Source organism: Alteromonas sp. BMJM2 (genome assembly GCF_027257845.1).
Classification (GTDB): Bacteria; Pseudomonadota; Gammaproteobacteria; order Enterobacterales; family Alteromonadaceae; genus Alteromonas.
On record NZ_JAPVOT010000011.1, the window covers coordinates 1 to 57,671 of the forward strand.

The following is a 57,671-nucleotide window of genomic DNA, read 5'->3' on the forward strand; positions in this document are numbered from 1 at the left end:
AATTTGCCTAACATCAACCATGACAGACGAAGTAAACGAGTTCTAAAAAGGCAACGGTATTGATCTTGAAATAGCGGTCAAAGGGCTATCTTTTTTCATTGACAGCCCGGAGGCTCATATGTGTTAGGTGACTTGACTGCAAACATCCTACATTGCCTCTATTTTGTGTCCGCATTTAACAGCAGTGAAAATATTTATATATGTACTCATCTGGTACAAGCCACTTTGAAAACCAATTTCTATCCGACTCTATCTTTTTTGGCACATGACCATAATGGATTAGCGCTCTTTTGTTACATGATGGGCAGCGGTAGAAAAAAGCAAATAGAATTAGAGTCCAGCCAAGTGATGTTGCAAAAATAATGTACGGAATAAGCCAATGTGTCGCAAAAAAGATAACAGGAAGCAATAACCAAAACAACTTATTGGTAACTGTGAATGCTAACCAATAATAGCTAAAAACAGCCTTATTCATATGAATTCCGTGTCACCTAACAATTTACTAGACACCAAACCGGTTTGCCTAAACACACCATCATGGTCTTTTTAATTTTATCAATGTTGTCAGATTACCTTCTAAGTCCTCTTAATAAAACAATAAATTAAAACGGTGTTTTTTGCTCGTAGGTTTAAAAGTACCAAAATGGTGTGTTATGTGGGGATGGTGTACTTCATGCGTTACCATAACGCTATGGATGTGGTCAGTTATGTTGATTTAAATCCAGTACGAGCCAAGATGGCCGGAATATCTGAAACATCGGGACATTCTATAAACTGGTATCTGGCTTTCTTTGTTTTTTTATATAGCGATATAAAAAAACAAGCCAAAGAAGGCTGAAGAATGTGGGGGTTAATGCTTCAACATACGATCCTAAACGAAGGAAATACTTTCCACCTTTAGATAAATAAACAGTAGTAAAGTCGCCCGCTTTATATTCACTGGCATATTTCTCCATTGAACTGCATGTTGAAATATCACCTGGTTTGACATCAATGATAGTTATATTTTCATTGTTTGATAAAATTTTTAATTCCACCTCAATGATGCACCCCCTTTTATTAAACCCAGATTTTCCATTTCTATCGAATTTAGAGTAAATTACTTCGGCTTCTACGACTTGAGAGTCTAAAGTACTAAAAACTCCATAAACCTGAAGAGGCATAAAAAGTACTGTAAAACAAAAACTAAAAAAGGTGAGAATTAAAATACAAATGCCCTTAATCTTTTTCACAAGTTGCATCTTTCCTTGATAGCCCTAATGTTTAGAGAGACAGGCACAAAATTGATATCTCTATACAAAAACATGCCTGTCTTGTTTTATTTTTAAGTTTATTTCTTCAGTAAAGACAGTAAGCGCTTTTGTCTATCAACATAAACTTGGTAACCATCGTGCTGCGGTGTCGAGAGCTCCAATGCCTTGTTTACACTCTCAAGGGCCTTTTTATACTCACCCATTTGTTCGTAACCATACGCTATGCCGTTGTACGGGTCCGGCATTTCTGGGTACTTAGCGATATCGTACTTAAACAACTCAATCGCCTTGCCATAATTTTGCGAACGCACATAGTGATAACCTAATTCTCGAATTACCCATTCAGGCGCCTCTACTTTTTCTCCGCGCTGCTTTGAAACGCGATCGTAATATTTGGCAATGCTTTGAACATCACCATCAAACTGTTCAGGCCTTAAATAAGCTGAAAAAAACAGATTATGATAAGCACTAAAAATAGACGCTGCCGTGACCAAGTTGTGCCGAACACCAGCATAGGCATCATTTATCCACCTCAAACCAGCAGGTTGGTTTGCCCGCATACCTAAAATCATATCATCATAGTAGGGGCGCATTGGCGCCGGTTCGTTGCCTATAGACGTATAGATATAATGATCCAATTGGCTGGAAGATTTAAAAAATGCAATCGTATTTTTTGCCGGCGCGCCATAGTTCCACCACACTGCAGGGCTATAGGCAATCACAGCCTTAAAGAGCTTAGGATTTTGAGTGAGCGCATACAACCCGAATACACCACCAGCGGATCCCCCGGCTATCACCCGAAAATCATGCACCCGGTATTTATTTTCGACCATTGGAATAAGTTCAGTGGTTATAAAAGACAAAAAGTTTGCCCCGCCACCGCCATAACCTACAGGCCCGTATGGGTCTTCATTTGCCGTTGGGAAAAGATCTCGAAAACGGTCCGTATTTTCAATGGCGACTATAATGACTTCTGGCGCAGCATTTTCAGATTGAAGTGATTCAAGAACCGCATTCATTAAAGGTAGATTAACCGCACCGTCTAACCGATAAATAACAGGGTACTTCTTGTCAGGGTTCTCGGCGTAACCTTTAGGAAGTTGAACAACGACCTCTCGCTCCTCCTTTAACACTTTAGATTTAAACTTCTCTACTTTCAGCTCGTAGTTTTTTGCTTCTTTGCTAGGTTCTGCTTGAATTGAGGAGCTAGAAAAAAAACACACTAATATGGTTAGCGCAATACGTTTAAATAACATACCGTTTAAATCCTTTTAGTTGAGAGTAGCTTTTTATGGAGCAGTTAATTATTCAGGTGAGCTTTTACTTAACATTACTTGGTATACAAATGTTAAGCAACAAACGAGAATCGTTGCCATGAGTGCACACTCATCAACCTCACCTCATTATTGGCGCGAATGATAGAGTAAATAAGTTGTTTTTGCGCTTAAGTAGTTTTATGACTCCAAAGTACCGATATTATTTTTTTAATATAAGATGAAAGTACTTTCCTAACCACATGTAGGGCTCAGACCTGTGATATTTTCTCTCAAGTGACAGTAAATCATCGTACTTAGTGGTTTGGTGCGAAATGTCTCGCATGTAGTCGTGAAAGCATCGGATACCGGCTTTCTCCAGTACGGTAAAACCGAGAGAATCGCAGTAGTTAAGCACCTTCCCTGCAGAAAGAGGCTGCTTTGGATTTAATCGAACCTGCTTTTTAGCCTTCATGCCTTTTTCAATGTAATCAAAATTGCCATAAATCGCATTGGCAAACAAATTAGCGTCATGATTAAAGAAGCTTAAACTTAACACCGCCCCTGGCTCCATACGGTCATAAATTGAAGATAACGCCTCATAAGGGTTATCTAACCATTCCAATACAGCATGGCAAATAATCAGGTTGAAGCGGTTAATATCTGTTATCTCTTGAAGAAACTCTTGCCTTATTTCAATGTTTGATCGAATGTTGTCATTGTCACTGTGGGCTACAAGCTCTCTCGCTTGTTGAAGTACATCACTTGATGCATCGGTTAATACAACGCTATGCCCCATTGAAGCTAAGTGTGCAGCCATTACCCCCGTGCCACCACCTATCTCAAGTACTTTACTGTTGGCAACAAGGTGATTATCTAGCACATCACAAAGCAAGGTGTGGCGAAGCTTTCCCTTGGTAGTACCGTAAATATTCTTCGCAAACTTTTCAGCTATACCGTCAAAAATATGGTCATCAATCATAGTGTGAGTTCAAATCCTGTGACGAGAATTAGGCTGGGTTGTCTATATCGACGAACTCTACGCAGATATCAAAATGAGACTTGATGTGCTCTCCCAATGCCTTTGCACCGTAGCGCTCTGTGGCGTGATGTCCAGCTGCAAAAAAGGCAATATCCATCTCTCTTGCCGTATGAATGGTTTGTTCAGACACTTCTCCGGTAATAAATGCATCTACATCCAATTCTACAGCCTGCTCGATAAAGCCCTGCCCGCCGCCAGTACACCATGCTAGGGTTTTTATTGGCGTTGCGTCACTGCCCTCAAGCAAAATAGTCCGTGATAACAGGGAGCCCAATGCATCACGTAACTCTCCTGATGAAAGCGCGTTCTCAAATTCCCCCTGCATTAAAACACCAGTAGGCTTAACTGACGACACCGCTGCAATATTTTTTATCCCCAATAGGTCCGCTAGTTGACGATTATTGCCAAACTCTGGGTGCACATCTAAGGGTAAATGGTAGGCATACAGGTTAATGTCGTTTTCAATCAACGCCTTTAATCGCTGTTTTTTCATGCCGGTAATAGTTTGAGATTCGCCTTTCCAGAAATAGCCGTGATGAACCAAAATAGCATCGGCATTTCGCTTGATAGCTTCATCGATTAGCGCCTTCGATGCAGTAACTCCCGTTACCAATTTTGTAATTTCTCTAGCGCCCTCAACTTGAAGGCCGTTTGGGCAGTAATCGCTTATCTCATTAGCTCTGAGTAACCCGTCGAGGTATGTTTTAAGCACTTGATTAGTAACCGACACGTGAACTCCTTAAAAGCCTTTGCTTGAAAATTAGACAGAATGTAAAAAAAACGTTATAAAAGCCGTGAGCATTTTTTATACTTTAAATTGGTAGTTTTGCAGCTAACTTTCTGTGGCAAAGGAATGGACACAGACAGAAAACACAGCCTCAATATAAAGCAGCCCAATGACAAAACAAGATTAACGATACAAGAGTAACAAAATAAGTACGGGAAAATCATGGCGAAATCAGATAAAAACGATGTTTTAGAAGAATTTACTCATGCCTACGCAAACGTGAATGGTAAACAACCAGATATCCAAGCTAAAAGTGGCTGGTACAGTATTGACGGTGGCAAAAATGTAAGGCTAAGTCGAATACAAGAGATGACCAATGAATTACTAGGCACTGAGAATAAAGCTCAAGCTTCATCCACATCTAAAACGCAGAAAAAGACTATGCCCAATACCATGCCTAAGACAAAATCGAAAAAGAGCGGCTTCTCAGTAAAGCAGTTTTGGGCAGACCAGTTAAAAGCAGATGCGCCCGGCTCTACGCCACCTCGCTAAAATTTAGGTGGCTATCACCCTTTCTTTACGTAACCGCTTTTATCTACCTGCCAAGCCTTGCGCCACAAAGGGTACTAAATGCGCAATCACTTCACTGATATTGACGTGCTTTTGAAAATCTGACTCGGCGATTTCAGTGAGTGCTTGACTTGATGCCATAGAAAAAACAAAGCTGCCAATGGCAAAATGCAAACGCCAAAAAAGCTCTTCCTCGGGAACATGGGGTAAGCAGTGTTGAATTGCGGTAACCAGTGCTCGTACCGTTGCACCGTAGTCTGTCATAATAAAGCGTCGTAAATGGCCTTGAGTCTCGTTATACCCTCTACCGAGTAGTTTAACGAAGTTAGCTGTGCCGTGTTCAGTTACGGTATTAAGCTCAAGCATAGGTGGAATAAGTGTGTAGAGCAGCTTTTCGACGCCTTGGGCTCCTTTGGAAAATTCAAAAGAAGCTAGGCAGGTGTCGATATGGGGCATGAGTTGGTCAAAATAGCGTTTAAAAACAGCCTGAATAAGATTTTTTTTACTACCGTAGTGGTAGTTCACCGACGCGAGATTAACCCCTGCCCGCGTGGTTATCTCTCGCATTGAAGTGTGTGAAAAACCATTTTGAGAGAACAAACACTCTGCTGCATCGAGAATGTCGTTTTTCGTATGCCGTGCCATTTTTTCTTTCTTATTTTGCTCGTAAAGTGGGGCAATCACTACCCCGCTTTCACATGTAGATTAAAACCAGTGTCTGGCTTTACTCCACGATTTCATGATTACACGCTCAACCACTGACGCTGCAGACATTCCAAGCTTTTCAGCAACATTCTTTTTCACTGAGTACTTAACACTGAAAATCTCTCTCTCAGGGTAATGCGATAAGATGTAGTCGTCAGAGGTTGTAATATCATCGATTAAACCAAGCTCTTTGGCTTTGGTACCAGGCCAATACTCACCTGTCGCTACACGATCGATGTTCATATCCGGTCGCTGGCTATGGACAAAATCTTTGAACAACACATGAATTTCTTCAATTTCTTCTTTGAACTTAGCGCGGCCTTCATCGTTATTTTCACCAAACACCGTTAGGGTTCTTTTAAACTCACCTGCAGTATGTTGCTCAAACTCTATGTCGTTTTTCTTTAATAGCTTATGAAAGTTTGGAAGTTGCGCCAACACACCAATGCTGCCTATGTAGGCAAATTGTGAAGCAAGAAGCTTGTCGGCAACACAAGCCATCATATAACCGCCGCTTGCTGCTACTTTATCGACTGAAACAGTTAGCTTTAGCCCTTTTTGCTTTATTCGCTGAAGCTGAGATGCAGCTAAACCATATCCGTGAACAACACCGCCGCCACTTTCAAGACGCACAAGTACTTCATCATCTTTATCAGCGACACATAAAATTGCGGTAATTTCTTCTCTTAGGTTATCCACCTCGCCAGCGTCCATCGAACCTTTAAAGTCGATAACATACATTCTTGGCGGCTTCGGTTCGTCGTTCTTCTGCTTGCCTTTCGCTTTTTCTACTTTCTTTTGTTCTTTCGCTAACTTTTTAGCAGAGTTTTTGTCTAGCAGTACTTGCTTAGCGTATTGTGTAATATCCTTTAGCTGATCTGAGATTGAAGTAATCTCTAACTGTCCTTTACCATGTTTTTGCTTACTTGCTACGCCAACAATAGTTGCAACAACAACCACAAACGCAACCACCAAGGTAACTGCTTTAGCTACAAACAAGCCATATTCGTACAAAAACTCCAAATCTTACTCCTAGTAAAAAATAAAAGGGTCTGAACACTTCAAACCCTTACAAGCAAAGATAAGATGGGTACGTATACGGAAACTGCAAGTACGCTTCCCCATCTTCCTTTCGATTATTGATATTAAGTAACTTGTATTACGTTACTTTTATTACACTCTTGTGCCACATAATACCAGCCCTCGTTCGTTCTGACGATAGCCTATAACGCTAACGTTAGCCCTATTCTGACGAAAGCGTCATTTTCTCAATGGCATTTGCGTCAATATCTTCATCGGTAAAATAGATATCTCGCAGTGTAGGCTGATCAGAATACAACCTAGTTTGATCTAGGAAGTGTTCACTGCCAAATTGACGAGACTGTGAATACGTCAATATACCGCGCCCCTGTGGTCCTTCTTCAGTAAAACTGATCACCATAGCCCAGCTTGTTCCATAGTTAATGTGATACCCGCCAGCCTCTGCACTCATGATGGTGTTGTTGCTCACCGGCTCATAACGGTGTCTTGGTAACAAGGTTTCATCTCGGCCTCGAATACTATCAAACACGTTGAAACCGCCTTCGATGTTGTGAGCACCACCCCAGGGAAGCTTTTCACCACTTGCCGCACCATTAGGTAAACTTCGCTCAACAAACTGAACTTCACCAAGCGTCGCATCAAAAGCAACACCCGCTTGTTCAATAACCTGAACCGCTTTTGCTAATTGCTGCATTGTCGTGTCATTTTGAACTAAACCTGATGGCGTTGTAACAGGAGACTCAAGAGAGAAAGGCACTTCCCACTGTGGGTTTTGATTAAACTGAAATGCAAATTCTCTAAACACATGTGCGCCAACGCTAGAGGTGTTCATTGTACTATCCCACGAACCAAGTGCATCACAGGCAGCCGAGATATCTACATCTGTACCGTCAACGTTTACCGGCATATCACCTTGTTCAGTACATGCTTGTAACAGGCTTGGTAAAATGTCTTCAGCAAGATAACTACGGTTATTAAGTAAAAGTTCTTCTACTTCTTCAGGTGTAAAGGTGTCGTCACTCCCCGCCTCTGTTTCGATAAACTTCTGCCCCATACGAGAGCGCAGAGATTGTTGATTCTCAGTATTTCCATAAAGTGGGTTTACACCCGTTATTGGTGAAGTCAGGTTTGTTAACCAAAAGCTATCGTTTGAGTTTTGCACCGAATCTGAGCCTTCGTATTTTGGCGCTTCCTCATAAGGTACAGGACCATCAAAATCAAATTGTGAAATAAATCCGGGCAGTACAGTAAAACCAGCTACCGCTTTTGTTTGAATTAGCAGTGGGTTTGTCGTTAATTCATTGATAGCGGTTTCGGTGAGGTTTGGAACCGTGGAGTCATCAATGTAAAACACTTGCCCATCGCTTGAGGCGGCCATCGTATTGTTAAAAATCACACCGTCATAATCTTTAAATGCTTGCTTAAATTCGTCCATAGACGAAGCCATATTCATCGCTAGCCAGTGATCGACAATATCAAAGTTGGGCAAGTTTGCGTCCTTTATAGCGAATGCATTTGCGTTATCCCAACCAAAGTTTCCCGGCACTTCTATCATTGGTCCATAGTTGGTGTAGTAGGATGTTTTATTAAGCGCAATAGTTTGTCCACCGCCAACAGCAACTTCTATCTGTAGCGGCTTTTCGTAAATAATGCGTTTATTGCCATCAACTATATGACTCATTCCCGATGCGTCATCTTCATCTAAACTCAATTGATAAACCACAAAATGTTCTGCTGTGGAGAACGTATGTGTCCACGCTACATTCTCATTAAACCCAATATTAACTGCACCAGGTAGACCCATTAAAGAGCTACCAGTTACATTCAAATAATCAGGAATTTGCGCATGAAAGTTCCAAAAGCGTAAATTGCCGGTGTGAGGAAAATGGGGGTTACCTAGTACAATCCCTTTTCCGTTAGTCGTCTTGTCACTCCCTAGCCCCCAACCATTCGACCCCATTTCCTGAGGGTTTCTCTCTGGTAGGGTAATGGTTGGGTTCATTTTAAATACTGTCGTTGGCGTATTTTCAGCACTGGATGCTGCTGGCGCTTGAGCGCTTGCAGTTTGACCTGCGGCTGCAGTTGGCGCAGGGGTTGGTAAGTAATTTTCCCCCTCTGGCGCAGCTAAGAACATAGGCCCTAAGAAATTAGCAGCACCAGGTAGTAGCGCCACACCTAGAGAATAGGTCAGTAAATCTGTGCTATCAATGGGTTGAACCCAAGGCTGCCCCGCGCAACTTTGATCTTGTTCTGCTACAGGGGTTTCATCTAAATAGCGGTTGTAGCCCGCTGTGTAACCTTGAAACATGGCTCGAGAATTGGCAGACAATCGAGGCAAATTGTCTTCAGCTAACTCACGAATGCCTAGTGTGAGAAAGCCAAAGTCGTTGATGAGGTGCTCTGAATCACCGCTGCCAGGCTGCCTATCAGGACCAAAATACTTGGCTCGCTCAGAATTATATTTCAAGATTTGATCGGCTAATACGCACATATTGTCTTTAGCGAACGCGTAGCCAACACCATAGGCCATGCTTTCAAGGTTGTCGGCTTTTACGTGAGGTACACCATAGGTAGTCCACGTAATGTCAGCCGTTAGTGAACCATCGGTGTCAAACGCAGGAACAGGTGTAGGTGCTGTTACTACGGGTGGTGGTGACACTGGAGTGCTGCCGTCTTGCACATCTAAAAAGTCGTTGTTATTGTCACCGCAACCCGCTAAACAAGCGGCAACAGATAATGCAATTAAAGTCCGTGCAGGGTGAATATTTTTCGTTATTGTCATTGATAGTTTCCTTGTGAATAAATGTAAATATGGCGAGGAAATCCCTCAAAGCGTTTCACTCATTGCCACAACACATCCGATCAATTAACATTACATTAACAAAATGGAACATTCAAATAACAGAAACACCTAGAAACAAAAAAGCCGGCTTTCGCCGGCTTTTTGAATGGAACGTTTTTAACGCTTAGTTTGCGACTACAGACTCATCATTGATTGGCAGAAGGCCAGCATCAGAAGAGAGGTATGTTGCAACCTGACGTTGCATTTCGGCGGTCACTGCGGCATTTGAAGCCGGGCTCAAGCTAGATGCGTGAGCACCACTGTTAAACAGTACCAAACCACTGATCGGGTCAGCTTGAGGCCCTACTGTTGTCGATACCTGCTCAAGACCAATAAGGTTAGCTAAAGGAAGCTGACCAGACAACGGCAAAGCAGTAGAAACAGGGATAACTTGGTCTGGCAAGTTTTCCACACTGCCATCACCTACCACTGTCATCATATGCACTGGTGTATTACTACCTAGTGTTTGAGCATAGTTGGTGGGGTCGCCAGCATCCATCACAGTTTGAGCCGCAAAGGCAAACTCAGCAAAAACAGCATTAACCGCGGCAGCTTGTGCATCAGTAAGGTTTGCTTCAAACAATGCCACTGCTTCAGCAAGCTGCGCTTCATTGACATCTGTTGTCTCATAAAGCTGATTTAAAAGAGCAACGAAGTCTTCAGATGCTTGAGAAAGAAGAAGCCCTTTAATGAGAGGCCCGAATGAAGGTGATTCAATTAAGAATTGAGCAGCACCGCCTCCAGGAGACTCAAGAGAAGCTTGCTTTACAGCAAAAAATCCATCAAGCGCAGCTAAGTCGCCGCCCATAGACGTATTCGCTAAAGCTGCAAAATTGCCACCTGTGATTGCGCCTAGCGATACACCCATTATTGAAACACGGCTTGTATCAAACTTAACGCTTTGAGAGGCAGTTGTATCTACTACCGCGTTTAAGCCAAGACGTAAACCGAGTAAATCAGACACGCTTTGACGCAGGTTATCACGTGCAGTAGGCAAACTAGCAAGATTCATGTAGTGCGTTGCACTTACCGACGTAGCGTTAAGGTCGTCAACACCATCACCATTGAGGTCAAATCCACGGCTACCGTGAATTGGCTGGTCGATAGCAATAGAGGCTACACCTGCTAACGCTAGTGTACCGGTAATGGCTAACATGTCTTCTTTTTGGCTAGTGATGCCGTGAGCAAGAATAACTACAGGCCACCCTGCTTCAGGCATACTGATAGGGAAACCTATGGCACCTGCAATGGCTGGGTCTGGAATAGTTACCTGAACATCTAGCGCTTCAGTGCCCATATTACCGCCAGTAGGCTGTGGATATGGGTTGAATTTAGTAATGTTACGAGCACTATCTAATTTTTCACCGTTAACGCGAAGATCGGCAAGACCTAGCGCAGAACAGGTTTGTGCATTTGGACCTGGTGTCGCCGCTGCCAATGCTTCCTGTGGCGCACCTGCTAGCACGATACCGCTGTCACACGCTGCAGTCCAAAACTGATTAACCGGTGCAAGTGGGTTCTCAGCAGACGGAACACCCAAGAAATATGGCAGGTTGATATTACCTTCATAACGCTGGGCTGCGCAGAATGGACCGACTTGGGTTAGGATTGCAGTAGAAACACCTACCGCGAATTCATTCAGCGGGCCCCATTGAGCAGAAAGCTGGCCAGAAACTGTACCGGCCAAGCCTGCACACGTTTCAAGAGCGCTAAAGTCTGTTGCATCAATAAACGCTTGAGTTTGAGCGGGTAACCCTTGTTTACCTGTGTTTACAGCACCGGCAACTACGTCGCTAGTCACGAGGTCGAGTGCTTCCATTGCAGTAGGATCTTCATCGGCATCACCCACTACAATAGCAGGTAAAGCTTGTCCTGCCGTCGGATCGCCAGCACCTGCGCGGGCAGCAAACTCACTAATCATCACTTTTTTGATAGTATCGAGCGAGTTAGCAATCGACTGAGTAGTAAACGCAGACACGTAGGTTAGCTCTTCTCGGTCGTATCCAGCACCAATCAGTGGGTTAACCAAAGAGTTGACTAACCCTTGAAGCTGTAACTGCGCATCGCTTGATAGTGGGTTGGTGTTAATGTCTTGTCTAACTGAATCCCAGGTTGTAGAGCCTTGCACTGACTTACCGGATGAATCTTTAAGGTCGGTAGTCATGACTAACATGTAACCTTGCGCTGGTTTAAGCGGCTTTAACGGTACAAATGAAACCGTGTTGTTATCGGCCAAGCTCAAAACATAATCTACGCCAAACGTAAGCTGTTCACCTAACTTACAACCCGCTGAAGGTATTGAAACCTGAGCGCAATCTGGGTCAGATTGGTCAAGCCCTAGTGTTGCTTCAAACAGCAAAATACCAGCGGAAAGAGATGATTCATCTAGCGATGTATTCACCGGGGTTTCAACATTAATCACGAACGGATGTTGTGTCGACCAACCGTCTAGCACATTTAATGCGTTTTGCGGATCACCAAAATCAGTGGGATCAGCAACCGGTATGTTCAGCGTGTAATCGAAAAAGCCATCATCGCCTGGCAGCATTAATAAGTCGTTGGGAATATTGAGGTTCCCTGTTGCTGGATCAAATACTATTCGCGAAAATGGGGTTTGTACTTCTGTTTCGGCCTGAATGTCGGAAAGGGTTTCATCGGAGCCACCACAGCCTGCTAGACCCAGTGCAAGAGCCACACTGGAACTTAATACGAGTTTTCTCATCTCTACTCCCTACAAGCATTGTTGTTATTCTGTGTCTAAAATTCGGTTTTATTAAAATAATTTGGTCTATCCTGCTGTAACAGGCATAGAAGATAGTTTCAAACATGTTAGACCAGTTGTATCTTCCTCAATCTTATTGACTTTATTGCAACTTTGCAAAGTTTTGTTAACTAGTTAGGTGAACTTTTTTTACGTTTGACTGGTTTTTAACGGGATTGTTTTACTTACCAGCCAACTTGAGTATCATCTCAGCACTTGTAAAACGCTACGCAAACCCGCTTTGCACGATGTAACTGAAGGATAATCATGAACGACTATAATGCGCCCAACAATTTATTAAACAATAAAGTGATACTTATTACTGGCGCCGGTGATGGTATTGGTGCACAAGCGGCTAAAACCTTCGCGGCACATGGTGCAACTTGTATATTGCTTGGTAGAACTGTAGCCAAGCTTGAAGCTGTGTATGATGACATAGTTGCAGCGAAAGGCGCAGAACCAGCCATTGTTCCCCTTGATTTAAAGGGCGCTACTCCTAGTCATTATCAACAGATGACACAGACGATTATAGACCAGTTCGGTCGTTTAGATGGGGTACTGCACAACGCCTCTATTCTTGGCCACTTAAGCGCATTTAAAGATATAGACGCTCAAGAATGGCAAGATGTTATGCAAATAAACCTAAACGGTATGGTGTACATGACACAGGCATTGCTTCCTGCTCTTTTAAAGTCGGATAACGCATCAGTCATTTTTACGACATCGAGTGTAGGCAGAAAAGGCCGCGCGTTTTGGGGAACCTATGCCGTGTCTAAGTTTGCGACCGAAGGGGTTATGCAAACTCTGGCAGACGAATACCAGAACAAATCTATCCGCTTTAACTGCATCAATCCGGGTGCGACGCGCACGAATATGCGCGCTCAAGCTTTCCCGGCAGAAACCCCTGAAACATTAAAAACGCCAGAAGATATTATGCCTACCTACTTGTACTTGATGGGCAATGATAGCGCGACTGTTAACGGTGAGTCGTTGGATTGCCAGCCAAAGTAATTCAAGCCGCTAGATTTGACACAGATACGCTTTGACACCAGTAAATAGTGACTCAGAACCGTATTTACAGGGCAACTAAAACAAAAAAGCCGCGAACGCGGCTTTTTTATGGATAAACGAAGTGCTTAACTAGCCTTCCATTTTTGCCCAAGTATCTCGCAAACCTACTGTGCGATTAAATACTGGCTTTTCAGCAGTACTGTCGTTATCTAAACAAAAATAACCGGTACGCTCAAATTGCCATGCACCAACAGCAGGTACATTATCTATCAAACCTGCTTCAGCCCACCCTTGTTTTACGTCTAAAGATTCTGGATTGATAGCATCGGTAAAGTCTTCTTCGGCAGCAGGGTTAGGTACATTGAACAAGCGGTCGTATAAACGGAACTCGGCCGCATTTGCCGTTGCTGCATCTACCCAGTGAATAACCCCTTTCACCTTGCGGCCATCAGCTGGATCTTTACCTAACGTGTCAGGATCGTAAGTACAATATACGGTAGTTACATTACCCTCTTCGTCTTTCTCTACGCGGTTTGCTTTCACAACATAGGCGTTGCGAAGGCGAACTTCTTTTTCAAGTACCAGTCGCTTGAACTTTTTGTTTGCTGATTCGCGGAAATCCTCTGCTTCAATCCAGACTTCACGACTAAACGTGATGTCTCGAGTACCCATTGTCTCATCATTCGGATGATTAGGAGCCGCCAAGGTTTCAGTAGCGCCTTCTTCGTAGTTTTCGATAACCACTTTAATCGGGTCTAGCACGGCCATTGCACGAGGCGCATTCACGTTTAAGTCATCGCGAATACAGGCTTCTAGCATGGACATTTCAACCATGTTGTCCATTTTGGTTACGCCGATACGCTTACAAAATTCAACAATAGAGCCTGGCGTATACCCGCGACGACGCAAGCCAGCAACTGTTGGCATACGTGGGTCATCCCAGCCATGAACGTGCTTTTCATCAACCAATTGAATAAGTCGGCGTTTACTTAGTACCGTGTATTCCAAGTTAAGTCGAGAGAATTCATACTGCTTAGGGCTGCAATCGATAGAGATATTCTCTATAACCCAGTCGTATAAACGGCGGTTATCTTGGAATTCTAGTGTGCATAGTGAATGCGTAATGCCCTCGATGGCATCTGATATACAGTGAGTAAAGTCGTACATTGGGTACACACACCACTTGTCACCGGTTTGGTGATGATGAGCATGCTTCACTCTGTAAATAACCGGGTCGCGCATGCACATAAACGGTGAAGTCATGTCGATTTTGGCGCGCAGGCTGCATTCGCCTTCGGCATAGTCACCGGCCGTCATCTTGGCGAATTCACGTTTATTGGTTTCTACGTCTGTGTCCCGATAGGCACTATTTTTACCTGGCTCTTTTAAGGTACCGCGCAGTTCACGCATGACTTCTTGGCTAGAAAAATCGACATAGGCTAAGCCTTTATCAATCAATTCGTTCGCAAAGCCGTGTAGCTGGTCGAAGTAGTTAGAGGAATAACGCTCATCACCGCTCCATGCAAAACCAAGCCATTTAACGTCTTCTTTAATTGAGTTAACAAAAGAAATATCTTCTTTCGCTGGATTCGTGTCGTCAAAACGCAGATTACAGGTTCCCGTGTAATCCTTCGCTATACCGAAGTTCAAGCAGATGGATTTGGCATGACCAATGTGAAGAAAGCCATTTGGCTCCGGCGGAAACCGCGTTTTTATTGAGTCATGCAAACCACTGGCAAGATCTTTATCAATGATTTGACGGATAAAATTGGTCGGACGATGCTCAGTCTCGGCCATTCGCATGTTCCCCTTATGCACAAGTAATTATATTGATAACGTGAGTATACCACTGACACAAATGCTTCAACCACGTTTTATTCATTTAACGCTGACAAGTGGTTGAATAACCGTCGATAGAAGCGGACATTGCTACATTTTACACTCGCAACACATCATAGGTGAGTACATAGAAAACGGCGATAACCGGTTTTATGTTGGGATACTTAGATAACCAAGGTTAGGTCTTCACAGTGTAAAACCAAGACATAGAAGAAAAATGTGTTAACCTAATTTCGAAGGCAACGATGTCGTTGTAGCGAGAAATTGTGTTTATGAAAGAAAAAGCGACCTCTTTTGATATAGCTCACTTAGCCGGTGTCTCACAATCGACTGTATCGAGAGCACTTAACAATAGTCCCCTTGTTAATTTAGAGACAAGAGAGCGCGTGCAGCGAATCGCACAAGAACTCAATTATAAAGTCGATAAGAATGCGAGCAATTTAAGAAAGCAGAAAAGCAGTACGATTGCCCTTTTACTTTTTGAGGACCCCACCTCAGACGACTCAATGATAAACCCTTTTTTCCTTGCCATGCTAGGCAGCATAACTCGTGCCTGTGCAAAAGCGAATTACGACCTCTTAGTCTCTTTTCAAAATTTGGAAGACGATTGGCACGCGGAATATGAAGACTCAAATAAAGCAGACGGTATTATCTTACTTGGTTATGGCAACTACACCGACTATCAAACCAAAGTGGCGCAGCTTGAGTCGCAGGGCACGCACTTTGTTCGCTGGGGCGCCCCTGATAAAGACCACCCAGGAGTCAGTATTGGCTGCGATAATTATCAAGGTGGACAAAGTATTACCGAGCACTTGATCGCGTTAGGTAAAAAAACCTTTGCCTTTATTGGCGACAATGGCGTTCATGCGCCTGAATTTATGGCGCGATATCGCGGTTATACCGACACATTAGAAAAACATAACCTTACCGCGAAAAGTGTTCAGCGAAACGCCATCTCTACTGAAGATGATGGCTCAGACGCTGTGCGCTCATTAATAGAGTGTAACGAGGTACCAGAAGCAATTGTATGTGCGTCAGATTTAATCGCAATGGGAGCACTGCGTGCCTTACGACGCGCCAACATCAATGTGCCACAGGATGTGGCAGTGGTTGGCTATGACAATATTGCGGTTTCTGCGTACACCACCCCTGCATTATCTACTGTGCAACAAAATACCAACCTTGCGGGTGAGTTATTGGTGGACACCTTGTTAAGGGCCATTAACAACGAGAAAGTAGAAGACTATCTTATGCCTGCCGATATTATCATACGCCAGTCTTGCGGTAGCGAGTAAAGTGTTTAAGACGAAAAAGGGTGCGTGAACGCACCCTTCTTTTGTTTGGTCTGGTTTGGTTAAGCTAGGTTTGCAGCCTCGGTATTTACTGCCTTTTCATTTGGTCAGCCAGGGTAGCCATTAGTTCATCGCCCGTAATCTCGCCGTCACGCACCCATACCTGAACACCTTTAGCCGCCACGGTACTTAAGAGCGAACCGCCCTCTTGTATCTGCTGGCTCTTACCGCTTAACTGCTCCTGCCATTGTCCTTTTTGCATGAACTGCGACACATTGAACGAGGCAGGTTTATTGGCTTTGTTCAATAACACCAGCGCGGTTTGCTGATTTTCTTTATCTTGTAACACGCGATAGAACACCGCTTTGTGCCCTTTTAACTCAACATTTAACTGAAGCCCACGCTGCAAGGCTGGCGTTGCCTTTCTTACGTTAGCAATATCGCTAAGCGCTTGCTGAATCGGACTGGCCTTTGCACTGTCGATACGCTCTTGCCCTAGATAATTGCGATTACCGGCATGCTCTGCGGTGCCGCGCATAAAGCCAATTTCAGACCCCATGTATACAACCGGAATGCCTCTTACCGTAAATAGCCAGTTATGAGCATTGATAAACCCATCGTCTGTAGCATTCATGCGGGCCATGTCATGATTATCGTAAAACGTCGTTAAATCATACACGTTTCCATAAGGCCCATGGGTAAGGTGCAATACCTCTTTCATATCGGCAAAATCACTTTCCAGAGGCTTTTCAAACACTGACAACATGGCTTTTTGCATAGGGAAGTCGAGTACGCTGATGTTGCCGTTTTTATCTAGCGTGTGCTGCGCAATATTATTTGCCTCGTAATCGAAGCTTTCTCCGAACATGAAAAAGTCAGGATTTTCTTTACGAACACGGTCGGACATTTCTCGCCAGAACGCATGAGGCACATGGCGAATAGTGTCTATTCGAAACGCATCAGCGCCCTGAGAAATCCAATAGAGATAACTGTTGATCAGGTAATCTCTTACGGCTGGATTTTCGTCATCTAAGTTAGAAAGCTTTACTAAGTCTGGATAGTTGTGAAAAAAGGCATGCAGAGGATTATTGTTAGGATCTAAATCCTCAGGCGCTAAATTTTGATGGTCTGCCACCAAAAGCCCGTTTTTGTCGTATAGCTCACCGAATCCCGGTAAATCATCAGTCATGGTGAAACTGGGTGAACCATGATTGGCCACAATATCGAACACCGACTTTAAACCCTGCTTCCGCATTTGCGCGGTATATTGCTTAACGGTTAGGTCTTCACTCACCAAATGCTCGTCGGGTTGATAAAAATTCGACGCCCAATATCCGTGATAGCCAGCTTTGCCGCCGTCTTTAAATGCGCCTCCATAGGTAATTTGTTCATCGCCGTTAAATGCATAATCAGGGTTGTCGTGTACCGGTGTCATCCACACTGCGGTAAAGCCCATCTCGGTAATATAGTCAGCGTTTTGTAAAATACCTTTTAAGTCACCGCCCATATAGCCTACGTAGGCTGTTTTACCCTCAGGCCCCTCTAGTGGAAGCCTCCAAGTAGGATAGTCACCACCTTGATTTTCAAAATTATTCGACTTGTCACCATCAACGAATCTATCGGTCACCACGAAATAGATAGCTTCGCTTGCAAAGGGCGTGGTTGTGCCCACTATCGTTTGATTATTCAGTGATTCAGCGTTAGATCGGCGGTCATTAACGTCTGCCTTGTTTGTGGCGTTATTCGAGTTTGTGCAGGCCGCTGTTAAAATTGTCGCCATGGCCACCGCGATTGCTGTGCGTTTAGACACCATCTTAAATCACTCCCTTCTCTTCAACAATTTCGCTGGTATCAGCCTCTTTCACAAAAAATACTGCTATAGCACCAATCACCATGGACACACCTGCAACCACAATGATGTATTTAGCGTCGTTATCGAATACGCTACTTAAGATCCAACCTGCTGTTAGGCCTGATACAATTTGTGGTGCCGCGACGGTAAAGTTAAATATCCCCATGTACACCCCTGTTTTATCCGCAGGGAGTGCACCTGCCAACATAGCGTATGGCATTGCAAGAATAGCGGCCCACGCAATACCCACGCCAATCATCGGTATGAGTAATTTTACGGCGCCAAGAGGTACGGTAACCTCTGTGATGAGAAGGTTGACATTGACCATTGTTAAATCTTGGAAGAATAAAAAGCTTACATAACTCAGCCCGCCCAATGCCAACGCGCCAGCATAAATAGTTTTACGACCGAATTTGTCTGCTAGCTTGGCAAGAAAGATAGAAAAAATAGCGGCAAACACAGAATAAGCGGCAAATAAAATACCCACCCAGTCGCCGGCGGCACCTTTGGCCATAATGATAGCCTCAGGAACCATAGGTGCAGCTGCGATAAATGCAGGGTCAAACCATTGCTTATCTACGTTCCATATATGTTGGGTAATAGCGGGCGTGGTGTATACCCACATGATAAAGAGTGCAAACCATGAGAAAAATTGTACAACCGCTAATTGCTTCATGGCTTTAGGCATAGTTGCCACTAACGCAAAGAACTCTTTTAAGCGCTGTGCTAGTGGTGCCTTTTTTTCTTTTTTCTCTGCGTTAAGAGTAGCACCCTGTTCAGGACTTAACCCTTTATATCGACTGTAATCTTCAGGCGAATATTCTTTCGTTCTAAACACGGTCCAAATAACGGTACCTAACAACACTGAAGCACCGATATAGAATGCCCACATTACCGAAGATGCAACCTCCCCCATTTGCGCCGTGTTCTCTAAGCCCACAACGTTGGTGAGTACAAAGGGAAGAATAGAGCCAATAACGGCACCGATATTAATAAGAAGAGACTGAATAGAATAGCCCACATTGCGCTGCGATGGCGGCACCATGTCTGAAACTAATGAGCGAAACGGCTGAAAGCACACATTAAACGAGGCATCCATGAGCGCAACCATGAGCGCCCCCATTACCATTGGCGCTAAAAACGCCACAAAAATAGGCGCATTAGGTAGCAATATCATACCCACAACGGCAGCCACGGCACCAGCTAAAATAAACGGTCTTCTGCGACCCAGTCTATTCCACGTTCTGTCCGACGCAGAACCCACGATAGGTTGCACGATTAAGCCCATAATTGGGGCGACAAGCCAAAACAATGACAAAGAGTGAAGATCGGCGCCCAGATCTGAAAGAATACGGCTTACATTTGCGTTTTGCAGGGCAAAGCCAAATTGAACGCCAAGAAAGCCAAAACTGACATTCCAAATTTGCCAAAATGAGAGGCGGGGTTGAGTTGCTTGCATAATTAGCTCTATTTATTGTTTTTAAATTAATTTACAACGAATACCGTTGCAGACATTGGTGGCAACGTTAAGGTGTCGTCAACGCCAAACGGTTTTATCGCTTAGGCGAGTCGCCTGCGCGTATTTTGATAGCATGGTGGAATAATGTGCAAAGGAAGATCTAAGAAAATTTAAAACTGGAGACCTCACTACAACCACCTCATGTTAAAAAGACGTTAAGTAAAAAACGAAAGAAGATAGTACCTGTGTAACACTGAGATACCAATTCACTGCATACGTATTCAATACCTCGGAACTAGGGCCTGTAAACAAAAAAACCACTTGGCTTGCGTAATTCAAACAAAGTGGCTTTTATTAGACGTGGCTTGTACCGGGGGCTGCTATAAAGGGCGTCTAACGAAGCTGCTTATCAAGCTCTCGCCTGGGCTCTTAATAAAAGTCACGAAAAAGACAATGCTATTAACTCTTATAATTCAAAAACCAGCGTCTCTAGGCCCTCAAGCGAAACTGATGTCATCACATTGCCATCTGTAGCGTCTAATGCGAGTTGCTTTTCACCCACCAATGGCTTGAGCAATGCCGGTATTTCTGTACTTAAAAATAAGGAGGTGGGAATAATGAGCGGCATATTTTTTAAGGGCTGTTCTGAGAAATTAGTAATAACAATAAACCCTTCATCTTGTGTTCGCCTTGCAAACGCAAACTGTTGCTCACTATAACTATAACTATTTCTTGGCAGGCTTTGAGAGGTGCGTTTATTTGAGTTACGGCTATTTGAGTTTTGCACTTGTGAAGACAAGCTATTGTTCTGAGCATTGCTTAAGTTGATGTCGTGCAAACTGATGAAATCCCCATTCACCGCGCCATGGTTGGCAGCAATTCCCATAATAGACTCATAGAAACTGCGCAAGGACTTCTCCTGCTGTGTGGATGCACCGCCATCAAACTTTCCATCGTTCATAAAACGCTGATGGGCAGGCACGCCGGCATAATCAAAAATAGTGGTCCGGGTAGGATCACCAAACCCCATGTCCTCACTTCCGTCTTCACCCACATCTTGACCAAAGTAAAGTAGCGTTGGAGAGCTGCTAATCAGCGCACTCACCGCCAGTGCTGGCTTACCCTTCTCTGCACTACCTGCAAAATCCTCACTGGCAATACGTTGTTCGTCGTGGTTTTCGAGAAAGTGAAGCATATGAGGGGCAATATCAGAGATTTGAGTGTGAACAGCTACGAGATCACTCACCTTCCCCGAGCCTTGCATAATGGTCTTTAGCGTATCGTAAAATCCAACTTTATCGTACAGATAGTCCATTTTGCCTAGGTGTATATAATCTCGGTATTTGGACGGTTGATAGACCTCTGCCAATAAAAACGCGTCAGGCGAACGTTGTTTAATACTGCTGTTTAAAAATGACCAAAATTCCACGGGCACCATCTCTGCCATGTCGTAGCGAAAACCGTCGACACCTTTATCTAACCAATAATGAGCAATGCTCTGAAACTTATACCAAGAATCAGGTAGAGATTTGTCTTTCCAAAAGTCTACATGTTCGCTGAACGACTTGTTAGCGTACTCTGAAGGTAAGACAGGAAAGTCATAGGTGCCGTCAGGTTTCACACCGTAGTTTATTTTGACGGTTTCATACCAGTCGTTGATATCGGGCTTAGCAGCCCTTGCTCCGTTTCCGGTCCATTTTGCTGGAAATTCTTTAAATTCACCATCCGCTAAAGGATGTTCGTCCCCGCCAAGAGTTTCATAGCCTTGTGCGGTAGGTACTTCAAATGCTTTATCTACAACATAGTAAAAATTGTTGTCTCTTGCATACACCACGGAGGTATCGTCGCTGTGTCCGAAGTTGGCTTGCCCCTCTGGCAATGACAACGATTGATAGCTTCGCGCAACATGATTTGGAACGATATCAATAATCACCTTCATGCCATTTTCATGGGTACGCTTTATGAGAGCTTCAAATTCTTCCAATCTGTTTGCTGGGTTTAGCGCGAGGTCAGGATTTACGTTGTAGTAATCTTTTACTGCGTAGGGCGAACCTGCACGGCCTTTTACTACATCTGGGTCGTCGTGGGATATTCCATAGTCGCTATAATCGTTGATAACAGCGTGATGGGGCACACCTGTATACCACACATGGCTAGTGCCTAGGGCTTTAATACTAGTAAGTGCCGCATCGTTAATATCGGCAAACTTACCCACACCATTATCTTCGATGCTTCCCCATGGAATATTTGCCGTATCGGTATTTCCATAGAGGCGAGTGAATAGTTGGTATACCACCGGCTTACCCTGCACTGATGGCAGTTTTTTAGTGGAAGTCGCTTTAGTAGAGAGTTCGCTAGCAGAAGACTCTTTAATAGAAAGAGACTGTCCGTTTTCGGGAGAAATTAACCCCTTAGATTGTTGACTACTCATTGTATCGTTGTCTGAACAGGCAATAAGACCTGAGGCCACAATAGCAACAACAATCGGTTTTCGAAACGAAGGAATAGAAAATGAGAGCATATTTTTGACTGGCATCGTATTGATTACTTCAATTTTTATGAATGCCAATAGGATACGCGTTAACGTATTGTTAAAAAATATGCATACGTATTCAACCGAAAAAAACTGAAGTTATGCTGCTGCTGATACCCTAACCTCTGGCGTTTCCGCAAACGAAACGTTAGCAGTAGTGGTCGTAGCACCAATCCTCATTTCGTTCAAACTAGGTTGAATACACTGATGAACCTCTTGTTGAAATCGCTTTAGAGTACTTGAGAGCTCATTGACTAACGTCGTTGGAGAAAGACGGTAAGGCACGCGCTGACCTTTAAAGCTGATAGCTTCACCAACTTCATTAAAGTGAATACCAAATGCCTTCATTCGTCTCGCCAACTTCGGCTCCATCAGTACGTAGGCGTGAGACATATCTAAGTGCAAACAAACACTAGTCGCCATTAAATAGAGCGCGATTGATAAATAGGGCAATTGCTCAATATTGAATTTTACATTGCTGTCATTTTTAAGCTTAGCAAGCTTTTCCGTTGGTAATACTTTTGTTTTAAACTGTTTAACGCGAAATTCTCTGGGCACTGCGAGCCGCGAAATTTCACATACACCGTCTGATAACAAGTTAGAGGGTAGTAGTGACGGACACGAGAATGCGTCTGAAAACTTGTCCTCTAAGGGCAATGCTCCGTTATCTTTATGAGGTAACACTAACCGTATTGTGCCCGCACACTCCCCCGTAGAAAGATGCTTGATGTAGCAATTAACCGACCTTTCATCATACTTATCTACTTCGAGTGCAGAGGCCCTAGTCTGCTCGAACTTCATCTCTTCACAGTAAACTTTGTGACGAGTTTTAAAGCTCACGTCCTTATCTTTCTCATCATTAGCAACGACAAGTTGGTAGCGACTGAAAAAGAAGCGAACAATTTCCTCATCAAGCGGAGGCTGCTTCGCAAAAAGGTTTGAGAGTACTGTCGGTACGGAGCTGAGTTTGCGAGAAACCGCACGGTTCAAATTACCTATCGCTTTTATTTTTTTTATTGTTTTTATTGTTTTTATTGTTTTTATAATCACAGTAAAACTCCCACGTTCTTATTATTGTTTGGGTAAACATCTCAGTTCAGTTGACACACCAACAATTAAACCTTTGTTGAGTTATTCGTGTCCCTACTGCTCCGTATCAGCGCATCTCCTCGCACAAACTCTGACTTTGACATCCTGTCGTATAGCACTACGTTAGCTGTAGCCGCCAAATTCATGCATGAGAAAGTTGGAATGTACACAACGTGATCACACCAACTAAGAACATCGCTTGATACACTGCCATCTTCAGGTCCAAAAATGTAAAACGCATTTTCTGGGTGTTCGAAGTGCGGTAACGGAACAGCCCCTTCTACTAACTCTATGCAAACTACTTCTGCACCTTTAGGCACGACATCTTGTAAATTATCCACGCCAACGGTGGGAATAATCTTGTGAAACGCTTTAGTGTCTGCGTTAAATTCTTTTGCAAGCCTGTATCGCTGGCCAGTGTAAAAAACCGAGGATACGCCGTAACAACCAGCAGCTCGCAAAATTGAGGCAACATTTACTGGGTTCTTTGGATTTATCAAACCTAGCGATGCCGTTTGCTTATTCAAATGCATACCTAAAACTTTGTAAATTTTACAATTATCTAGATATTGCCATTAATTTCGTGGTCATACCACAAGCAATTTAAGAAAATTAGACTAAGGTATAAAGCGAAAAGCTTGACAGATTAGCAAGTCTAAACTTTATACATGCGCTGCCGCTGACAGCGGCGACCTCTTACAAACCTGCCCCAAGCGCTTATAGACCGCGACCTTCAGCCACTTTTACTATCCGGCCAATGGTATAAATTAGCGTTTAAAAACATATTATTAATTAGATGATTTGAATGTTTTTGATTTTAGTCCTGTTGAGCAAAAAGCGGTCCAAAAAGTGCGAAAAATTTACAATGACGGCCTGTATATTCTGCTCGGATGCATAATCTTTTGATAATATAACGGCTTAGGAGACATGTTCGTTAATTCAGGTAGAACATACCTAATATAAAATGAGGCTTGATTAGACATCTATGTCGTTAAACATGAAAATTTCGAAAGAAAGACAGTTATTGTGTATGACATTGGCTACGGTATAGGTCCAATTATTGTGCGCAAGAGCACCGCCGCACCAGTTTGACGCGCGTGATTAGGCTAGAGCAAAGTGATGTATCCATATAGATACGCTGCTAACTTCCTCAATCCTGCATTGATGCAAAATTAATAAAAAAGCCTAGTATTTAGGAAATGTTCACACGTGTTTTAGGCCAAAGCTGAGTGTGAAAACGTGCGTTGAGTTGACTTTTGAAAATGACAAAAAGTGAGATAAAAAACTGCAGTGTCACCGACACTGCAGTTTTTGGTTTGCTGTAGTAAACGTACGCTGAGCGTGTTAAGAATTTACTTCATGGAAACAGTCAGCGTTGGCATTGCACCATCAGGACCTGAAACTTTGAACTCATACAGCCCAGCTTCAGTCACATCTATTATCAGGTTGTTATTACTACTACCCAGAATCTTTGGTGTGCCTACACTTACTGCATTGGTCGCTGAGTCATTAGGGTTGCCTAAGTTTACCGTTGACCAATCTTCTGAGGCAACTTTGAACTCAACTGCTCCAGCACTCAACTCTACCTCAGCTACATATTCACCAGCACCTAAATAAGAGAACCTATCAACGGCCTTCCAACCATTCATGCCACCGGGAACAAATACATCAGTGCCACCCCAGAAATCCTCTTTGTAAACACCAATAGTAGGTGCATCCTCATTTGACACATTGAAAACAAATACATAGCGATCGGCATTTTCAATAGTGAGGATAAGGTTATCGTTGGTCGCTGCTAATCCAACGGACTGCCCAACAACCACATTTCTATCACTGTCGTCGCTACTAAGCGCTCCGAAATTAACGGTACTCCAGTCTTTAGAGGCGACTTTAAATTCATAGGTACCAGGCTCTATATCTCGAGCAAACGTATAGATACGGCTTCCTTGGTACTGGAATTCTTCAGCGGTTCCCCAGTCGTTTATTGCACCACGAAGATACACTGGTGTGCCAACATAGGGCTCCTCATTCTCTACCGTCAACACTGGCGCTTCGTTGTCACTGGCATTAATAGTAAATAGATAGGTAGCATCAATTGAGGGAGTGAACGCAAGGTTTGTATTGGTTCTACCTAATACTTTTTCAACGCCATCCGTTACCGTACCATCATCACCGTCAACTGCTCCGAAGTTCACCGTATCCCAGTCTTCAGATGCAAACTTAAACCCATAGGTCGTCCCGCCAATAAGGGGAACCGCAACGAAATAGACCCCGTCACCTTGATAGGTAAATGCATTATCTAAAGACCATCCATTCATATCGCCACGTAAATAGGCCGTAGTATCGCCATAAGGCACCACATCAGGAGCGCCTGATGTCGCAAACGCACTTAGTCCATAACCTTGTGCACCCGATTGAGGCTTAACAAAAACGACAATGGTTAACGCCGGTACAGTAAAAGTGCCATTACCATCATCACCTTCTGCGAACGTTGCGCCGCGCACGCTGCTGTCAACTGAATTTGCATGTATAGCATGTAACATAAAGCCTGTGGCAGTATTTACTGTAATGCTTTTCTCATCATAGCCCGTATTAATCAAAACCATTATCGCGTCGTTCATCATATCGATATCGGCACGAACAGTATCATCAGTTTGGGCAGCACCATCGTCGATGCTCATGGCAATTAAGCCTTTTTGCTGATTACTGCCAATATTATGAAAACCAATGCGATCGATAATATCGTTAGCACTAGTTAACCTAAACAAGGGGCTGGACATACGAATTGAAAGTAGCTCTGCAAACACGTCTGACGCAAACATTATGTCGGCTGTCGATGCGGCGCGTTCTGGGTCGTAAATGAACTCACCCATTTCTTCCCAGCGGCTCTCATTGTCTTGCGCAAGTGGTAAACCTACATTCCAGTTGTTGGTGCCATAGGTAAAGTCGACATAGTAAACCAGTCACCGGAATCGTAGGTATTGCGGTCCATAGACTTAGAGCGCAGCATGTCGCCACCCATTTGCAGAAACGGGATCCCTTGAGCGACTAAGTTGATTCCCATGGCCACATTTTGTGCTCGAACGCGCTCTTGCAGGCTGATATCTTGCGGCAATGTGTAATTTAATTGATCCCAAAGAGTTTCATTATCATGCTTAGACACATAGTTAATAATGTCTGCCGGATCGTCAGCGTAACCGCCTAAATTGCTGGTGGCCCCAGCACTACCCGCTGATGTCTCAAGAACATAGTCTTTCAATGTTCCAATCAAGCTCATTTTAACGCGGTCTTGGTCGCTAAGCAGCGCATCTGACTCAGGAGAGAAAATGTTCCCCTGGCGGATGGCCTCGCGAATACGATCGTTAAACGTGCCAATTTCAGAACCTGCCATATTTAGCTGATTAGCCTGCTCATAACCCCGCTCTATTTTGGTCCACCCCTCGCCATAGAAATAGTTATCTTCATCAACTGTCTGCACCGCTTCACGCAAACGCAGCATAGTGTCTTTAGTTGCCTGGCTCATGATGTCAAAACGGAAAGAGTCATATTTGTAGTGCTCAGCCCACATGAGCAAAGAGTCCTCCATGAACTTTTCCATCATCACATTACGCGGCTCTGTATCATCACAGCATGTTTCGCGAACAATTGCTCCAGTATCTACTTCGTAACGGTGGTAGTACCCTGGCACCGTTTTACATGGAGGGGTGAAGACATAAAGGCAACCCCGCTGCTAATCCGGACCTTAACTTGCCTCTTTTGTTCCAGTAATGAATCTTACTGTTTTGTACAAAAAGGGAGCAATGCTATGCATACGTATTCATTTACATATCTGCAGCATATATTTCAAATAGGCGTAACTTGTAAACATTTACGTTACAAGTTACGTAAATTAGCGACGGTTTTAAAATAGGCTTAATGAGAATATGTTAAAAATCAAAATGCTAATAAGCGTATTTAAAACGGTAAGGTAAAGCTTAGGATGTAGAAAAATACAGGGATATTTAAAGAGAAATATAAAATAGATGATTGAAAATATTGAACAAAAGTATGAAAAAAGATAACGCGCGGGATCAGTAAAGGGGATGCTTTTGCTTAACCTAAGTTCTCTTTTTTCACCCAATAGAGTGATTGAACAACGATAGAGGTAATTGAATAAGGGGTAAACACAGAGCCTTTGGCAGGAAAGTGCACTGGCTCCATGTTAAATCGATGGTCGCTAATTTTTATACTCCCTGATTGAAAGCGTTGTATTTATGGGTAAATATGCAAAAGCGTTTTATAAGCCGCAAAACTGTTTAATAAACATATCGTGAGTCGCAATTTTTCCCACGGGCTCATTTTTGATGTTTTTGATATTACGCATTAACTCTAAGAGTTTATCGTCAGACATAGCGTTCGCCAGTGGATGGTAATCGTTAGCGTCAATGCCCTGTCCCATCATCACCTGTAGCCATGAACTCTCTAAGAAAAGGTCGTTTTGCTCTCTAAAAATATTTCCCGATGCCTTAAATAATTGTAATTTATGGGTGAGACTTTTTGGTACTTCCATGTTTCTCACGTCACGCCAAAACTGACTATCGTTACGTTCGTTTACATGGTAATGCAATATGATAAAGTCGCGAATTTGCTCGTATTCCAATTTAGACTGCTGATTGTACTCATCAATCTGTTCTTGCCTGATGCCATTGTGAGGAAACAGATGAATTAAACGTACCACGGCTGATTGAATAAGATGAATACTGGTAGATTCCAACGGTTCAAGGAAGCCGCTAGCCAGCCCCACCGCAATGACGTTTTTGTTCCACTGCTTGCGTCTACGACCAGTTTTAAAGCGTATAAAATTAGGATCGGCCAGTGGCTTGGTATCGATATTATTAGATAAAATATCTAGCGCCTGATCGTCACTGTAATAGTTACTGCTGTAAACAAGGCCGTTGCCGTTACGATGCTGCAAAGGTATACGCCACTGCCACCCAGCGCTGTGCGCAATTGAGCGAGTAAAAGGGCTTGTGTTTTCATGACGCTCTGAGGGCATTGCCACAGCGCGGTCGCATGGCAACCAATGTGACCAATCTTCATAGCCCGTATTGAGGGTTTGTTGGGTAAGTAAACCTTTAAACCCTGAGCAGTCGATGAAAAGATCACCGCTTATTGAGGTGCCATCCTTTAACGTGACGGCTTTTATAAAGCCGTTTTCGGTATGCTGCTCTACCCGCTCTATAATTCCTTCTTTACGAACAATCCCCATTTCTTCGCATTTTTTACGAAGAAAGCGGGCGTAAAGCGAAGCATCAAAGTGATACGCATAGGGCATTTCAATGATGGGATCAGGGGATTTTATGTGGGCAAACTTTCCAGCCTCGCAGGCAAGATAGTTGAGGTCATATTCCCAAATAGAGTCTTTCAGACCCAATGTTTGCGCCCGTTTGAAGTAATGATGAAAATGGCAAAACGCAAAACTTTTACCCGGCGCACCAAAGGTATGATAATAACTATCACCCTGCTCTTTCCAATTCTCGAAACGAATAGCCAGCTTCATGGTAGCTTTAGTTTCTCTGAGAAATTCTTTCTCGTCCAAACCCAGCATCTTATTGAGCAATATAATGGGTGGTATAGTCGCCTCGCCCACGCCTACGGTACCAATATCTTCTGATTCCACCAATGTAACGTTAACTCGAGAACCTAATAGACGTTTGACAACCGCAGCTGAAATCCAACCAGCTGTTCCACCACCCACAATTACTACGTCTTTTACTGCTGTGTTTGTCATAGTTTTGCCACTGCCGCTTGTAAACTTCACCTTTTTATTAACGCTTGAGCGTACTTTTCTTTGCTTTAACGATAACAAAAAAGAAGGGGTTTACGATAAAAGGCCCCAATCAGCATGACTATTTGGGGCCTTCATTTTTTTCTTTCTAACTTTGTTTATACCACTCCCAACGAGAGCGGCACAAGTTAGGCGTTATCAAACATTAGAACGTATAGTTAACACCAAGTAGGAAGTTGCGTCCATACTGTTGGAATTCAGTAATTTGACGCGCGTCTCCTGGGTTAGTACGGATAGTTGGCTCATCTGTTAGGTTTTGACCTTGCAGAGTAACCCGTAAGCCGTAAAGTGCCTCAATGCCAGACTCACTAAAGTCATAACCAATTTGCGCATCCCACTGTTCAACACCAGCATCTTGGATTTGCGCTAGTGAAAGACTTACCGCTCTTGTTTCTGTGCTAAAGGCATCACGCTTGGTGCCAGAAACACGTACTTCAAATCCATTGCTTTCATAGAACGCGGTGAGTGAGTACGTTTCATCTGATAGTCCTGGTACTGCATCGCCGTTGTCTAACTCACCGTCTAGGAAAGTTGCACTTGCGAACATACCGAAACCTTCAAGAGATTCGTGGAACAAATCAAACGGAATACTACCTTGTACTTCCCAGCCTCTTACGAAACCTTCAAGACCGTCTTCACGGAAACTTACAACACCGTTAAATAGTGCTGGTGGAACGATATCGTCATCGTCTAACACGCCATCGCCGTTGATATCGGTTTGACCCGAAGTCTGATGGAAACCTTCAATGTATGACTCAGAAAAATCACCAATTGTTTGTCCGCTAACGTGCCAGTTAGTTAGGTCTTTATAGAAGAAGCTAACAGCGACGTAACCAGAATCTGCAAAGTAATTCTCATAAGCAATGTCAAATTGGTTTGCTTCAAGCGGTCTAAGTTGTGCATTACCCGAGCTTGCAGACCAAGGCCCGTTAGCTACGTCTTGAGAAATAATTTGCTGATCGTTAAACGTAAAACTAACCGTGTTGTTAGGTCTCATGTCATCCATACGAGGACGGCTCAACACTTTACCCATCGCGGTACGGATAAACTGATTCTCAGCAACCTCAAAGCTTAAGTTAAGCGTCGGTAGAATATCGTGATACGACGAACCATCAGAGATTGGCGTTACTGCTGTGAAACCTGTTGGACCGGTTGTTGTATTAAATCCAGTACCCTTTTGGTCTACATCGATAATTTGAAGCCCTAAGTTACCTGTGATGAAAATACCACGTAACTCAGTATCAATGCTTAACTTGGCGTATGCAGTCAACAAATCTTCAGTAATAGTATAAGTGTCACCGATACGACCGTTTTCAAACAGTTCTGCTTCAGTTTCAATGTAGTAGCCACTTCTGTAAAGCGCGAGACTGTCGTAGGCTACAACACCTTCCACACCAATGTGGCTTAAGTCAGCTACACCAATAGGGTTTGGAATAGATTCTGAACTTGGCCATAGTGGAGAGGTTAAGAAAGCACCATTGTTGTCTTTTGCTTTTTCACGCTCTTGATAATTTACACCAGCAGTGAATTTAGAGAACATACCCCAATCAACAAAACCTTCGATATCAAGTCTTACTGCATCTAGAGTTTCATCAAAAATTGGCTCATTCACGAAACCATCTTGCGCAGTATCTGGACCAAAGCCTTCAACGCCTTGGAATTGTTCAACAGGTGCTAATGAACCGCCCCACGCTTGAGGACCCGCTAGTTGAATTAAAGATGGGTCAGTTAAATCAACACCGTCAATAGTTGGATGATCGCTGTAAACCGCACCTGTAGATGTCATTGTCCACGAACGCGGAGTAAGTGGGCGACCGTCAACACCGGCACGGCCTACACCTGAATAACTTTCGATATCAGTGATAGTCTTATCAACTTCACCCATTGAAACATCTAACGTTGCCGTCCAGTTGTCGTTAATGTTGTATTCAACATTAAGACCAAAAGTAGTTAGCTCAGCCTGTTGCTGACGCGAATCGTTACGGATTACAGAGTGGAAACCATCGTAGTATCCTGATGTTACAAGACCATCTTCAATACCTGTGATTGTGTACTCGCTTGTTCCCCACTCAGCACCACCTTCTTCAACGCCTCTTCGAACATCGTTTTCTTCGAAATCGATGTATAAAGCGTCAAACTGGATAGTTAAATCGTCAGTTGGCGCGTATTCAATAACACCAGCAATTGATGTGCGCTCTAGCATAGCAGAACGAGTAAATGAGTCGTTACCGCCTAAAATCACAGTACCTTCCGGAACCTCAACTGTATCCTGGCCATCAAATCGTCTCGGATTCCATAAAGGGTTGCCATTGTCATCAAATGTACCTTCTGGCGTTGTATTGACATTGGCATATCCCCAACCACGGAAATACTTTTCTTGTCGTGGCGATTCCATATCAGCAACAACAAGCGCTACACCTAATGTGTCGTTTGCAAACTGATCAACGTAGTTAAACGATATTCTGTGACCCTTGTTGTCAAAATCTGGGTTACCAGAATCTTCACCGTTCATCTCAAAGCTGCCGTTTATTGCAAACGTTTCTTTTGCTGTTAACGGGCTTACTGTTTGAATGTCGATGGTACCACCGATGCCCTGAGTCATAAGACCGGCTTCAGGTGTTTTATAAACAAGTATGTTAGAAACGATTTCAGTAGGGTACAAATCGAACTCAACCCCACGGTTATCACCCATACCTAATAGTTCGCGTCCATTAAGCGTTGTACCCACGTAGTTTTCATTAAAACCACGCACTGAGAGACCACTTGTTCTGCCGTTTCTACGCTCACCGGCTAGACCTGGAAGGCGGGCTAGTGATTCAGCAATAGAGGTATCGGGTAATTTACCAATATCTTCTGCAGAAAGTGCCTCTACAATTGAGGTGTTGTCCATTTTTATCGCTTGCGCGCGTTGTAAACTTCCGCGGATGCCACTAACTTCAATGACTTCCACTGCCGTTTCATCAACTGCGTCTGTATCTGACTGCTGAGCTAGTGCAGGAGCACTACCAAAAGCAACGCCGCCAGCGATAAGCGCTGTCTTAATTAGGTTTGGTTTAAAGTGTTTCATAAAACAGGTGTCCCGTAAGGTTTCAATTTTTGCCTATTTAATTGTTATTGTGACAAAGAAATGACAATAGATTACATGGCGTAATGCTATAGAGGTGTGAGTTATTGCACAATTGCTTGCATACGTATTCAATCCACTTTTTCAACAATACGTTAACATTAGCAGCAAATTCAATTTTGTAAGTTAACTACGCAAAAGGCATAAAAACGGGGATTTCAGGGCTTTTTGTTGTTATTTTGTTTCACTAAGGCAAAATAAAATGTAAATAGAAAATCGTGGAATATGCTTATTAGAAAATGCTCATCCATAAAAAAACCCGCTGAAAGCGGGTTTTTTATAACTACTTTACGTTGCTATTTAAGATAGCAACTTGGCAAGTCTATCGCTTACCAACCAGTGGTTTCGCGAAGTGCTTTGCCGATGTCAGCAAGAGAGCGCACGGTTTTAACACCCGCATCTTCTAGTGCTTTAAATTTCTCGTCAGCTGTACCTTTACCGCCGGCAATGATTGCTCCAGCGTGACCCATACGCTTACCTTCAGGTGCAGTCACACCCGCAATGTAAGAAACAACAGGCTTAGTTACGTTAGCTTTGATGAATTCAGCAGCTTCTTCTTCTGCTGTACCACCAATCTCACCAATCATAACGATAGCTTCTGTTTGAGGATCGTCTTGGAACAACTGAAGGATGTCGATGAAGTTAGAACCCGGGATAGGGTCACCACCAATACCAACACAGCTAGACTGACCGAAACCTTCGTCAGTAGTTTGCTTAACCGCTTCGTACGTAAGTGTACCAGAGCGAGAAACAATACCTACTTTACCAGGCTTGTGGATGTGACCAGGCATGATACCAATTTTACACTCTCCAGGAGTAATCACACCTGGGCAGTTTGGACCAATCATGCGAACGCCTTTAGCATTTACGTATTCTTTAACGTAAAGCATATCTAGCGTAGGAATACCTTCAGTAATACAAACGATAAGCTCGATGCCAGCATCAGCAGCTTCAACGATTGAATCTTTACAGAATGCAGCTGGTACATAGATAACAGTTGCCGTTGCGCCTGTTGCTTCTACCGCTTCACGTACTGTATTGAATACTGGAAGACCTAGGTGCTCAGTGCCGCCTTTGCCTGGTGTAACACCACCAACCATTTGCGTACCGTAAGCAATCGCTTGCTCAGAGTGGAAAGTACCTTGACCACCAGTGAAACCCTGACAGATTACTTTGGTATCTTTGTTAATTAATACAGACATTATTTGCCCTCCGCTGCAGCTACAACTTTCTGTGCTGCATCAGTTAGCGACTCAGCAGCAATGATATCTAAACCAGAGTTCGCAAGAACCTCACGGCCAAGCTCTGCGTTTGTACCTTCAAGACGTACAACAACAGGAACATTAACACCCACTTCTTTAACTGCACCGATGATACCTTCGGCAATCATGTCACAACGAACGATACCACCAAAGATGTTAACTAAAACGGCTTTAACGTTATCGTCAGATAAGATGATTTTGAATGCTTCTGCAACACGCTCTTTAGTCGCGCCGCCACCAACATCTAGGAAGTTAGCTGGCTTGCCACCGTGTAGGTTCACGATGTCCATTGTACCCATTGCTAGGCCGGCACCGTTAACCATACAACCCACGTTACCGTCTAGAGCAACATAGTTAAGTTCGAACTCAGCAGCATGCGCTTCACGTGCATCTTCTTGAGTAGGATCTTGCATAGCTTTAACTTTAGGCTGGCGATACAACGCGTTGCCATCGATAGCTAGCTTAGCGTCAAGACAGTGAAGGTCACCGTCTTCTTTGATTACAAGCGGGTTAATTTCAATCAATGCAACATCAAGATCTTCAAACATCTTAGCTAGGCCAAGGAAAATCTTAGTGAATTGTTTGATTTGAACGCCAGAAAGACCGAGTTTAAACGCCATTTCACGTGCTTGGTAAGGCTGAGCACCAACAATTGGGTCGATTTCAGCTTTAAGAATTTTCTCTGGTGTTTCTTCAGCAACAGTTTCAATCTCAACGCCACCTTCAGTAGAAGCCATAAACACAACACGACGGGTTGTGCGGTCAACTACTGCACCAAGGTACAATTCGTTAGCGATATCTGTGCAAGATTCAACAAGGATTTTGCTCACAGGCTGACCATTTTCGTCAGTCTGGAACGTCACCAAATTTTTGCCAAGCCAGTTTTCTGCGAAAGCTTTAATTGCGTCAGTATCTTTTACTAACTTAACGCCGCCAGCTTTACCGCGACCACCTGCGTGGACCTGACATTTTACTACCCACTCTTCTCCGCCAATTTTCTTTGCGGCATCTACAGCATCTTGAGGAGTGTCTGCTGCGTATCCTTCAGAAACAGGTAAACCGTATTCTTTGAATAGCTGCTTACCTTGGTATTCATGCAAATTCATGGTGTTTCTATCCGATTTTTAGTAAGACAAAAGTCGCAAATGCGACTTGATTAGTTTGGCTGACATTATCACATCAAATATCAGCGTTGCGTTAGAAGCAAACACAGCATAGACCATATTTGCCACTAACCACAATTGCGTGAGACGGAAGTCTTAAACGTCTAATAATAGACGTGTAGGATCTTCAAGCATCTCTTTTACGGTTACCAAGAAGCCTACTGACTCTTTACCATCAACAATTCTGTGATCGTAAGAAAGCGCAAGATACATCATTGGCAAAATTTCTACTTTCCCATTAACCGCCATTGGACGATCTTGGATTTTATGCATACCCAAGATAGCGCTTTGAGGAGGATTAATGATTGGTGTAGACATTAGTGAACCAAAAACACCGCCGTTCGTGATGGTGAAGTTACCACCTTGTAGGTCAGCCATTGCTAGCTTCCCGTCACGCCCTTTTAGTGCTAATTCTTTAATACCTTTCTCAACACCGGCCATACCTAGCGTATCGGTATCTTTAAGAATTGGTGTTACCAATCCGCGTGGTGTTGATACTGCAATAGAGATATCGAAATAGTTGTGATAAACAATATCATCACCGTCGATAGACGCATTCACTTCAGGGAAGCGCTTAAGTGCTTCAGTCACTGCCTTCACGTAGAAAGACATGAAGCCAAGACGAATACCGTGACGCTTTTCAAAGCTCTCTTGATATTGCTTACGCAATTCCATGATAGGCTTCATGTTTACTTCATTAAATGTAGTAAGCATGGCCGTAGAATTTTTCGCTTCTAACAAACGGTTTGCGATTGTCTTGCGAAGACGCGTCATTGGAACGCGTTTTTCAGTGCGATTTCCAACCGGTAAATCTGGTGTTGCTTCACTCGACACAGAAGCTGCCGCAGGTGCTTTATTACCACCTTTCAAATGCTTCTCAACATCTTCTTTGGTGATTCGACCATTTTTACCAGTGCCTTTAACACTCGATGCATCGACGCCTTTCTCTGCAAGCAGACGACGAACTGATGGGCTTAATGCATCGCTGCTATCATCACTATCGTCATTATCGTCTGCAGGAGCAGATGCAGCTGTACCGCCCGATGCGCCTTCTACGAATTTAGCAATCACTTCTTCAGCGGTTACCGTCGCGCCTTCTTCTGCAATAATCTCTGACAGTGAACCATCAGCAGGAGCTACCACTTCAAGAACCACTTTATCCGTCTCGATATCCACTAGATTTTGATCGCGAGATACCGCTTCGCCAACACCTACGTGCCAAGTAGCAATGGTAGCGTCAGCAACAGACTCAGGTAATACTGGTACTTTTACATCAGAGGCTTTTCCAGCTGGCGCGCTGTCAGACTTGTCAGCTTTTGCTGGCTTAGACTCTTTTTCAGAGTCAGAAGAGTCTGATTTAGCTGGCGCAGCAGCACTGCCCTCTTCTAGTTTCGCGATAACTTGCTCGCCTAAAACCGTTGCACCCTCTTCGTTCAAGATCTCACCGATTGTACCGTCCGCTGGCGCTACAACTTCTAGAACTACTTTATCAGTTTCAATATCAACCAGATTCTGGTCTCGTTTAACTGCATCACCGGCTTTAACGTGCCAGGTTGCAATGGAGGCATCGGCAACTGACTCAGGTAGAACCGGAACTTTTATCTCAATTGTCATTTCTGTTCCTTATTTAATAGTGAGAGCGTCTTCAATCAGCGCTTTTTGCTGCTGATTGTGAACGGATACATAACCTACTGCAGGCGACGAGGATGCTTCACGACCCGCATATGTTAATTTTGCACCTTCTGGAATGGCTTGCCAGAAATGGTGTTGGCTGCAGTACCAAGCGCCTTGATTTTGTGGCTCTTCTTGGCACCAAACCCAATCTTTTACATGGCTGTATTGTGCAACAACTTTAGCACATTCTTCTTGTGGGAATGGGTAAAGCTGTTCTAAACGAATAATAGCAACATCGTTTTGTTCGTTCTTACGGCGTTGATCCAAAAGGTCGTAATATACTTTACCCGAACACATAACCACGCGTTTTACATCTTTCGGGTCTAATTCGTCTATTTCACCGATCACGTTGAGGAACTTACCTTCACTAAGTTCTTCAAGAGAAGATACTGCCAGAGGGTGACGTAAAAGTGACTTAGGCGACATAACGATAAGTGGCTTACGCATTGGACGCACCACCTGACGACGCAGCATATTAAATACCTGTGCTGGCGTAGACGGTACACACACTTGCCAGTTATGGTCGGCACACATCTGTAAGAAACGCTCTAAACGCGCAGAGCTATGCTCTGGGCCTTGCCCTTCATAGCCATGGGGTAACAGAACGGTTAAGCCACACAAGCGGCCCCATTTTGCTTCACCTGAACTTAGGAATTGGTCGAAAACAACTTGAGCACCATTGGCGAAGTCACCAAACTGTGCTTCCCAAATAGTGAGACAGGTAGGCTCTGCAGTCGCGTAACCATATTCAAACGCCATTACCGCTTCTTCAGACAATACAGAATCATAAATTTCGATTTCGCCCTGACCTTCTCTTATGTGTTGAAGAGGAAGGTAAGTCGAACCGTCTGTCTGATTATGAAGTACCGCGTGACGATGGAAGAACGTACCACGGCCACTGTCTTGCCCAGTAATACGAATATCTTCACCTGCATCAACAAGCGTTGCATAGGCCAAGTTTTCTGCCATACCCCAGTCGAGAGGCTTTTCGCCAGCAACCATTGCTTTTCTGTCTTGATATAATTTGTTTACACGAGACTGAAGCTTGTGGTCTTCAGGGAAAGAGGTAATTGACTCACCCAGTTCCTTAAGCTTTTCTACACTTACGCTGCCGTCGTACGGCGTATCCCAGTCGTGACCAAGGTACGGAGACCAGTCAACGCTGTGTTCTGTCATCGGACGCCACTCTTCTACCACGCACGCACCGTGATCGAGTGCTTCACGATATTCTTGAAGGTAGCGGTCTGCATCACGCTGCTCGATAACACCTTCAGCGATAAGCTGGTCGGCATAAATTGAACGAGGAACAGGATGCTTTTTAATTTTTTGATACATCAACGGCTGAGTTGCGTTTGGTTCATCTGCTTCGTTGTGACCGTGGCGACGGTAACACACTAAATCGATAACCACATCGCGCTTAAATTTCTGTCGGTACTCAAGCGCAAGCTGAGTAACAAATGCTACGGCTTCAGGATCGTCAGAATTTACGTGGAAAATTGGCGCCTGAACCATTTTCGCTATATCAGTACAGTACTGCGTAGAGCGAGTATCTTCAGTTTTTGAGGTAGTAAAACCAACTTGGTTATTGACTACAATGCGCACAGTTCCGCCAACAGCAAAGCCTCGGGTTTGAGACATGTTGAACGTTTCTTGTACAACACCCTGACCTGCAATTGCCGAGTCACCATGTATTGTGATAGGCAAAACTGTGTTCGTGTCGTTTTCACGACGCACTAGGCGGGCACGTACAGAGCCGATAACCACAGGGTTAACAATTTCTAAGTGAGAGGGGTTAAAGGCTAACGCTAAATGAACATTGCCACCTGGCGTAGCAAAATCAGAAGAGAAGCCGGCATGATATTTAACGTCACCAGCACCAAGCGAATCGTCGTGTTTCCCAGAAAACTCGTCAAATAATACTGACGGGTTTTTACCTAAAACGTTGACTAACACGTTTAATCGGCCTCGGTGGGCCATACCAATAACCACTTCTTTAGTACCGGCCGCGCCAGCTTTGGTTATTAGCCCTTTCAGCATAGGTACTAACGCATCGCCACCTTCAAGAGAAAAACGTTTAGCGCCAGGAAATTTGGCACCTAGGTACTTTTCCATGCCGTCAGCAGCAGTAAGCCCTTTCAGAATACTTAATTTCTCGTCGCGAGAAATTTCTGGTTTAGCCTGAACAGATTCAAACTTTTGCTGTAACCAACGTTTTTGGTCGGTATCGGTAATGTGCATATACTCAGCACCGATAGAACCACAATACGTTCTGTTTAGGGATTTAACTAGTTCACCTAATGGAAGTGACTCTTTACCAATAGCATAAGAGCCGACGTTATAAACTGAGTCAAAGTCTTCTTCAGATAGGCTGTGATGTGAAAGCTCAAGGTCACGCACTCTAGCTTGTTTCCAAAGCCCTAGCGGGTCAAGGTTTGCATGCTGGTGTCCGCGGAAGCGAAATGCATTTATAAGCTGGAGAACTTTAACTTGCTTGTCGTCTGAACCACTTGCAGAGGGTGCCGCGGAACTAGACATTCGTGCGGTTGGACCTAACGCAGCAAGTTGCCTAAATTGATTTTTAATTGCTGTATGATTAGTTTCTAATGCTACGCCATCAAGATTGGGGAGGTTATCGAAGATTTGGCGCCATGTTTCAGAGACGCTTTGAGGGTCTTCCAAATAGGCTTCATACAACTCTTCAACATAGGCAGCGTTGGCACCTGCCATGTGCGAGGAATCCCACCACGCTTTCATCACGCTCTCTTGCATTTAATTTGCCTTGCTACGTTTTATAAAATCTAGTTAACAATCAAGTACTATTATAAGGCTATTCTCTTCAGAACCAAGTGTTATCACTATGAATACAAAAAAAAATAGCCATCCTAACTGGATGGCTATTTAGAGCATCAAAAATCAGTGACTAACTTAGTTAGTAAAGATTCGAACTAAACAGCCCGCGACAGAAGCATAGACTTTATTTGTCCAATTGCTTTTGTTGGGTTTAATCCTTTAGGACATACACTTACACAGTTCATAATACCATGACAGCGGAATACGCTAAAGGCGTCGTCCAACTCGTTCAAACGCTCGTCTGTTGCTGTGTCACGGCTATCAATTAGGAAACGATAAGCATGCAGCAATCCTGCTGGACCGATAAACTTATCCGGGTTCCACCAAAACGACGGACAAGACGTTGAACAACAAGCACATAAAATACACTCGTACAGACCATCTAACTTCGCACGCTCTTCAGGAGACTGCAGGTGCTCACGAGCAGGTGGTTGTTTTCCATCGTTAATCAAGAAGGGTTTAATCTTCTCGTACTGAGTGTAAAATTGCGTCATATCGACAACTAGGTCACGCACTACGGGTAGACCTGGAAGTGGACGGACAACAATTTTGCCCTTTCCTAACGCTGACAGTGGGGTAATACAAGCAAGACCGTTCTTGCCGTTCATATTTACACCGTCTGAACCACATACACCTTCGCGGCACGAGCGACGGAAAGACAACGAAGCGTCTTCTTCTTTCAATGCAATCAGTGCGTCTAGTACCATCATGTCTTGACCTTCCTCTACTTCTAGAGTGTAGTCTTGCATGCGTGGTTTAGCGTCAACATCTGGGTTATAACGGTATATCGAAAATTCTAATTTCATTATCGTTACCTCTTTAATACGTACGCGCTTTAGGAGGGAATGCCTCTCTAAGTTTCGGCGCCATATTGACATCTCGTTTGAGCATTTTTTCAGTGTTCGGATCGTAAATGCTGTGGCATAGCCAGTTGTCATCATCACGATCTGGGAAATCGAAGCGGCTGTGCGCGCCACGGCTTTCCGTTCTGAAATTCGCTGCTACTGCTGTGCTGTACGCGGTTTCCATCAGGTTATCAAGTTCTAGGCATTCAATACGCTGTGTATTAAAGTCTGAGCTCTTATCGTCAAGGCGGGCATGCTGCAAGCGCTCGCGAATTTCGCTAAGCTCTTTCAGGCCGTCAGCCATTGCTTCACCTTCACGGAATACTGAGAAGTTAAGCTGCATGCATTTTTGCATGTCTTTCTTAATCTGAACTGGGTCTTCACCCTTGCCAATCTCTGAACTTTCCCAGCGGTTAAATCTTGCCATTGCTGCGTCTAGGTCAGACTCTGATGCGTCACGACTTGGCGCCATATCAGACAGTGTCTTGCCAAGGTGCATACCCGTTGCGCGACCAAATACAACCAAGTCAAGTAGTGAGTTACCACCTAGGCGGTTTGCACCGTGTACTGATACACAAGCAATCTCACCACAAGCAAATAAACCATTCACAACTCTATCGTTACCGTTTTCGTCCACTGCTAAGCATTGACCGTCTACGTTAGTAGGAATACCGCCCATCATGTAGTGACACGTTGGTATTACTGGAATTGGCTCTTTTACAGGGTCAACGTGAGCAAAGGTACGAGATAGCTCAAGAATACCAGGCAGACGTGATTCAAGTACGTCTTTGCCAAGGTGATCTAGCTTAAGTTTGATGTGTGTGCCCCAAGGACCCTCACAACCACGACCTTCTCGAATCTCAGTCATCATTGAACGAGCAACAACGTCACGGCCTGCTAAGTCTTTCGCATTAGGTGCGTAACGTTCCATGAATCGCTCGCCGTCTTTATTGAGTAGGTAACCACCCTCACCACGACAACCTTCAGTCACCAATGTGCCTGCACCAGCGATACCCGTTGGGTGGAACTGCCACATTTCCATGTCTTGAACCGCAACACCAGCACGTAGTGCCATACCAACACCGTCACCAGTGTTGATGTGTGCATTAGTGGTAGATGCGTAAATACGACCTGCACCACCTGTTGCTAATACTACTGCGCGAGATTTGAAGTAAACGACTTCGCCAGACTCGATGTCGATTGCTGTACAACCAACAACGTCACCGTCTTGGTTTTTTACCAAATCAAGGGCGTACCATTCAGAAAATACTTTTGTTTTGTTTTTTACGTTCTGCTGGTAAAGCAGATGAAGAAGCGCGTGACCTGTACGGTCGGCCGCAGCTGCCGTGCGGGCTGCTTGCTCGCCACCAAAGTTTCTTGATTGTCCGCCGAAAGGACGTTGGTATACTTTTCCGTTTTCAAAACGCGAGAACGGTAAACCCATATTTTCCATTTCGATAATGGCTTCAGGGCCTTCCTTACACATGTATTCGATTGCATCTTGGTCACCGATATAATCTGACCCTTTTACAGTGTCATACATGTGCCATTCCCAGTTGTCTTCATGTGAATTACCTAGCGCAACAGTAATACCACCCTGTGCAGACACAGTATGAGAACGGGTTGGAAAAACTTTTGATAACAGTGCACATGACTTACCAGACTGTGAAATCTGTAGCGCGGCACGCATACCTGCGCCACCAGCCCCAATTACTACTGCATCAAACTCGTGTACGGGTAAACTCATCTTACACTCCCCACAATACAAATAGGCCGACAGCTACATAGCCAAAAGCGATGATATTTAGTATATATTGTAATCCCGCGCGCAGACTTGTTGACTTAACATAGTCTGATAGTACCTGCCAAAGGCCGATACGTACGTGGATCATCACTGCGATTAGTGCTGCCAATGTGAAAACTTTCATAGCTAAACCAGAGAATAACCCACGCCATTCGACGTAACTTAAACTACCGCTGGTTATAAAGTACCACGCCATGAAAATCGAGTACGCGAATATAATTGCTGCTGTCGCACGAAGTGATACATAATCTTGTACACCATCGCGCTTCATACTTGCTTGGTTGGTTACCATAATGCAACTCCCAATACTACGGTCAGTACAATCCATAGTGCGATTGTTGCTTTTGCACTATTATTGCCCGACTCTAATTCTTCCCAGTGACCTAAATCCATAACAACATGTCTTAGGCCGCCTAGAATGTGATACGTCAGCGCTGAAGCTGTGCCAATTGCGACAAATTTTCCAAAGAAACCGTCCATAATTGCTTGAACATTCGCGAAGCCTTCAGGCGATTGAACAGATACTGCCCATGCCCAAATAACGAAAAGTAACGCGAAGAACATTGCAACACCGGTTACGCGGTGGAGAATTGACGAAATAGCAGAGGGCGGAAATTTAATAGTATTGAGTTCTAAATTTACTGGTCTTTGCTTTTTCACAATGTATGCCTGTTTAATCCGTAGGGATAAGAATTACTTGTATTTATTATGTCCTGAACAAGTGAATTCGCTTTTAACCTGTTAATTGCCTCATCCATTGAGTTGTTAACAATTTGTGAACTTATCTTTAATGCTTTTAACAGAATAATTATTCTAGTAATCAAGCACCGCCGAGTATATCCAGCGTAGTATATAATTACAATTTTTTGTGTCGTAGTAAGACTTTAGTCTGCTTTAACACTTTATTGGTAATTATTTTCAAATAAAAGAGATCACAATTGCTCCAAACCCACTGCCTCTCACGTATAATAGCGTGATTTAGGTTATCAGTGCTGGTAATGCGTGACCATTATATATGCTTCAAATTAACGTCTTTTAATGAAACTGGTTAATTATTCTGCACAGAGCATATAGCCGTTGTAAGCGTCAAGCGATAAAAACATGGATTAATGATTTACCTTTCCCCAAAAGTAATTAAAAATATTGGGGTATTAAGGAACATGGTGTTTTTATTTGGTACCGAATCAGTAATAAAAGTGCTAATACAATTCTCAGTGATAGAGAATATTTATTATACATATATGCAATAAAATTGACTTATTGGTGCATAATAAAGTACAAATACGCCCACTTTTCCCAATTAAGCGGACATTTTCGTCCGTTTTGCTGCAAACAGAACCATTCTGAGGAGAGCAATATATGGCAGATCAAAAGGCCATTCTTAAAGCCGGCGACAAGGAAATCGAGCTTCCTATTTTGTCTGGCACAGAAGGACAAGACGTAATCGATGTCCGTTCAGTTGGACAACACGGTTATTTTACTTACGACCCTGGTTTTATGGCTACAGGATCTTGCGAGTCTAGCATCACTTACATTGACGGCGCTGCCGGCGTACTTCTTCACCGTGGCTTCCCCATCGAAGAACTAGCGCGCGACGCTGACTACCTAGAAGTATGCTACATGCTGTTACACGGTGACGCACCGTCTACAGAGCAATACGAGGAATTTAAAGAAACAATTACTCGTCATACAATGGTTCACGAGCAAATTAACATGTTCTTTCATGGTTTCCGCAATGACGCCCACCCTATGGCGATGTTGTGCGGTACCGTTGGTGCAATGTCATCGTTTTATCACAGCGACCTTGATGTTTCTAACGAAGAGCAGCGTGTACGCAGTGCGCACCGTTTAATCGCGAAAATGCCTACACTAGTTGCTATGTGTTACAAGTACAATGTAGGTCAACCGTTTGTATATCCTCGTAACGACTTGAGCTACGCAGCTAACTTCTTAAACATGATGTTTTCTGTACCTGCTGAAGAGCATAAGATTAGCCCTGCAGTTGAGCGTGCAATGGACCGTATCTTTACGCTTCATGCTGACCACGAGCAAAATGCATCTACCTCTACCGTTCGTCTAGCTGGTTCATCTGGTGCTAACCCTTATGCGTGTATCGCTGCAGGTGTTGCGTCTTTGTGGGGGCCTGCTCACGGTGGTGCAAACGAAGCATGCCTTAACATGCTAGAGGAAATCGGTACTGTTGACCGCATTCCTGAGTTTATCGCCAGAGCGAAAGACAAGTCTGACCCATTCCGCCTGATGGGCTTCGGTCACCGTGTTTATAAAAACCACGATCCGCGTGCCACCGTTATGCGTGAAAGCTGCCATGAAGTATTGAGTGAACTTAACGTAAAAGATCCACTGCTTGAAGTAGCTATGGAACTTGAAAAAATTGCATTGAGCGACCCGTACTTTGCAGAGAAGAAGTTATTCCCTAACGTGGATTTCTATTCTGGTATCGTACTTAAAGCGATTGGTATTCCAACTAACATGTTTACATGTATCTTTGCGCTATCTCGCACAGTGGGTTGGATTTCACACTGGCATGAGATGATGAGCGATCCAAAACAAAAAATTGGTCGTCCTCGTCAGCTATACACCGGTCACAGCCAAAGAAAATATACCCCTATAAAGTAGTTATGAACTAACTGCCCTTTTAGGTTGTAAAAATAGCGCCACGATTGGCGCTATTTTTGTTTATGGCGTATTTTTTTAAAGGAATACAAATGCCCTATTCTGCACTTGGTCTTGGTTTAGCAGGTTTAATACCGTTTATTGCTATGCCGCTGGCCTACGTACTTAATGTTTTAACTATTACGCAAAGCGCAACGTACTTCGTACAGTATTCCGCAGTGTTACTCTCTTTCTTTGGTGGCGTTCACTGGTGGGATGCAATTAGCAATCAGCGCTACGACAAGCAAATGTATTTGGCCATGTTGCCTACTATTGTGGGATGGCTGTGTCTTGTCTTCGCAAATGATGTAAAGGTTCTCGGTGTGTTGTCTGTGAGTTACATTGCCATCATGCTTTACGATAAATTCACGCTTTCCTTGCCAAAAGAGCAAATCGTGAGTTACATCGGCTTACGCATGGGGTTAACCACCGTTGCGGTAATCAGTCATGCTTGGATGATATTTCTATTGTCCTAGACGTAACGATATAAAAAAGCAGACCGCCACAGCTCGTTTGAGCTGTGGCGGTCTCATCACTCATAATTAGCGTCTCTATTACATTGCCACAGTGTTTCTTGGCAAGTCTCTTATTTTGCCAGTGTTCCATTCTTATAGGCTTCAAACGCCTCCATTATTTCTTGCTGCGTATTCATAACGAACGGTCCGTATTGGACAATGGGCTCATTAATAGGCTCACCAAATACCACAATACACTTACATTCACCCTTGGCGAGAAGCGTTAGTTGTGAGTTCTCAGTACTTGTGGACGACAGTACCCCTATCTCTGTTGCACTAAGTGTGTTTTCCGATGCTGCTGATTCTGGGTTTACCGTCAACGCTCCCTCATAAACATAAATAAACCCCTCTTGCATTCCATTAATATTAAGAGAAAGAAGCGAGGGTTCATCCTCGGTGGGTGTAAGATGAACATCAAAAAACGATGGTGCAACAGCGGTGGTTTTTACAGGTCCAGTAACACCATCAAATTCACCAGCAAGCACCTTCACTGTGGCTCCGTGACTGTTTACAACCGGTACGTCTGACGGTTGAATGTCTTGGTAGTTAGGCGATGACATTTTTTCATGCGATGGCAGGTTTACCCATAGTTGGAAGCCCTGAAGAAGCCCCTCTTCCTGCTCGGGCATTTCTTCATGGATAATACCTTTACCCGCATTCATCCACTGGATCCCACCTGCCTCTATAACCCCCTCGTTCCCCACGGAATCTTTATGCCGCATCTTCCCTGCCAGCATATAAGTCACCGTTTGAAATCCCCTATGGGGGTGGGCAGGAAAGCCAGCCAAATATTCATCCGGTTTATCGGAACCAAAAAAATCGAGCATTAAGAATGGGTCAAGCCTAGGGAGCATTGGCTGCCCAATGATACGTGTTAAAGAGACACCGGCCCCATCACTCGTGGCTACCCCTTTTACCCGTTTTGTGACCGAGCGTTGAGTAACAGCATTTTTCTGATTATCAGTGTTTGATTTCATAACAGGTGCTCTCGCTCATTTACCGATGTTTTCTCTGCCATGGGCAGACATCAAATCTTGAGATGGTCCCACTGGAATAACCTGGGTTGGGTTAATCATGGTATGACTAAAATAATAATGACGTTTTATATGGTCAAAATTGACGGTTTCTGCCACGCCAGGTACCTGGTAAAGCTCCTTCATATAACCGAATGTATTGGGGTAATCGGCTATTTGCTTTTTATTACATTTGAAGTGTCCGTGATACACAGGGTCGAAGCGTATTAAGGTGGTAAATAGACGCCAGTCTGCCTCGGTTAGCGTGTCTCCCACTAAATAACGGGATGAGGAAAGACGAGTTTCAACCTCTTCAAGGGCATCAAAGAGCGCATTGACGGCTTCTTCATACGCCTCTTGTGTAGTGGCAAAACCAGACTTGTATACCCCATTATTAATACTGTGATAAACCAATTCGTTAATGTCGTCGATGTCAGAGCGCAATAATTCAGGGTAATAATCATCATCGTTTCCTGTTAGTGCATTAAAGTCGCTATTGAGAATTCGAATGATGTCTGCCGACTCGTTGTTAACAATGGTGTTGAGTTTTTTATCCCACAAAATTGGCACAGTAACTCTCGTCGTAATATCAGGGTCAACCTTGGTGTATAGCTGGTGAGCAAACTCAACGTTAAAAAGTGTATCGCCAGTTGCACCAGGATAATCTCCAAATTCCCAGCCATTATCGAGCATTTCTGGATGCACGACAGATACGTCGATGTGGGATTCTAGCTTTTTAAGCTTACGAAAAATCAGTGTTCTATGGGCCCAAGGGCACGCTAAAGATACATACAGGTGATAGCGTCCGCTTTCAGGGGCGAACTTACCGTCACTATCCCCTATTCGATGGCGGAACTTACTTGCCTGCCGTTCAAATTTACCGCCACTTTTGTCTGTGTCGTACCATTTGTCTTGCCACTTTCCATCAACTAATAAACCCATAACCATACCTCTTTGATAAAAACGCGTTGACCGTTGCCGTACATTCGCACCAACGTTCTTTTAAAAAAGGTCAACGCGCCTAAGTGTTAAACGTCTTATTTTCGATAGGTAAATTAAAACATGTAATTTATAGAACGTATGTTGACTTAATACGGATTTAACATTCTAAAAAAGCAAAAGAAACTAGTAATTATTGGTTGTGAAAGCTAAAAGCGCTTCGTGAATACCTTATGGTAATTTAACTGATGATTCTGACAATGCTTTTTGCGGTGATTTCTGAGAAAATACTCAGTGACCAAATTAAGTTGCAGTTTGAAGCGAACGACTAAACAAAAAATAGAATACCGCCGAGGTACGAAAAAGACGTTAATCACTGTGAAAAGCACGCTGAGATAAACGAAAATTTCTTAACATGCTTATTTAATCGAGCTAATTAAAACAATCTGAGTAGAATTACCATGTCTGAAGACCCACGTTTAGGTGGCATAGTGCGCTTATATGGCGCAGAGCAAACTCATGCACTAGCAAATAGCCATGTTGCCGTTATTGGCATAGGTGGCGTGGGGAGTTGGACCGCAGAGGCACTTGCCCGTTCGGGTGTAGGCAAAATTACGCTAGTAGATTTAGATGATGTCTGTGTCACTAATACTAATCGCCAAATTCATGCCCTAAACAGCACCATAGGCGATCCGAAAGTGGAGGTGATGGCTTCTCGCATAGCGCAAATTAATCCTGCGTGTCAGGTTGTAGTAATTGAAGACTTTATTACTCCTGAGAATACTAAAAGCTTGCTAACGCCTGACATGGACATGGTTGTGGATGCCACCGACAGTATTCGCGCTAAAGCCGCGATGATCGCCCATTGCAAACGGAGTAAAATCCCTATTATTACTGTTGGCGGCGCGGGCGGTCAAATAGACCCCACTCAGGTAACGCGCGGTGACTTATCAAAGACAACCCAGGACCCCCTCGCAGCAAAACTTCGTAGCGAGTTGCGCCGCTTTTACAATTTTAGTAAAAACCCAAAGCGACGTTTTGGCGTGGAGTGTATCTACTCTACTGAACAACTTCGCTACCCTCAGCCAGACGGCTCCGTGTGTTTCAGCAAGTCAGCGATGGAAGGTGGAACCCGACTGGATTGCGCTGGAGGCTTTGGTGCAGTTGTCACAGTAACCGCAACATTTGGCATGTTTGCCGCTGCAAGCGTGATAAATCGATTGACAGGTAACAAGTAATTAAAAACAGTTTTCATATTACCTTAGGGCAAACAACCTGTTATATTTCAATGTCTATTGTATTGTCATGCCCGTTATATTGTACTGACTAGCGCGTGTAAATCTTAATTTACCGCTGTATCGCCTAACAAGGAGAAGACTGTGTCACCAGAAGAACTCAATAAATTAATGGCCGATTGTGCATCCGACGCAAAAGTTGTCGCATCAAAAGAGTTCGACATTACTCTCGATGATTCACCGCAAAGCATTACAACAGTAGATGATGTTTTACTGAGTTTTATAGACAAGTTTCACGACCAAGCACTTGAAGATCAAGCGGTTTTCACAATCTGTAATATTTTTGGGGCTTACGTTGGCGAAATATTAAAAAATCAGATTGGCGGCGAGTGGATTTATGATCAGTCAAGCCCGAGTGCCCCGACTGTCTTTCTCGGTGTTGGTGGCAATACTTATGCATTAGCTGGCATTTGTTACGAGCGTTTGGTTAACGACAGCCAAGTAAGTGTCTATGCCTACTACGAACAAGCTTTAGCCAACCACAAGCACTAATCATGGGTATTGGTGCAAATACCCTTAGCCTCGGTTAACCCCATCGCCGGCCTGTTTATCGATATCATCGGTACCTCTTAAAGCGTCCTCTGCTTTGTTTTGTTTATCTGGCACCTCAACGGTTGGCGTTGCCCAATCGTTAATCATCCACTTTAGGTGGCGACTTCTCGTTACTACGTAGAGCGTCATTGAATAGAGTAGTATTTTTACTGCCGTTACCACCTCAAAGCCCCATTGATGATGCATGAGATAGTAGACTTGAGACGTGAGAAGAATAAGCACCCCAATTTGTATAAATGGCAAAATACAATGGCGCCACCTTATCAGGTCGTGTTTCCATAGGCGCTCTCTTTGACTGATTAATACAAGCGTGAGCAATACTGGCAAGCTCGCTACCAAATTAAGACCTAAGGCTTCTTTTTGAGGATAGAAAAAGGCAAGCAAGTCAGTGGTTTGCGTACGAGATGCAACGGAAAAGATAAACACAAGCCAATCAATACAAAGCAGTAGCAATAGCGAATACAACCAGACAGGCGGTAGTATTCGTCCAGATTCATCGTAGTATTTTAAGGGTAGTTTTAGCATTCGGTCAGCTTTATCATCGTCGATTTCGTTTTTGTTATTTGGTTTAGCGCCAGTTTGAATAATGGGGCTGTGAATAGAAAATTAAAGCGCACTAGCTAAAAATACCGTTAATTAAAAGTTACCTCTTTGCAACACCACCGTCTTTGCACCTTATTTAATCAAACCCTTTGCTAGAATGTATAACAACTATCAGTACGCCCCTTTTTACTCGTTTGTATAAACGTCTAATTTAACACCCCTGATTCAAACATTCTTATTTAATGAAAAATGGGCAGCTATGTACTGTGTTATTGTGTCACTTACTGTATACTTTGCGCCCTTTTTAAGTCGCGCCCAATTTACGTATATTCATTGGGACATCGTCATTGGCTAGGTGATATTTTAGATGACAGTAGAAACGTTTAATCCTAACAAAGTAACCAACAACACAACAACGTTAGAGACGCCAGTAAGAGTGTTGAATGAGACCAAATCGAACAACGCCAGCAACGGCAGTCGTATCGGCTTTGTTTCGTTAGGCTGCCCCAAAAACTTAGTGGATTCTGAGCGTATTCTTACTCAACTTCGCACTGAAGGTTACGATGTTGTACCTACCTATAACGATGCTGACCTCGTTATTGTTAACACTTGTGGTTTCATTGACGCCGCAGTAGAAGAGTCACTAGATACCATAGGTGAAGCGCTTAAAGAAAACGGTAAAGTTATTGTCACTGGTTGCTTGGGTATCAAAGAAGACGAAATACGCGAGGTGCACCCTAACGTACTTGCCATTACAGGTCCTCATGCCTATGAAACCGTGGTAGAGCAAGTGCATGAGCATTTGCCAAAGCCCTCTCACAACCCGTTTGCCGACCTAGTTCCAGACCACGGTGTAAAGCTCACCCCAAGGCACTATGCGTACTTAAAAATATCGGAAGGCTGTAATCACAGATGTACATTCTGCATTATCCCTTCTATGCGTGGCGACTTAGTCAGTCGACCCGTGGGCAATGTGCTTGATGAAGCTAAGCGCCTAAAAGATGCTGGAGTTAAAGAGCTTCTTGTTATCTCACAAGATACTAGTGCCTATGGTGTAGATGTAAAACACAGAACCGGCTTTTGGAACGGCATGCCTGTTAAAACCCATATGCAGCAGCTGTGTGAAAAGCTAGGTGAAATTGGAATTTGGGTACGTTTACATTACGTGTACCCCTACCCGCATGTTGACGATCTTATTCCTTTGATGAACGAAGGTAAGATTTTACCCTACCTCGACATTCCATTTCAGCACGCGAGCAAACGTATTTTGCGTCTAATGAAGCGCCCTGGCAGCTCAGAGCGAGTACTTGAACGAGTGAAGAAATGGCGTGAAGCCTGCCCGTCACTTGTAATTCGCTCTACATTTATTGTTGGCTTTCCTGGTGAAACAGAAGAAGAGTTTGAAGAACTTCTCGATTTCCTACGAGAAGCGCAGCTTGACCGTGTTGGCGCGTTTGCTTATTCACCCGTTGAAGGTGCAAGGGCTAACGATCTGCCTGATCCTGTTCCAGAAGGCGTTAAGCAGCAGCGTCTAACTCGCTTTATGGAGGTGCAGGGAGAAATAAGCGCGGCTCGCCTTCAAGCACGAATTGGAAACGAATACCAAGTGGTTATTGACTATGTAGACAGTGAAGGTGCAGTAGGTAGAACGTATGCCGATGCGCCAGAAGTTGATGGCCTTGTTCATCTAAACGGTGTTTATGATGTGAAACCGGGCGAGCGTGTGTGGGCCGAGGTTATTCACGCTAACGAGCACGACGTTTGGGCTGTGCTGTCTGAAGAACAGGATGAACAAGACGAAGCGTAAAACCAACGATATAAAACACGTAATACAAAAAAGGCGCTGATTGAAGCGCCTTTCTTGGATCTTAGTTTTTGCTTTTTACTTTTTACCAGGGCAATATTTCACCATTGGAATGAACAAACTGCCCAGTAGACTCTAAATTCAATTCAGAAATTCGTTCTACCAAACGCTCAGCACATGTAGTTGTGTCAATATCACCAGCGCCGCCCACCATTTCGGTCTGCACAAAGCCAGGATGAAACAAGCCAACTGCTATACCTTTGGGCTTAAGATCGTTAGCTAGCGACACGCCTGCGGCATTAAGCGCTGCCTTTGACATACGGTAGCCATAATAGTTGCCAGAGCCATTGTCGGTCATAGAGCCCATTCGACTTGTTATTAATGCAACCTTACTGCCAGACGATAAGCGTGGCAGTAACAGTTGGGTAACAAGTAATGGGCCTAATGCATTGACTCTAAATTGGTAATCTATGGTATTCGGATCCCAGTCATCGATAGACTCTTTTCCCAGCACTCCTGCGTTATTAATGAGTACATCAATTTTAACATTAGAGAGCGGCGCTAATTGCTCGCCTAATGTATCTGGCCGAGACACATCCACGCCCTGAATTACATTAATACCTGTGCTGTTTAATTCATCACAGCTATTGCGGCACGTTGCATACACTTTTGCTCCCTGCTGTTGATATTGCTTGGCCAGTGCGAGTCCTATCCCGCGATTGCCTCCCGTTATAACAACATTCATAATGCCTCCCTTTGTGTGTTCTCTTATATGAGTAAGTTGATTAAACTGATTTAGGTGTTTTAGTTTTAACTACGTTGCTCTAGCGCTATTAGCAAACGTTCCAAATCTTCAGGTGTATCGATCCCTATAGGAGGTGGCGCTTTGGCCTGCTGGCAATGAATGCTATCGCCGTACCACAAGGCTCTCAATTGCTCTAGCGATTCTATTTGCTCTAAAGCGCTAGGTTCATAATTCACATACTGCTCAATATACCTTGCTCGATATGCATAAATACCAATATGGCGATGGTAGAGCGCCGTATCTGCGTCGCTCTTATCACTCATCATTCTATCCCGTTCGAAGGGAATGGGTGAGCGTGAAAAGTATATCGCCTCACTATTTTTGTTAACCACAACCTTAACGATATTGGGGTTAAACACGTCGTCGATACTGGTAACCGGGGTGGTTAACGTAGCCATCTCACACTCTTTAGCGTTCGCTAAATTTAGCGCGACTTGACGGATATTTTCTGCGGGAATAAAAGGCTCATCGCCCTGCACATTCACCACAATATCATCTGCCTCGAGCGACATCGTACGAACTACTTCTGCAATGCGCTCAGTACCAGACTGATGCTCAGAAGACGTCATACAGACTGTGCAAAACTGGCTTGCCACTTTTTTGATTCTGTCATCGTCGGTGGCCACTATAATGCGCTCTGCACCTGCTTCTTTAGCACGCTCAACAACATGCTGAATCATTGGTTTGCCGTTAATGGATGCTAAAGGCTTGCCAGGAAAACGACTGGAACCAAAACGTGCGGGTATAACAACTGTAAATGCCATAGCTTGAAGTACCATGTGTAGAAGCAATAGTCTTACTTGTGTTTGTTCGAAATGCAATTGCAATAAGGCAATAGCGCGTGATGCAAAACGCTGAGTTCTAGCGAGTAGCGTCCACTTGTTCTAACGACAAGGTAGTGGCCTTAGCTTCTATTAACACAGGAATGCCGCCTTTGATGTCATAAGCGAGACGGTCGAAACGGCACACTAAACTGTTGTTAGATTCTCCTAGGACGAGTTTCCCCTTGCATACCGGGCATGCTAATACTTCTAAAAGCTTTTTATCAAACGCCATCTTCTTTTTCCTTTTCACTACTTTTTATAACCAGCCCCGTTGTGGCTAGCTTATTATCTATCGCATTAAAAAATGCATCATTAATACACGCACTCACGGGTAGAAACCAGCAGTCGTCGTGTACATATGAAGCTACCTTTACCGCGTCTTTTTCGGTCATTACCACGGTGCCCTCAGGGATATCATCGCGACTAAAATGATAGTGGTCAGGAAACGGTAAGGACACAACAAGGTTAATTCCCATCGCTTTTAATTGATTAAAAAAGCGCTGTGGAGAGCCAATACCTGCAAGTGCACTAACAGGCTTCTCACGAAAAGAGCCTACGCTAGCCTTCCTATCCTTATCTTGGATGTTGGTGAGTTGTCCAGGCTGTAACGACATGGAAAACTGTTTTGACACGGGTTGGTTAAAATGGGGAATTACGTCACTGTTGTGAATAATTGCATCCACATTAGCTAAACGCCACAGCCCTTCTCGCAAGGGTCCCATGGGTAGTAGGAAACCACTACCCACTTTTCTATCGTCCATTACCACTAATTCAACGTCTCGATGCAGAGCATAATGCTGCAGGCCATCATCGCAAATAATGAGTTGGCAACCTAACTCATCAACTAAATAGCGAGCACCACGAGCACGTACTGGGTCAATTACTACAGTACAACCGCTTCGACTGGCTAACAGCCTAGGTTCATCACCTACCTCTTCGGCGTTGTCATTCTCATTCACGCTTCGCGGGTAAAAACTGGAGTTGCCGCCATAACCACGACTTAGAATACCCACTTTAATGCCACGTCGGGTGTAATACTCTGCAAGGGCCAATACGACTGGCGTCTTTCCATTACCACCCACAGATATGTTGCCCACAACAATGACCGGCGCATTCACTTTTATGGTTTTCTTAACGCCTATTTTGAATAGCAGTCTTCTACCTGCAGAAACGCAGTAAAAAAGCAGCGTAAGGGGCGCTAACAACCACACCAATGGGTGTCCGCCATACCACTTTTTTACCAAATTACTCACTTAGCATCACCAAACTGCAGTGCATGAAGTTGAGCGTAATGGCCATTTTTCTCGAGCAGTTCGTGATGGCTGCCTTTTTCGATAATCTGCCCCTGTTCCACCACCATAATAGCATCGGCACTTTCAATGGTAGATAGTCTGTGTGCCACCACAATACTCGTGCATCGCTTTTGCAGTGTTTCCAACGCATCTTGAATTAACTTCTCAGACTCCGTGTCTAACGCCGACGTTGCCTCATCAAGAATAAGAATAGGCGCCTGGGCTAAAATAGCCCGTGCGATAGCAATGCGCTGGCGCTGGCCTCCCGATAGCATCAGGCCGTTTTCACCTATGACGGTGTCTATTCCATCTGGCAAGTTAGCGAGAAACTCTTCAACATGGGCCATTTTTGCCGCGTGCTCAATCTGGCTGCGTGTGACATTTTCTCTCGCGCCATAAGCGATATTGTTGGCAATGCTGTCGTTAAATAAAGTCACGTTTTGAGACACTACCGCAAACTGAGCACGTAGGTCTTTAAGGTCTATTGAATTAAGCGCCTTATCATCTATGCGAATTTCACCTTGTTGAGGCACATAGAATCGCGTGAGCAACGACGATATCGTAGACTTTCCGCTTCCAGAGCGCCCTACTAAAGCAATGGACTGGCCAGGGTTTGCAGTAAACGAGACATTAGACAGTGCCGGCGTTTGTTTACCCGGGTAACAAAAAGTGACGTCATCAAATTCAAGCTTTCCTGCTGCGCGCTCAAGAGGTAGTGCGCCAGTATCATCTTCATCCTGTTGATCTAAAATTTCAAAGATACTGGTACAGGCGGCCATGCCCTTTTGAAATTGATTATTAATAGTGGTGAGCTGTTTAAGGGGTTTTAACAGCATCACCATACAAAACACAACATTGATAAATACCCCAGCGGTGAGTTGTTCTAACATGCCTGGCGTACTGGCAATAAATAACACTACTGCCAAGGCTATAGAGGCAATAACCTGAATTGATGACACGCTGAGAATTTGAGTTACAGACAGCTTCATCGTTTGCTGACGGTTGTGGTTATTTTTTTCTTTAAACTTTTCCTGCTCTATTTTTTGTCCGCCGAACATAATCACCACCTTGTGGCCGCGAACCGCTTGCTCTACTGATGAGGTAAGGCTACCCATAGAGTGCTGAATGTTTTTACTTACCACCCTAAAACGCTTGCTAACAAAAGCAACGATAATGGCAACTATCGGGCCGATAAGTAGGAATATAAGGGATAACTGCCACGAGTAATAAAACATCACCCCTAAAAGGCCTATCACTAGTGCCCCCTCTCGAATAAGGGTAAGCAGTGCTTTTCCTGATGCATTAGCCACTTGCTCAGTGTCGTAGGTCACTTTACTGATAAGCCCGCCAACGGCGTTATTATCGTGAAAGGACACAGGTAGGTGAATATACTTTTCAAATAGCTGCTGGCGCATACGCATTACCACTTGAGCACCAATCCAACTCAATGTGTACGTACCTAAGAAATTGAATATGCCTCGCAGCAAAAACAACGGGACAATGGCATAAGCGGCAAGGCGCAAGTATTCGTGATCATTTTTTCCCAATGACTCATCAATCATGGGTTGAAGCTGCGCAAAAACAAACGTGTCCACCGCTGAATAGCCAATCATACCAATGATGGCAAATACAAAAGGCACCTTGTACACCTTGAGGTAGCTAAGAAAGCGCTTAATTTGAAAATCCGAGGTGTCGGCTTGCTGCATGAATTGTTTTCACCCGTCTTATTTTTTATAAATTGTCCAATTATTAAAGCCCAACGCGCTGTTGTGTCTTTAACGAGGTTTTTTGACCTTTACTGTGCATTGCTAAATAGCGTGAGTTGCCCAACAAGCAGATGCCTTAAGACCTACTAGCTTAAAAACATCTAACACGGAATAAACCGTACTAAAACCTTAATATTATTGTACTCGTAATTCTTTCAATTCACTAATTTCACTCCTTATTTGCTCAAAATGCCACCGACACTTCCAGTATGGAATGATTGAGATTGAAAACCTACTTGAAGATGGGTGGGATATCGAGCATCGAGATACCAACGTTGATGTAAGTCAAAGCGCTGAGAGTGGATTGTAAAGCCTGTTGTATTGTGATTGGGGTAAGTATTTAAATCTGCTGGAAAGGTCACGGTTAAGTAACCATGAAAGCTTGTCATGTAATAGGGAATATTCAGCGCCTCGTAACGCGTAACCACTTCCTTTGCCGGAAACTGCCAACGATTTTCAAATCCCTGAGTAAAGATAGCCGCTTTAGGGGCCACGCTTTTCAGAAATACTGCGGTGGAAGACGTCTTGCTACCATGGTGCGGTGCAATAAGGATATCTGCTTTAAGATTTTCCTTTGAGTTAGGTAAATTGAGGATGGCATATTCTGTGGTGCGCTCGATATCGCCCGGCAACAAGATGCTGTGCTGGCCATCGGTAATTTTTAACACACAGGAATGATCGTTATTATTAATTGTGTTTCCAATCTTTGGCCACAAAAAATGAATAGTTAACTCATTCCAGCGCTCTACTCGGCCTCGCTCACAATTTTTTGTGGGTGAAAACCACTTGGCTTTTTTTGCTAGTGGCGACGATGCTAATGCCGCTTTGCCGCCAGCATGATCGTTATCTTTATGCGTGTGAACGATAATATCAATCGCCTTCACTCTCTCCTTAGCAAGCAGTGGTAAAAGCACTGAGCTTGCTGTGTAGGCAAGGTTTTGAAAGCTTGCGCCCGAATCGATAACCATGGCTCTATCACCTTTCGTTATCACTATTGCACTCGCCTGCCCTGCATCAAGCGCATGCAGCTTCCATTGTTTAGGGTTTGAAGGGATATAAAGAGCCAAAAACGGGATGGTCAATACTAACAATGCATGTTTCTTATAACGCCATGACGGAGCAATGAGCACTAGCATGAAAACTAAGAGACAGGCGGCGGCTCTTGAATCGATATTAATCGCAATTGCTGCCCAGTCATATTGAGAAATATAACGTAAAACACTCAGTAACCAAGACAACGTACTGTCTAAATACATGAAAAGTCGTTCTGCCAAATTATATACTTTATCAGCGACTTCGTTTCCATTAATTGCACTGGCTCTCACACCTTGCATTACCGTCAGCACGAGCAAAATGAGTAGTGCTGGAGGCAGTATTATTGTGATTACCGGAACGGCAATAATATTTGCGGCCAACCCTGCAACTGATATTGAGTTGAAAAAGATAATGGTTAAGGGAGTCATAAGTACTCCCAGCATAAGCTGTAAAATGAGCAACGTTTTGAACCGAGACTGGTGTTGCCATCGATACCGCGTGGTAAGTAACCAAATATACAATACGGCACAAACACTGAGATAGAAGCTCGCGCTTAATATAGATAGCGGAAAAAGCAGAATACATACAGCAATCATGGCAGTAGCAAGGTGTATGGGTCTGTAGGCAATGAAAAATAGAGCAAACAAGCTCGCAATAGAGAGCAGTACGTAAGCCCTGACAACGGGCAATGCAAGACCGCTTAACGCAGCATAAAAACCGCAGGTTACCCACACTATTCCAATAACCGCTATTCGGTATTTTATAGAAAGTATCGCGTTTAATTTATTGTTCTTTCG

The 57,671-nt window shown here is 43.9% G+C and carries 43 protein-coding genes (1 of these 43 running past the window's edge); 8 read left to right on the top strand and 35 right to left on the bottom strand.

Annotated features, from left to right (window positions below; all coding sequences use genetic code 11):
* Window positions 1-767 precede the first annotated feature (767 nt).
* The 4 genes from O9X84_RS12540 to O9X84_RS12555 form a co-directional block, all read right to left on the bottom strand.
* Window positions 768-1,232, bottom strand: coding sequence for a hypothetical protein (locus O9X84_RS12540; protein ID WP_269520115.1), 465 nt, complete (start codon window positions 1,230-1,232; stop codon window positions 768-770).
* Window positions 1,233-1,330: 98 nt separating this feature from the next.
* A complete protein-coding gene (locus O9X84_RS12545; RefSeq protein ID WP_269520116.1) occupies window positions 1,331-2,509 on the bottom strand; it encodes an alpha/beta hydrolase-fold protein in 1,179 nt (392 codons plus the stop codon).
* 220 nt (window positions 2,510-2,729) lie between these two features.
* Window positions 2,730-3,488 (bottom strand): methyltransferase, encoded by a 759-nt coding sequence (locus O9X84_RS12550; protein WP_269520117.1) that lies wholly within the window; start codon window positions 3,486-3,488, stop codon window positions 2,730-2,732.
* A 28-nt stretch (window positions 3,489-3,516) separates the two neighbouring features.
* Window positions 3,517-4,278 carry a Nif3-like dinuclear metal center hexameric protein gene (locus O9X84_RS12555; protein WP_269520118.1) on the bottom strand — a complete coding sequence of 254 codons (762 nt, stop codon included), beginning with the start codon at window positions 4,276-4,278 and terminating at the stop codon, window positions 3,517-3,519.
* 219 nt (window positions 4,279-4,497) lie between these two features.
* Here O9X84_RS12555 and O9X84_RS12560 point away from each other — a divergent pair, with 219 nt between their 5' ends.
* Window positions 4,498-4,827 (top strand): hypothetical protein, encoded by a 330-nt coding sequence (locus tag O9X84_RS12560; RefSeq protein WP_269520119.1) that lies wholly within the window; start codon window positions 4,498-4,500, stop codon window positions 4,825-4,827.
* 39 nt (window positions 4,828-4,866) lie between these two features.
* Here O9X84_RS12560 and O9X84_RS12565 read toward each other — a convergent pair whose 3' ends face one another.
* The 4 genes from O9X84_RS12565 to O9X84_RS12580 form a co-directional block, all read right to left on the bottom strand.
* On the bottom strand, window positions 4,867-5,490 hold the full coding sequence (locus O9X84_RS12565; RefSeq protein WP_269520166.1) for a TetR/AcrR family transcriptional regulator: 624 nt from the start codon (window positions 5,488-5,490) through the stop codon (window positions 4,867-4,869).
* 60 nt (window positions 5,491-5,550) lie between these two features.
* Entirely contained in the window at window positions 5,551-6,573 is a 1,023-nt protein-coding gene (sohB, locus tag O9X84_RS12570) for a protease SohB (RefSeq protein ID WP_269520121.1), read from the bottom strand.
* A 220-nt stretch (window positions 6,574-6,793) separates the two neighbouring features.
* Window positions 6,794-9,373 (bottom strand): acylase, encoded by a 2,580-nt coding sequence (locus O9X84_RS12575; RefSeq protein ID WP_269520122.1) that lies wholly within the window; start codon window positions 9,371-9,373, stop codon window positions 6,794-6,796.
* A 184-nt stretch (window positions 9,374-9,557) separates the two neighbouring features.
* Window positions 9,558-12,155: a VolA/Pla-1 family phospholipase gene (locus tag O9X84_RS12580; RefSeq protein WP_269520123.1), complete on the bottom strand. Its 2,598-nt coding sequence runs from the start codon at window positions 12,153-12,155 to the stop codon at window positions 9,558-9,560.
* A 306-nt stretch (window positions 12,156-12,461) separates the two neighbouring features.
* Between O9X84_RS12580 and O9X84_RS12585 the strand changes: the two genes are divergently transcribed.
* Entirely contained in the window at window positions 12,462-13,205 is a 744-nt protein-coding gene (locus O9X84_RS12585) for a YciK family oxidoreductase (RefSeq protein WP_269520124.1), read from the top strand.
* Window positions 13,206-13,334: 129 nt separating this feature from the next.
* Here O9X84_RS12585 and glnS read toward each other — a convergent pair whose 3' ends face one another.
* Window positions 13,335-15,002: a glutamine--tRNA ligase gene (gene glnS / locus O9X84_RS12590; protein WP_269520125.1), complete on the bottom strand. Its 1,668-nt coding sequence runs from the start codon at window positions 15,000-15,002 to the stop codon at window positions 13,335-13,337.
* 314 nt (window positions 15,003-15,316) lie between these two features.
* On the opposite strand from glnS, the gene O9X84_RS12595 reads away from it, so the two are divergent.
* Window positions 15,317-16,339, top strand: a complete 1,023-nt coding sequence (locus O9X84_RS12595) for a LacI family DNA-binding transcriptional regulator (protein ID WP_269520126.1) — start codon at window positions 15,317-15,319, stop codon at window positions 16,337-16,339.
* Window positions 16,340-16,424: 85 nt separating this feature from the next.
* Here the strand turns inward: O9X84_RS12595 and O9X84_RS12600 are convergent, their stop codons facing one another.
* The 17 genes from O9X84_RS12600 to sdhC form a co-directional block, all read right to left on the bottom strand.
* Entirely contained in the window at window positions 16,425-18,149 is a 1,725-nt protein-coding gene (locus O9X84_RS12600; RefSeq protein WP_269520127.1) for an alpha-amylase family glycosyl hydrolase, read from the bottom strand.
* Between the two features lies 1 nt (window position 18,150).
* Window positions 18,151-19,647: an MFS transporter gene (locus O9X84_RS12605; RefSeq protein ID WP_269520128.1), complete on the bottom strand. Its 1,497-nt coding sequence runs from the start codon at window positions 19,645-19,647 to the stop codon at window positions 18,151-18,153.
* A 466-nt stretch (window positions 19,648-20,113) separates the two neighbouring features.
* Window positions 20,114-22,183, bottom strand: a complete 2,070-nt coding sequence (locus O9X84_RS12610) for an alpha-amylase family protein (RefSeq protein ID WP_269520129.1) — start codon at window positions 22,181-22,183, stop codon at window positions 20,114-20,116.
* A 96-nt stretch (window positions 22,184-22,279) separates the two neighbouring features.
* Window positions 22,280-23,230, bottom strand: a complete 951-nt coding sequence (locus O9X84_RS12615; RefSeq protein WP_269520130.1) for a PEP-CTERM/exosortase system-associated acyltransferase — start codon at window positions 23,228-23,230, stop codon at window positions 22,280-22,282.
* Window positions 23,231-23,295: 65 nt separating this feature from the next.
* Window positions 23,296-23,802: an RNA methyltransferase gene (locus tag O9X84_RS12620; RefSeq protein WP_442864538.1), complete on the bottom strand. Its 507-nt coding sequence runs from the start codon at window positions 23,800-23,802 to the stop codon at window positions 23,296-23,298.
* Between the two features lie 819 nt (window positions 23,803-24,621).
* On the bottom strand, window positions 24,622-26,232 hold the full coding sequence (locus O9X84_RS12625; protein WP_269520167.1) for an alpha-1,6-glucosidase domain-containing protein: 1,611 nt from the start codon (window positions 26,230-26,232) through the stop codon (window positions 24,622-24,624).
* Window positions 26,184-26,957 (bottom strand): hypothetical protein, encoded by a 774-nt coding sequence (locus tag O9X84_RS12630; RefSeq protein ID WP_269520132.1) that lies wholly within the window; start codon window positions 26,955-26,957, stop codon window positions 26,184-26,186. The genes O9X84_RS12625 and O9X84_RS12630 overlap by 49 nt, the downstream gene beginning before the upstream one ends.
* 588 nt (window positions 26,958-27,545) lie before the next feature.
* Entirely contained in the window at window positions 27,546-29,039 is a 1,494-nt protein-coding gene (locus tag O9X84_RS12635; RefSeq protein ID WP_269520134.1) for a tryptophan halogenase family protein, read from the bottom strand.
* Between the two features lie 202 nt (window positions 29,040-29,241).
* The gene (locus O9X84_RS12640) at window positions 29,242-32,163 is read right to left on the bottom strand and encodes a TonB-dependent receptor (RefSeq protein WP_269520135.1); all 2,922 of its coding nucleotides are present in this window, start codon (window positions 32,161-32,163) and stop codon (window positions 29,242-29,244) included.
* Between the two features lie 386 nt (window positions 32,164-32,549).
* Window positions 32,550-33,422 carry a succinate--CoA ligase subunit alpha gene (gene sucD, locus O9X84_RS12645; protein WP_032094181.1) on the bottom strand — a complete coding sequence of 291 codons (873 nt, stop codon included), beginning with the start codon at window positions 33,420-33,422 and terminating at the stop codon, window positions 32,550-32,552.
* Window positions 33,422-34,588, bottom strand: coding sequence for an ADP-forming succinate--CoA ligase subunit beta (gene sucC, locus O9X84_RS12650; protein WP_163106255.1), 1,167 nt, complete (start codon window positions 34,586-34,588; stop codon window positions 33,422-33,424). The genes sucD and sucC overlap by 1 nt, the downstream gene beginning before the upstream one ends.
* A 153-nt stretch (window positions 34,589-34,741) precedes the next feature.
* On the bottom strand, window positions 34,742-36,259 hold the full coding sequence (odhB, locus tag O9X84_RS12655; RefSeq protein ID WP_269520136.1) for a 2-oxoglutarate dehydrogenase complex dihydrolipoyllysine-residue succinyltransferase: 1,518 nt from the start codon (window positions 36,257-36,259) through the stop codon (window positions 34,742-34,744).
* A gap of 9 nt (window positions 36,260-36,268) precedes the next feature.
* A complete protein-coding gene (gene sucA, locus O9X84_RS12660) occupies window positions 36,269-39,088 on the bottom strand; it encodes a 2-oxoglutarate dehydrogenase E1 component (protein ID WP_269520137.1) in 2,820 nt (939 codons plus the stop codon).
* A 176-nt stretch (window positions 39,089-39,264) separates the two neighbouring features.
* Window positions 39,265-39,975, bottom strand: coding sequence for a succinate dehydrogenase iron-sulfur subunit (locus O9X84_RS12665; RefSeq protein ID WP_032094185.1), 711 nt, complete (start codon window positions 39,973-39,975; stop codon window positions 39,265-39,267).
* Window positions 39,976-39,988: 13 nt separating this feature from the next.
* Window positions 39,989-41,761 carry a succinate dehydrogenase flavoprotein subunit gene (gene sdhA, locus O9X84_RS12670; protein ID WP_269520138.1) on the bottom strand — a complete coding sequence of 591 codons (1,773 nt, stop codon included), beginning with the start codon at window positions 41,759-41,761 and terminating at the stop codon, window positions 39,989-39,991.
* Between the two features lies 1 nt (window position 41,762).
* Window positions 41,763-42,110: a succinate dehydrogenase, hydrophobic membrane anchor protein gene (gene sdhD, locus O9X84_RS12675; RefSeq protein ID WP_032094187.1), complete on the bottom strand. Its 348-nt coding sequence runs from the start codon at window positions 42,108-42,110 to the stop codon at window positions 41,763-41,765.
* Window positions 42,104-42,478, bottom strand: coding sequence for a succinate dehydrogenase, cytochrome b556 subunit (gene sdhC, locus O9X84_RS12680; protein ID WP_032094188.1), 375 nt, complete (start codon window positions 42,476-42,478; stop codon window positions 42,104-42,106). Before sdhC ends, sdhD begins: the two co-directional genes overlap by 7 nt.
* Before the next feature lie 699 nt (window positions 42,479-43,177).
* Here sdhC and O9X84_RS12685 point away from each other — a divergent pair.
* Window positions 43,178-44,455, top strand: coding sequence for a citrate synthase (locus O9X84_RS12685; RefSeq protein ID WP_032094189.1), 1,278 nt, complete (start codon window positions 43,178-43,180; stop codon window positions 44,453-44,455).
* A gap of 89 nt (window positions 44,456-44,544) precedes the next feature.
* On the top strand, window positions 44,545-44,967 hold the full coding sequence (locus tag O9X84_RS12690) for a DUF3429 domain-containing protein (protein ID WP_269520139.1): 423 nt from the start codon (window positions 44,545-44,547) through the stop codon (window positions 44,965-44,967).
* Window positions 44,968-45,077: 110 nt separating this feature from the next.
* Here the strand turns inward: O9X84_RS12690 and O9X84_RS12695 are convergent, their stop codons facing one another.
* Window positions 45,078-45,983 carry a pirin family protein gene (locus O9X84_RS12695; protein ID WP_269520140.1) on the bottom strand — a complete coding sequence of 302 codons (906 nt, stop codon included), beginning with the start codon at window positions 45,981-45,983 and terminating at the stop codon, window positions 45,078-45,080.
* Between the two features lie 15 nt (window positions 45,984-45,998).
* Entirely contained in the window at window positions 45,999-46,961 is a 963-nt protein-coding gene (locus O9X84_RS12700) for a glutathione S-transferase family protein (protein WP_269520141.1), read from the bottom strand.
* Window positions 46,962-47,419: 458 nt separating this feature from the next.
* Here O9X84_RS12700 and tcdA point away from each other — a divergent pair, with 458 nt between their 5' ends.
* Complete coding sequence (gene tcdA, locus O9X84_RS12705; protein WP_269520142.1) at window positions 47,420-48,196, top strand: tRNA cyclic N6-threonylcarbamoyladenosine(37) synthase TcdA; 777 nt, start codon at window positions 47,420-47,422, stop codon at window positions 48,194-48,196.
* Window positions 48,197-48,337: 141 nt separating this feature from the next.
* Window positions 48,338-48,745, top strand: a complete 408-nt coding sequence (locus O9X84_RS12710) for a hypothetical protein (protein WP_269520143.1) — start codon at window positions 48,338-48,340, stop codon at window positions 48,743-48,745.
* Between the two features lie 24 nt (window positions 48,746-48,769).
* Here the strand turns inward: O9X84_RS12710 and O9X84_RS12715 are convergent, their stop codons facing one another.
* The gene (locus O9X84_RS12715; RefSeq protein WP_269520144.1) at window positions 48,770-49,330 is read right to left on the bottom strand and encodes a DUF2919 family protein; all 561 of its coding nucleotides are present in this window, start codon (window positions 49,328-49,330) and stop codon (window positions 48,770-48,772) included.
* A 385-nt stretch (window positions 49,331-49,715) separates the two neighbouring features.
* Here O9X84_RS12715 and rimO point away from each other — a divergent pair, with 385 nt between their 5' ends.
* A complete protein-coding gene (gene rimO / locus O9X84_RS12720; RefSeq protein ID WP_269520145.1) occupies window positions 49,716-51,155 on the top strand; it encodes a 30S ribosomal protein S12 methylthiotransferase RimO in 1,440 nt (479 codons plus the stop codon).
* Between the two features lie 82 nt (window positions 51,156-51,237).
* Here the strand turns inward: rimO and O9X84_RS12725 are convergent, their stop codons facing one another.
* The 6 genes from O9X84_RS12725 to O9X84_RS12750 all read right to left on the bottom strand — a co-directional run.
* On the bottom strand, window positions 51,238-51,897 hold the full coding sequence (locus tag O9X84_RS12725; RefSeq protein WP_269520146.1) for an SDR family oxidoreductase: 660 nt from the start codon (window positions 51,895-51,897) through the stop codon (window positions 51,238-51,240).
* Window positions 51,898-51,962: 65 nt separating this feature from the next.
* Window positions 51,963-52,721 carry a 3-deoxy-manno-octulosonate cytidylyltransferase gene (gene kdsB, locus O9X84_RS12730; RefSeq protein WP_269520147.1) on the bottom strand — a complete coding sequence of 253 codons (759 nt, stop codon included), beginning with the start codon at window positions 52,719-52,721 and terminating at the stop codon, window positions 51,963-51,965.
* Between the two features lie 97 nt (window positions 52,722-52,818).
* Window positions 52,819-53,013, bottom strand: a complete 195-nt coding sequence (locus O9X84_RS12735; protein WP_269520148.1) for a Trm112 family protein — start codon at window positions 53,011-53,013, stop codon at window positions 52,819-52,821.
* Entirely contained in the window at window positions 53,003-54,034 is a 1,032-nt protein-coding gene (lpxK, locus tag O9X84_RS12740; protein ID WP_269520149.1) for a tetraacyldisaccharide 4'-kinase, read from the bottom strand. The genes O9X84_RS12735 and lpxK overlap by 11 nt, the downstream gene beginning before the upstream one ends.
* Window positions 54,031-55,779 (bottom strand): lipid A export permease/ATP-binding protein MsbA, encoded by a 1,749-nt coding sequence (gene msbA, locus O9X84_RS12745; protein WP_269520150.1) that lies wholly within the window; start codon window positions 55,777-55,779, stop codon window positions 54,031-54,033. The genes lpxK and msbA overlap by 4 nt, the downstream gene beginning before the upstream one ends.
* Window positions 55,780-56,015: 236 nt before the next feature.
* Window positions 56,016-57,671: the 3' portion of a DNA internalization-related competence protein ComEC/Rec2 gene (locus tag O9X84_RS12750; RefSeq protein WP_269520151.1), read on the bottom strand. It continues 1,182 nt past the right edge of the window; only the last 1,656 of its 2,838 coding nucleotides appear in the window; its start codon lies off the right edge, out of view; it ends in the stop codon at window positions 56,016-56,018.

Excerpts from the sequence above, each read along its gene's own strand:
- O9X84_RS12725 (WP_269520146.1), bottom strand. The coding sequence starts at position 51,897 with ATGAATGTTGTTATAACGGGAGGCAATCGCGGGATAGGACTCGCACTG.
- O9X84_RS12565 (WP_269520166.1), bottom strand. The coding sequence starts at position 5,490 with ATGGCACGGCATACGAAAAACGACATTCTCGATGCAGCAGAGTGTTTG.
- O9X84_RS12560 (WP_269520119.1), top strand. The coding sequence starts at position 4,498 with ATGGCGAAATCAGATAAAAACGATGTTTTAGAAGAATTTACTCATGCC.
- O9X84_RS12700 (WP_269520141.1), bottom strand. The coding sequence starts at position 46,961 with ATGGGTTTATTAGTTGATGGAAAGTGGCAAGACAAATGGTACGACACA.
- O9X84_RS12735 (WP_269520148.1), bottom strand. The coding sequence starts at position 53,013 with ATGGCGTTTGATAAAAAGCTTTTAGAAGTATTAGCATGCCCGGTATGC.
- O9X84_RS12610 (WP_269520129.1), bottom strand. The coding sequence starts at position 22,183 with ATGCCAGTCAAAAATATGCTCTCATTTTCTATTCCTTCGTTTCGAAAA.
- O9X84_RS12605 (WP_269520128.1), bottom strand. The coding sequence starts at position 19,647 with ATGCAAGCAACTCAACCCCGCCTCTCATTTTGGCAAATTTGGAATGTC.
- O9X84_RS12665 (WP_032094185.1), bottom strand. The coding sequence starts at position 39,975 with ATGAAATTAGAATTTTCGATATACCGTTATAACCCAGATGTTGACGCT.
- O9X84_RS12580 (WP_269520123.1), bottom strand. The coding sequence starts at position 12,155 with ATGAGAAAACTCGTATTAAGTTCCAGTGTGGCTCTTGCACTGGGTCTA.
- O9X84_RS12685 (WP_032094189.1), top strand. The coding sequence starts at position 43,178 with ATGGCAGATCAAAAGGCCATTCTTAAAGCCGGCGACAAGGAAATCGAG.
- sdhD (WP_032094187.1), bottom strand. The coding sequence starts at position 42,110 with ATGGTAACCAACCAAGCAAGTATGAAGCGCGATGGTGTACAAGATTAT.
- sucC (WP_163106255.1), bottom strand. The coding sequence starts at position 34,588 with ATGAATTTGCATGAATACCAAGGTAAGCAGCTATTCAAAGAATACGGT.
- O9X84_RS12635 (WP_269520134.1), bottom strand. The coding sequence starts at position 29,039 with ATGACAAACACAGCAGTAAAAGACGTAGTAATTGTGGGTGGTGGAACA.
- tcdA (WP_269520142.1), top strand. The coding sequence starts at position 47,420 with ATGTCTGAAGACCCACGTTTAGGTGGCATAGTGCGCTTATATGGCGCA.
- sdhA (WP_269520138.1), bottom strand. The coding sequence starts at position 41,761 with ATGAGTTTACCCGTACACGAGTTTGATGCAGTAGTAATTGGGGCTGGT.
- rimO (WP_269520145.1), top strand. The coding sequence starts at position 49,716 with ATGACAGTAGAAACGTTTAATCCTAACAAAGTAACCAACAACACAACA.
- O9X84_RS12640 (WP_269520135.1), bottom strand. The coding sequence starts at position 32,163 with ATGAAACACTTTAAACCAAACCTAATTAAGACAGCGCTTATCGCTGGC.
- O9X84_RS12550 (WP_269520117.1), bottom strand. The coding sequence starts at position 3,488 with ATGATTGATGACCATATTTTTGACGGTATAGCTGAAAAGTTTGCGAAG.
- O9X84_RS12600 (WP_269520127.1), bottom strand. The coding sequence starts at position 18,149 with ATGGTGTCTAAACGCACAGCAATCGCGGTGGCCATGGCGACAATTTTA.
- O9X84_RS12545 (WP_269520116.1), bottom strand. The coding sequence starts at position 2,509 with ATGTTATTTAAACGTATTGCGCTAACCATATTAGTGTGTTTTTTTTCT.
- O9X84_RS12595 (WP_269520126.1), top strand. The coding sequence starts at position 15,317 with ATGAAAGAAAAAGCGACCTCTTTTGATATAGCTCACTTAGCCGGTGTC.
- sucD (WP_032094181.1), bottom strand. The coding sequence starts at position 33,422 with ATGTCTGTATTAATTAACAAAGATACCAAAGTAATCTGTCAGGGTTTC.
- O9X84_RS12695 (WP_269520140.1), bottom strand. The coding sequence starts at position 45,983 with ATGAAATCAAACACTGATAATCAGAAAAATGCTGTTACTCAACGCTCG.
- glnS (WP_269520125.1), bottom strand. The coding sequence starts at position 15,002 with ATGGCCGAGACTGAGCATCGTCCGACCAATTTTATCCGTCAAATCATT.
- O9X84_RS12690 (WP_269520139.1), top strand. The coding sequence starts at position 44,545 with ATGCCCTATTCTGCACTTGGTCTTGGTTTAGCAGGTTTAATACCGTTT.
- O9X84_RS12585 (WP_269520124.1), top strand. The coding sequence starts at position 12,462 with ATGAACGACTATAATGCGCCCAACAATTTATTAAACAATAAAGTGATA.
- msbA (WP_269520150.1), bottom strand. The coding sequence starts at position 55,779 with ATGCAGCAAGCCGACACCTCGGATTTTCAAATTAAGCGCTTTCTTAGC.
- kdsB (WP_269520147.1), bottom strand. The coding sequence starts at position 52,721 with ATGGCATTTACAGTTGTTATACCCGCACGTTTTGGTTCCAGTCGTTTT.
- O9X84_RS12575 (WP_269520122.1), bottom strand. The coding sequence starts at position 9,373 with ATGACAATAACGAAAAATATTCACCCTGCACGGACTTTAATTGCATTA.
- O9X84_RS12620 (WP_442864538.1), bottom strand. The coding sequence starts at position 23,802 with ATGCATTTGAATAAGCAAACGGCATCGCTAGGTTTGATAAATCCAAAG.
- O9X84_RS12715 (WP_269520144.1), bottom strand. The coding sequence starts at position 49,330 with ATGCTAAAACTACCCTTAAAATACTACGATGAATCTGGACGAATACTA.
- sucA (WP_269520137.1), bottom strand. The coding sequence starts at position 39,088 with ATGCAAGAGAGCGTGATGAAAGCGTGGTGGGATTCCTCGCACATGGCA.
- odhB (WP_269520136.1), bottom strand. The coding sequence starts at position 36,259 with ATGACAATTGAGATAAAAGTTCCGGTTCTACCTGAGTCAGTTGCCGAT.